Raw genomic sequence first — 50,628 nt, 5'->3', positions numbered from 1 at the left:
AGGTTGAATCCGCGATGGTCATGGGGCGCGAGGCACTGTCCCGGCTGGGCGAGCCGCCCGAAGTGGTGGACGGGATCATTGCCACCGTCCGTGCCCGGGATGCCGAGCGCATGGCGCTGGAGCAGGCCGGCGGCATGGCCGAGAGCAAGGCCCTGATCCATGGCAATGCGCAGCAGGCCAGTGGTGGTCACGGGGGCGGTCACGGGGGCGGGCATTGAGCATGACCCTCGCGCCTGCCACCGGCGTGGTTGCCTGGTGGGCGCATGCGGGTGAGCGGGGCGAGTGGTTCGCCCATCGCCCCGCTTTCGACCGGGCTTTCCGCGAGCGCTATCTCGATCTGCATGAACAGGCCGCCGCAGGGGCTTGCGAGGGCTGGATTGAAACGCCCCAAGGCGCGCTGGCGCTGATGGTCCTGCTGGATCAGTTCCCCCGCAATGCCTTTCGCGGCACGGCTCGGATGTATGCGACCGATGCCCGGCCCGCGCCTTCGCGCGTGAGGCCGAAGCACGCGCGTATATGGCGGAACTCGACCCCGGCCTGCGGCTGTTTCTCGCTTTGCCATTCTCGCATTCAGAGGCGCCTGAAGATCAGGATCTTGCCGTCGCGCTGAACCGCCGCCTCGGCCAGCCCTGGCTGAGCCATGCCGAAGGTCATCGCAGCATCATCCGCCGCTTTGGCCGTTTCCCGCATCGCAATCCGGTCCTCGGCCGCGACACCACAGCCGAGGAGGCCCGTTTTCTCCGGAATGGGGGCTTTCGGGGCTAGGTCTGAGTGGCTGGTCGCGCCTGGCGGCAAATGTCGGCTGTACTGCGGCCTGCACCGCATCGACCAGCGCCGCCAGCGCACGGGTCGGCGAAAAGGATTCCGAGCCGGTCAGCCTCTCCAGTCCCGGATCCGCCAGCGGCAGCGCGCGTTGCACTGCGCGGATCAGATGCAGGATGAAGGACCGCCCGCTATCGGCCATCGGATCCAGCGAAAGCCAGGCGAAGCCGGCCTCTTGCAGCCCGGCCCCCCATTGCGCGACCAGGGTGGATTTCCCGAAGCCCGCCGGGGCGCGGATCAGCGTCAGCGGATGCGACAGCGCCTGATCCATCAGCGCCAGCGCCGCCTCGCGGCGCAGCAGCCTTGCCCGCAGCAGCGGGGGGTGAATCTTGGTGTCGATGACGGTCGCCATGGCGATACTGCGGCGCGGTTGCCGGCATTTGTCAACCTGGTGCTGTTGGTCCGGCTCTTGTTGCCCCGCAACGGGCGGGTGGCAGCGGCGGGAGCAAAGACGGGAGCAAAGGCGGGGGAATCGCTCTGGCCCCGTCGGCGGGCCGGATTGCGGCTGCCGGTCAGTCGATCCGTAACGGCTACTGACATGAAAGACACATTCCTGATGGGAAAACAGGCAAAAGCCGTTCCCGCTGCCTGAAAAGCCGCATCTGACACTTGGATTTCTACGCGCCGGCGCTATTTCAAAGCGGCAACCCTTGCGCATTCCCCCGTCCGTCCGGCCTGGTGCCGGTGAGGACAGCGCCTCCGGCAGCATCCCGCCAGAAGAACCCGGCCTTGCCCTTGTCATTCGTGACAGGGAAGGGGCCCCGCGCGCGCAAAGGCTTTGCCATGGGCAAGACAGAGTTTATCGGCAAGAAATCGACAGCGGCCGGCGGCTGGGGCGCGCTGAAAAGCTGCGGCAAGCGGCTGCTTGCAACCGGCAACCCCCTTTCGGGCGCGCGCACCATGCTCAGGGCGAACCAGCCCGACGGGTTCGACTGCCCGGGCTGCGCCTGGGGGGATCCGGAACATGGCTCCTCGTTCGAGTTTTGCGAGAATGGCGTCAAGGCGGTGGCCTGGGAGGCGACGCAGAAACGGGTCACTCCGGATTTCTTTGCCACCCATTCGGTGGCCGAATTGCGGTCCTGGTCGGATTTCGAGCTGGAACATCAGGGTCGGCTGACTCATCCGATGGTCTATGATGCGGCGACGGATCGCTACCGCGCGACCTCGTGGGACGAGGCCTTCACGGCCATCGGAGCGGCTTTGAACGCGCTGGATGACCCCGACCGGGCAGAGTTCTACACCTCGGGCCGTGCATCCAATGAGGCGGCGTTCCTTTACCAGCTTTTCGTGCGGCTTTATGGCACCAACAACTTCCCCGACTGCTCGAATATGTGCCACGAGGCCTCGGGCGTCGCGCTGACCGAGGCGATCGGCATCGGCAAGGGCACGGTGTTGCTGGAGGATTTCGAAGAGGCGGATGCGATTTTCGTGATCGGGCAGAATCCAGGCACCAATCACCCGCGCATGCTGGCCGATCTGAGGAAGGCCACCGCGCGGGGTGCCAGGGTCGTGGTGTTCAACCCACTGAAAGAAAAGGGGCTTCAGCGCTTCGCCGATCCGCAGAACAAGATGGAGATGATCTTCGGCGGTTCGGAACCCACCTCGACCGATTACTACCAGCCGCGCCTTGGCGGCGATATGGCGGCGGTCAGGGGCATGGCGAAACTGATCTTCGCCGCCGACGAGGAGGAGCGCGCCGCGGGGCGGCCTTCGGTGATTGACCATGCGTTCATCACCGGGCATTGCCACGGGTTCGACGCCTGGAAGGCGGCGGTGGATTCCACCCCCTGGGAACAGATCCTTGAGCAATCCGGGCTGACGATGGACGAAATCACCCGCGCCGCCGGGGTCTATCTGGGCGCCGATAAGGTGATCTGCACCTGGGCGATGGGGGTCACGCAACACCGCCATTCGGTGGCAACCATCCGCGAAATCGCAAACCTCATGTTCCTGCGCGGCAATATCGGGCGGCCCGGCACCGGGCTTTGCCCGGTGCGCGGTCACTCCAACGTCCAGGGTGACCGCACGGTCGGAATCAATGAAAAAGCGCCGAAAGCGCTGATCGACGCGCTGGAGCGCGAGATCGGCGTGAAAATGCCCCGCGCGCGCGGCCATAATGTGGTCGAGGCCATCGGCGCCATGATCTCGGGCCGGGCCAGGGCCTTTATCGGGCTTGGCGGCAATTTCGCCCGCGCCACGCCCGACAGCGATCTGGTGGCAAAGATCCTGCAAAGCCTTGATCTGACTGTGCATGTCGCCACCAAGCTGAACCATTCGCATCTGCTGCCGGGGCGGGTGTCCTATATTCTCCCCTGCCTTGGCCGCACGGAAATCGACAGGAATTCCAAAGGCATCCGCCAGATCGTCACCGTCGAGGATTCGATGAGCATGGTGCATGGCTCGGGCGGGATCAACATGCCGGCATCGAAAGAGCTGAAATCCGAGGTGGCGATTGTCGCGGGTATCGCTGCGGCAACGGTGGGGTCTGCGCATGTCGACTGGGCGGCGCTGGCCGATAACAATGACAGGATCCGCGACCTGATCGCCCGCGTGCTGCCCGCCTTTGGCGATTACAACGCTGCCGTGCGGCAGAAACGCGGCTTCTGGCTCCGGAACCCGGCGTCCGAGCGCGAATTCAACACCGCGACACAGCGCGCCAATTTCGGGGCGGACAACCTGCCCGACCAGACCGAGTGGCAACAGGCCGGGGCGAAGCGGCTGGTCCTGCAGACCTTCCGCTCGCATGACCAGTATAACACCACGATCTACGGCATGGATGACCGCTATCGCGGCGTCTATGGCGAACGGCGGGTGATCTTCATCAACCAGCACGACCTCGACCGGCTGGGTCACGGGGCGGGGGATCTGGTTGACCTGTCGAGCGAGGCACCGGATGGCACCATTCGTGAGGCGAATGCCTTCCGCCTCGTGCCCTATGACATCCCACAGGGTTGTATCGCAGGCTATTACCCCGAACTGAACCTGCTTGTGCCGCATGACGCTTTCGGCGAGGGCAGTTTCACGCCGGTCTCGAAATCCATCCTCGTCTCGCTGCACCCGCAATGAGCCCCAATCCTGGACCCGGGCCTGGCACCGGGCCTGGCCCCTCGGAAGAGGCGTTCATGCAGCTTTGCGAAGCGGTGGCGGCGCGGGGGGTGCCGATGATGGCAGCGATGCTGCTGGTCTCTGCCGATATGGGGATCTGCGCCGACAGCCGCAGCTTCGCGCGGATTTTCGGGGTCGAGCATGCGCTGGTCATGCGCGAGCTGGTGGCGATGGAGATCGAGATGCGGCTGGTGACCATCCCCCGCCGCGACACACGCAGCCAGCGGCTGCATTTCGCGCTGACCCCGGCGGCGGTGGATCTGCTGGCCCATGCGGGCGTTCAGGCATCCGGTCAGACGGCAGATCAGACCTGAAGAACCGGCCCGCCATAGTCCAGCACCGCGCTGTCGGCAGACAGGAGACGCATTCCCTCGGCCGCCGCCTGGGCCACCAGAATCCGGTCAAACGGGTCGCGATGCAAAGGTGGCAGGGTCGAGAGCGCCAGGATATGCCGCCCCTCGACCGCCAGTTCCTCATAGCCCGCGGCCAAAAGCCCCGCGCGCAGCGTACCGGCATCGGTGCGGAAATCCGGCCGCTCAAGGCTGCGTTTGATGGAAACCTCCCACAGGCTGGCCACACTGAACCAAAGGCGGTTCGCCGGATCCTCGATCAGCGCCAGCGCCCGGGTGGACAAGAGATCAGGCCGTGCCGCCACCCAAAGAAGGTAATGCGTATCCAGCAGGAGATTCACGAGGCGGCCTCGTCATCCCCTTCGAACAGGCGGCGGATAAGATCGGCATCGCGGCGGGCGAAATCATCCGGCACGTCGATCTGCCCGGCCAGAAAGCCGGTGCGGCGCGGCACCCCGGCCTCGACCATCACCACCTTGACCAGCGGTTTTCCGGCACGGGCGATGATAAAGGGCTGACCCTGCACCGCCTCTTCCACAAGGCGGGAGAGATGGGTCTTGGCCTCATGCATATTGACGGTTTTCATCCGGGCATCCCCATATGACTTAGTCTGATCAACTTAGTCCGATATACCCCTGAAGACAAGCCCCGCCCGCTGCGGCGGGTAAAGAGGGCCATTGCCGCAACGCCCGGCCGGCCCTATCCTTTTCCCCGGCCCGTTGCATCGGATGCAGGGCTGTCAGCCGATGAAAGGCGCGAAAGTGACCCCGCAGATCCGCCCTCCCGAAGTGCAGAATTTCATTGATGTGACGCTGGCGCTGATGGCCGGGCTGGTCAGCACGCCCGAGGCCGGCGCCGCGCTGGAGGGCATCCGCGAGGGCGCGAAACAGGTCGGGCCGCAGACCCCGCGCCGGGCCGGGCGTCAGCCGGCCTGCCAGCATCTCGGCGATGCGCTGATCCGGGCGGCGGCGACCGATCCGCGCCTTGCGCCGCTTTGCGCGGCCTTCAGCGTCGCCGAGCCGCTGCTGGAATGGACCGGCGAGGAGGAGAGCGGCCTCGCCCCCGGCAGCTATGCCGAGATCACCCTGCTCGGACCCGGTGGCCATGAAGAGCGACGCGATATCTGGCTGGGCCTGTCGTTGCTGGCGCCGCATGTGCGCTATCCCGACCACAACCACGCACCCGAAGAGGTCTACCTGGCGCTTTCTGACGGGGATTTCTGGCGCGAGACCAGCGGCTGGTTCACCCCCGGCACCGGCGGCACCTTTTACAACCAGCCCTCGGTGCGCCATGCGATGCGCTCGGGCGAGACGCCGCTGCTGGCGATCTGGGCGCTTCGCCGTGTCTGAGGGATTGTCTGAACCGGTTGCGGCGATGTCTGAAGCCCGCCCGCGCGACGTACCGACCCTGCCGGGAACGCTGCTGGTGCCGCCCCGTTTCGAGGCGCCGACCTGGGGGCTGGTGGTTCTGTGCTATGGCAGCTGGCTGGCAGCCGGGTTCTGGCTCTGGCCGGTCCTGCCCTGGCTGGCGCTGATCGTGATGGGGCTGGCGGTGGCGCTGCATTCTTCGCTGGCGCATGAGGTGCTGCATGGCCATCCGACCCGCAATCCCGTCCTGAACGAGGCGCTGGTCTGGCTGCCGATCAGCATCTTCTACGCCTGGCGCAGCTATAAGCTGACCCATTTGCAGCACCATAATGACGCGCGCCTGACCGACCCCTATGACGATCCCGAAAGCTATTATGTCGCGCTCTTCACCTGGATGCAGATGCCGCGCCTGCTGCAATCGGTGCTGAGGGTCAACAACACGCTGATCGGGCGGGTGGTGATCGGTCCCTGGGTGGCGGTGATCGGCTTCACCTGCGCCGAGGGACGGCGGATCCTTGCGGGCGATGCAAAGACGCGCAACGCCTGGGTGCATCATCTGGCCGGGCTGGCGGTGGTGCTGCCCTTCATCCATTTCGCGATGGGGATTCCGGTCTGGCTCTATCTCCTGGTTCCGGCCTGGCTCGGGACCAGTCTGATCGCAATCCGCAGCTATTGCGAACATCAATGGGCCGAGGACCCGAATGGCAGGACGATCATTGTCGAACGCTCGATCCTGGCGCCGCTGTTCTTGTTCAACAACCTGCATTTCGTGCATCACAAACTGCCGCGTGTGCCCTGGTATCGGCTGCCCGCCGCCTATCGCATGGCGCGCGAAGAATGGCAGCGGCTGAATGGCGGCTATGTTTTCCCCAGCTATTTCAGCATTCTGCGCACCTGGGGCTGGCGGATGAAAGAACAGAATCCGCATCCCGCCTGGCGCCGGCACGAGAATGATACGCATGATGGCAGATCCTGAACCTGGCCGCCCTGCCGCCTATTGGTTCTGGTCGGGCATCCCCTCATCACAGCAGATGCACGCGCAGCTGACCGGCTTTCGCGAGGCGGGCTTCAGCCGGATCTATATCCAGGCCCGGCCCTCGATGCCCCTGGACCTCTATCTGTCCGATGACTATCTGGCGGCTTACCGCGCGGCGGTGGAGATCATGGCGGGGCTTGGTCTGAAAGCCGGGCTTTACGACGATTACGCCTGGACCAGCGGCCAGGCCGGGGGGCGGGTGGTAGCGGGCGCGGATCACCTGCGCGAACGCCATCTCTTCTGGGCGGTAAGCGACAGGCCAGAGGCCCGAATTTCTGGGATCACCGCCACGCTTGGCGCCAGCCTCGGCCCGGCGGTGCGCGACTGGATCCATGAGGGAGGGCGCCCGGTCTGCACCGACTGGCAGCTGGTGGCGGCGGTGATCCTTTGGCCCGATGGCCAGGTCGAAGACAGGACCCCGGCCGCACGCCTCATCACTGCCGGTGAGAGCGGCGCGCTTGCGCGGCTTGACACCCTGCCGCCCGGCGCGCGCTGGATCTTCTTTGCGGCGACCCGCATCGCCAGCTCGCGTGTGATCAATTACCTCCTGCCCGAGGCCGGGGCGCGTTTCGTCAGCGTCGGGCTTGAGCCCTATGCCCAGGCGCTGGCGGGGCTGATGCCGGACGTGGTGGATCAGCTGTTTTTCGATCAGCCGGCGCCGGTGCTTTATCGCTGGAATGAGGCGGAGGGGAACCTCCTGAACAGTTTCCTCTGGTCTGAGGATCTGGCCGCAGGTCTTGCTGCGCGGGGACCTCCCGGGCCACAGCTTGCGGCGCTGCTGTTTGAGACCGGGCCGGACACTGCTGCGACGCGGAGCTTTGTCTGGCGGCTTTACACGAGGCTGATCGGTGAGGCGTTTTTCGCACCCTTGCGCGAGTTTTGCGACCGCCATGGCCTTGCGCTGACCGGGCATGAGATCCTGCCGCATGTTGCAGGCTTCGCGCTGAATGGCGGGTTTTCCTCGATTGATCCGCGTGTGGCGCTGGCAGCGGATTTCTTCGGGCTCGACCGCTGGCGCGATATCACGGCGGTGGATGCGAATAATCTGGCGCCCCAGCTGGCGCCAATGCTGGGCGACAGCATTGCCCGCGCATCGGGGCGGCGCGGCTGCCTGACCGAGCTTTACCTGACCGCTGAGCGCACCGAAACCCGCGCGGCCGGCCAGTGGGAAATCACCCCCGCCGCGCTGCGCGCAGCGATGATCCGGCTGCATCTGCTGGGCGCGGGCCAGGTGATCCTGCATGCGCTTTATGCCGATCCGGGCGATACTTCCCCCGAGCCGCTGGCCAATATGCGCTTTGACTTTGCGCCGGGCTATAATCTGCAACCCTGGTGGGGCGTGATGCGGGCGCTGACCGATGAGATCACGGCGCTGGCCGCGTTTCTGGCCGCCGCCAGGCCACAGGCCCAGGTCGCGCTGTTATACCCCTATGAGACCGCCCTGACGGAAGGCCCACGCCATGATCACGCGTGTCTTTTCGGCGCCTGGGCCGAAACGCTCTGGCAGCTTGGCCAGCCGCCGCTGATCCTTGACGAGGCTGGGCTTGCACGCATCACTCCGGGGGCGAACGGGCCAGAGCTTTATGGCAGCCCGCTTGCCGCCCTGGTGTTGCCCGGGGTCACCGCTCTGGCGGATCCTGACAGCGCGGCCCGCATCGCAGCGCTGGATCTGCCGCTTTGGCGGAATGCGCCGGAGCCCGGGGTCCTGCGGGCGTTTCTCTCGCAAACGGGGCCGGTGGTCGCGCCGGTGCCGGGGCTGGTCACGCATCTGGCCGGGCGCGATGCCGGCGGCGCCTGGCGGCTGGTCCTGTTCAACGAGAGTGCCGCACCGCTGCAGTCACAGATCACCCTTGGCGCCGGTTTCACCCTTGGTGATGCGCCGGGGGTGCTGTCGGCGCTGAGCCTGTATCTGGAACCGCAGCAACTGCGCTGCCTGCGCCTGAGCGAGGCAGGAGGGGCATCAACCGAACCCCGGGCCGAACCCCGGGTCGAACCAGCGCCGCGCTGGCACGCCGAGGCGCTGGAGAGCGGCTGGACGCTGCAAACAGACGGACCCGCGCGGCCGGCCGATGTCACCCGGGGCTGGCAGGACCAGGGGGATGCGGATTTCTCGGGCATCGGGATCTATGAGACCACCTTCCGGCTGGACCAGCCCGCAGCGCCGCTGCTGGAACTGCCCGGCCTCGCCTGCGCTGCGCGGGTTTTCGTGGATGAAGAGGCGCGCGGGCCGCTCTGGCATCCGCCCTTCCGTCTGGCGCTTGGCCCGCTGGCGGCGGGGCCGCATCGCCTGAGGCTTGAGATTGCCAATACCGCCGCCAACCGCTTCTATGCTGGCACCCCCTATGCCGGCACGCTCTGGCCGGATGCCTCGGGGCTGACCGCGCCGCCTTTGCTGCTGACACCCGCTTCGTGAGCCCACCCTGTAAGCCCCTCCCTGTGAGACCACCATGCCGATGACCACCACCCTGCCGCTGTCGCGCCTCTGGTTCACCTGGGGCGAGCGGCCTGCCGAGATGATCTTTCAGCCGCTCGGGCTGAGGATAACACCGGTTCTGTATTCGACCAGGCTGCGCAAAACCTCGGTGATCGAACCGCGCTCGGATCTGGTCAGGCTGGGGCCGCATCGGCTGGATGGCGGTTATACGGGGCTGGAAACCGAATTCGCCGGAACGCCGCTTGGCTTTCATGCGGGCACGGTTGATCCCTTCTCGGTTCAGGGTGGCTGGAAGGCCGGGCAGCCCGCCGAATGGGCCGCGCGGTTCTGGGTGGTGCTGGCGGTCTCGGCCGAGGGCGCCGAGGCCCGGTTCGATGCGGCCAGTGGTGCGGTCATCATCCGCCAGGGACATCGCCGGGCGGTGATCGTCAGCCGCGATCCGGCGATTGTGGTTACCGGGCATGAAGACCTTGCCGCGCTGCGCAACGATCTCGAAGAGAACGGCTATTTCAACCTTGAAAGCCGCGCCACGACCGCGCCGCTGCTGGCCTTGCGCTTCAATCTCGACATGATGCGCGAGGGTGCCTGGGCGGCGGCGCTGGCCGATAGTGAGGCGCTGGCCATTCAGCGCGCCCGCGCGGCGCTGGACGCGCCGATGCCGGAACCCGGCCATTTGCACAGCGGAGACGCCGCAGGCGCGCTGGATGCCATTCGCGACATTACGGGCTGGAACACGGTCTGGGATGAGGAGAATGCCCGGCCCTATACCAAGGTGACGCGGATCTGGAATCTCGGGCGCTTTGCCGTCTGGTATAATGATCAATGCTATGCGGCGCTGCTGGCGGGGGTGATCGACCCCGATCTGGCGCGCCAGAACATGGCGGTGGCACATGGCGGCGCGACGCCTCAGGGCAATATCGCCTGTATCGTCACCTCGCATGACGCCTGGGTCGATCGCAGCCAGCCGCCGCTCGGATCGCTGGTGGCGTGGCTATTGTATCAACGCTCGGGCGAGCGCTCGGTCCTGACCGCGCAATATGAGGCGCTCTTGCGCAACCATCGCTGGTGGCGGCGCGAGCGCGACCCGGATCATACCGGCCTGATCTCCTGCGGCTCGTCTGATGTCGGCGAGGCGCTTTACCAGGGCACCCATTTCGGCGCCCGGAACGAGACCGGGATGGATAACAGCGCCACCCATGACGAGGCGGTCTGGCAGGGGGATCGCCGCTCGCTCTCGACCTGGGATCTGGGGCTGAATTGCGTGGTGGCGCTGGATGCCGAGATGCTGTCGCTGATCGCCGCCGGGCTGGGCGATACCGCCACCGCGACCGGGATGCGCGAACTGGCTGAAGCCCATCGACGGCTGATCCGCGAAAAGCTCTGGGACCCCGCCCGCCAGATCTTCGCGAACCGGCAGCGCGGCGGGGATTTCGTACGCGCGCTGTCACCGACCAGCTTTTACCCGATGCTCTGCGGCGCGGCGGATGTGGCGCAACAGGCGGCGCTGATACGGCATATGGAAGACCCGAAGACATTCGCCGCACCCTGGCCGTTGCCCAATGCGACGCGTTACGATCCGGCTTACCAGGACAATGTTTATTGGCGCGGGCGGATCTGGCCGAATGTGAATTACCTTGTATGGCTGGGCCTCCACCGCGTGGGTGAGGCCAGGCGCGCGGCGCAGCTGGCCGCCGACAGCTATGCCCTCTTTCGCAAAAACTGGGACGAAGCGCGCATTGCTGGCGAGAATTACAACCCCGAGACCGGCGAGGTGCTCGACCAGGGCGATGCGGATGGTTTTTACATCTGGGCCGGGCTGCTGCCGCTGATGGCGGTGGAAGAGATCTGCGGCTTCTCCCCCTGGACGGGGTGGAGCCTGCAAAACGGTCCGGATTGCCGGCTGGGCCCGCTGGAAAGTCCGCTGGGCCCGGTGGTGGTCGAGCGCCGCGAGGGAACTTTGACGTTGCGCGATCGCGCGGATGCGGCGCGGCTGATCAGCGATATCCCCGGCCGGATCAGCCATATCCGCTTTGGCGAGGGCAGTTTCAGCTGCGAGATTCCGGCCTGCGCGGCGGCGAGCCTCAGCCTGCCGCAGATCAGCGCCCGCGACGTGCTGGCGATCGAGCTGGACGGCCAGCCGCTGCCGCATGGCGGCGCGGATGGCCCCCTGATCCTCCGCCTTGCCGCAGAGCAGCCCGCCCGGCTTGCCATCTGGTTCCGCAACGTCAGGCATGGCGCTTGACAGCGGCGGGCTTGCGCTGTCCCTTGCTGGGCAAGATCACAGAAGAGGTCACGGATCCGGCAGGCACCAGTTCCCGCCCGGGGTCCACAGAGGGAGACGGGGAATGAAACTCAGCAGACGCAATACGCTGCAACTCATGGGCGGCACCGCGCTGGCGGCCTCGATGCTTGGCCCGCGCCGGGCCTTCGCGGCCACGAAGATCACGGTGCTGAACTGGCAGGGCTATGGCACCGACGAGAAATGGGCGCTGGAGGCCTTTACGGCGGCGACCGGGATCGAGGTGGTGCATGACTACTTCAATTCCGAGGCCGAAATGATCACCAAACTGGCGACCAATCCGGGCGCCTATGATGTGGTGCTGATCAACTCGGCCCGCATTGAACAGGCGGCGGGGCAGGGGCTGATCCAGCCGGTCGATTTCGCGAAGATCCCGAATTCCGCCGGCCTCGCGCCCAAGCTCAAAGACCATGACAATATGCAATACGAGGGCGAGACCTTTGGCTGCGCCTGGGTCTGGGGCATGAACGGGCTGGGTGTGCGCGACGGCAAGACCGACCCCGACAGCTATGCCGCCCTGGCCGATCCCGCCTGGGTGGGCAAGGTCGCGCTGTTTGACGATGCGGTCACCGCCGTAGGTCTGGGGGCACTGGCGACCGGCCAGGATATGAATGACCCGAAGGATCTGGAGGCGGTAAAGACCTTCCTGCAGTCGATCCGCCCTAACCTGCACAATCTCTGGACCTCGGAAGACCAGTGGAACAAGGCCTTTGCCGCGAATGAGTTCGACCTGTCCATTGCCTGGTCGGGCGGCGTCGTGCGCTCGTTCAGGAATGGTGGGCTGCCGGTTCATTTCGTGGTGCCGAAAGAGGGCGCGATTGGCTGGCTCGACGGCCTCGCCGTGCCCTCGACCGCGCCGGATGTCGATGCGGCTTACGCCTTCATCAATTACATGATCGATCCGGATTTCTATTTCCGCTGGGCGACCGAAGTGGGCGCGCCGGCATCCGCCAATGTCGATGCCATGGCGAAACTGCCGGAAGACGATCTGATGAAGCAGGTCCATAAACCCGACTATATCGACACGATGTCGATCATGGCCGCTTTGCCCGATGCCCGCCGCGATGCGTTCAACGCGCTCTGGCAGGAAATGAAGGCCTATTACGCCGCAAAATGAGCGCAGGCCCCGCCACCACAGCCCCCGCCCTGAAAATGGGCGGGAGGCGCCTGCCGCCCTGGGTTGCAACCACGGCGCTTTTGCTGCCGGCCTATGGCTGGCTTTTGATCGCGATCTTCCTGCCTCTGGGCGCGATGTTCCTGTTTTCCTTTATGACCGCCACCCCGATCGGCAATAAAGAAATAGGCTATACGCTTGATCAGTATAAGATATTCTTCACCCAACCCTATATGTGGCAGGTCGCCTCCTGGACCTTCCAGATCGCTTTTGCCACCACACTGATCTGCGCGTTGGCCGGGTTTCTGGCGGCGCTGGCGCTGGCGCGCTCGGGGCTTGGGCGGTCGCAATGGATCTTTCTGATCCTGATCCTCTTGCCATTCTGGACCAATGGTCTGGTGCGGATCTTCTCCTGGACCATGGTGATCCGCGAAGGAGGCTTCCTCGACGCGGTGGTGCAGTTTGTGCTGCCCGAGGCCGGATCGGTCGGCTTTCTGTACTCCCGACCGGCCATCGTGCTGGGCCTGGTGCATGGCTACCTGCCCTACATGGTCCTGACCTGTTACATCGCGATCTCAACCATTGACGACGCGATTGTCGAGGCCGCCGAAAGCCTCGGTGCCCGCTGGTGGACGGTGCTTGGCCGCATCCTCATCCCGATGGCGGCGCCGGGTCTGATCGCCGGATCGGTGCTGATCTTCGTGCCGGTCGTCGGCGCGTTTATGGAGCCGCGCATCCTTGGCGGCCCGCAAGGCGTGACGCTTGGCACGGTGATCGAGGATTCATTCACGCAAGGCTTCAACTGGCCGCAGGGCGCCGCTTTGTCCTTCATGCTGCTCGCCGTGGTGCTGGCGATATTTGCCACCTTCTCCGGCGTCTTACGCCGCAATGCGCAGTGGTGACGCGGATGAAAGCCTTCGGTCGCCTTTACCTCTGCCTCCTGATCTTCTTCCTCTACCTGCCCATTGGCGTGATGATCGCCATGGGGTTCAACGCCTCGCCCTATTACCAGCTGCCGTTTGAATTCTCGACCCGCTGGTGGAATGAGCTGTGGCAAAACCAGGACTTGCTGGAGGCGGGCCGCAACTCGGTCATCGTCGCCGTCATCGTGACGCTGATCGCCACCCCCATCGGCACCGCGGGTGCCGTCGCGCTGCACCGGCGCGAGTTTCCGGGCCGCAACTTCCTGCGGGTGATGCTGCTGCCGCCCATCGCCATCCCCTGGCTGATCACCGGCACCGCCATGCTGGTGATGTTCTACTGGAGCGGCGTGGGTCGCGGCTTCCACGCCATGCTGATCGGCCATGTCGCGCTGGCGATCCCCTATGTCGTGCTGGTGGTCTCAACGGGCCTGCAAACCATCCGCCAGGACCTCGAAGAGGCCGCGATGAGCCTCGGCTCTACGCCGGTCCATGCGTTTTTCCGGGTGACGCTGCCCTTGCTGACACCCTCGATCATCGGCGCGGCGCTTTTTGCCTTTGCGGTCTCGCTGGATCAGTTCGTGATCTCGTATTTCCTCGCGACCCCCGGCTACACGACCCTGCCGGTGAAAATCTACTCCGCGATCCGCAAGGGTTTCACCCCCGATATCAACATCATCTCGACGGTTCTCTTGCTGGCCTCGATGGCGCTGGTGCTGGTCTATGCCGTCTTCTCGAAATTCGGAGCGGGCAATGTCCGACGTTAATCTCACAGGCATCGCCAAATCCTATGGCGGCAGTCCGGTGCTGACCGATATTTCGGTGAGTTTCCCCAGTGGCAGCTTCACCAGCCTCCTCGGGCCTTCGGGGTCGGGCAAGACAACGCTTCTGCGCATCATCGCCGGTTTCATCACGCCCGAGGCCGGGGCCGTGACCATCGGCGCCGAGGATGTCACCCGTGTGCCGGTCTGGGCCAGGAATATCGGCATGGTGTTCCAGTCTTACGCGCTCTTCCCGCATATGACTGTCCGCGACAATGTTGCCTTCGGCCTTGGACGGCGCGGCGTGAAGGGGGCAGAGGCAAAGCGACGCGTCGATGAGGCGCTGGAGATGGTGCGACTGCCCGGCTTCGCCGACCGGCTGCCGAAGCAGCTGTCGGGCGGCCAGCAGCAGCGCGTCGCCATGGCGCGGGCAATTGTGACCGAGCCGAAGGTGCTTTTGCTTGATGAGCCGCTTTCGGCGCTGGACAGGCGACTCCGGCAGGAGATGCAGGTCGAGCTCCTCAGCCTGCAACGCGAGATCGGCGTGACCACGATCTTTGTCACCCATGACCAGGAAGAGGCCCTGACGCTGTCCGATCAGGTGGCGATCCTTGATCGGGGCCGCATCGTGCAAATGGGCGCCCCGGCGGCGATTTACGAGCGCCCCGCGACGCGATTTGCCGCCGAATTCCTTGGCGATGCGAATTTCTTCACCGGCCGCGTTGAAAGCGGCGCGGTCGCGGTCGCGGGCAGTCGTATCACCGCACCGGACCTGCCCGAAGGGCGCGAGGTGACGCTGGCGGTCAGGCCAGAGAAAATCTCGCTCGGCGCGGGCGAGAACGGGGGCAACAGGGTGCAGGCCCGGGTGCTGAATGCGATCTATGCCGGGGCAAACCTGACCTATCTCATGGAGGGGCCGGGCGGCATGGGCCTCAAGGTCTTTGCGCAAAATGCCGATGGGGTGATCCTGCCGAAAGGCGCCGAGGTCACGCTGCACTGGTCGCCTGACCATACGATCCTGGTGGAGGACTGAATGGCGGACACACTCCATATGGTGATCGACATGCAGCGGCTGTTTGACGAACAGACCGTCTGGCACACGCCGATGCTGCGCGAGGTGCTGCCTAATGTGGTGCGGCTCTGCGAGGGGTTTCAGGGTCGGAATGGCTTTGCGCGTTTCGTCGTGCCGGAAACGGCCGAGGCCGCCACCGGCACCTGGGCGCGCTATTACCGGCGCTGGCACATGCTGACCGGCGAAAGGATCGACCGCTCGCTGCTGGATCTGGTGGCGGAGTTACAGCCCTTTGCGGCGAGATCACTGGTGATCGACAAACTGGTTTACTCCCCCTTCAAGGTGGCGGGCGTGACCGAGCGGCTTTTGTCGGACGGCATTCGCCATATCGTGTTTTCCGGGGTGGAAACCGATGTCTGCGTGCTGGCGGCGGTGATGGATGCGGTGGATCTGGGTTTTGACGTGACCATCGCCACCGATGCCGTGGGCAGCTCTGCGCGCGAGGCGCATGAGGCCACGCTGCGCCTGATCTACCCGCGCTGCGAGGATCAGATCCGGCTGGCCAGCACCGACGAGATCCTGGCGGAGCGCTGATCCGCCCGCACATGACCCGCCCCGAAAAGCAGGGCGGGCCTTGTTCAGCGCGGCGCCTGGGACAGGCGCTGCACGACCTGGATGAAGCGGTCGACCTCATCGCGCGTGTTGTAGAAGGCGAGGGAGGGCCGCACCGTGGTCTCCAGCCCGAAACGCCGCAGGATCGGTTGCGCGCAATGATGGCCGGTGCGGACCGCGATCCCTTCCTCGTTCAGCGCAACACCCACCTCATGCGTGGTGTAACCCGCCAGCGTGAAGGAGAGCACCGAGGCTTTGTCGCGCGCCGTGCCGACCAGCCGCACCCCCTTGATCGGCCGCAGGAGATGGGTCGCGTAATCGAGCAGCTCATGCTCATAGCGGCCGATCGTCCCGATACCCCAGCCCTCGACATATTCCAGCGCGGCGCCAAGCCCGACCGCATCGGCGATATTGCCGGTTCCCGCCTCGAACTTATTCGGTGCGGGCTGAAAGCGGGTGCGCTCAAAGGTGACATCCTCGATCATATTGCCGCCACCTTGCCAGGGGGGCATGTCGTCGAGGATCTCGGCCTTTGCCCAGACCGCGCCGATACCCGTGGGACCAAAGATCTTATGCCCGGAAAACACAAAGAAATCCGCGCCGATATCCTGCACATCGACCCGCATATGGCTGATCGACTGCGCGCCATCGACCAGCGCTCTTGACCCATTCCGATGCGCCAGATCGACGATCTCTTTCACCGGGACCACCGTGCCGAGCGCGTTCGAGACCTGCGTGACCGCGACCAGCTTTACCTTCGGCCCCAGCAGGCGCTGGTATTCCGACAGGATCACCTGGCCGTCATCATCAACCGGGATCACCCTGATTTTCGCGCCGACCGACCCTGCCAGTTGCTGCCAGGGCACGATATTGGCGTGATGCTCAAGGTTTGAGACGATGATCTCATCGCCCTCGCCGATGTTCCGCGCGCCCCAGGATTTGGCGATCAGGTTGATCGATTCCGTGGTGCCACGGGTGAAGATCATCTCATTCACCGAGGGCGCATTGATAAACCGCCGCACGGTTTCCCGAGCCTTTTCATAGGCATCGGTGGCACGGGCGGCAAGTTCGTGCGCGGCGCGGTGGATATTCGAATTCTCGTGCTCGTAGAAATACGAGAGGCGTTCGATCACCTGGCGCGGCTTTTGCGTAGTGGCGGCATTGTCGAACCAGACCAGCTGGCGGCCATTCACCCGTTCTTGCAGGATCGGGAAGTCGCGGCGGACGGCGTTGACGTCAAAGGCACCGCGCGCCGGTTGTGGTGTCGCCGCCCTGGCCGGAGCCTTTGTCGCCTGGTCTCCGGCCAGCAGCGCCTTCAGATCATCAGCGCCGGGAAGGCCAAAGCTGCGGGCGGTAACGCGATCCTCGCGCGGCAGATCGGGGGCGGGGCTCTGCGGCGCATAGGGCGCGGTATCCGTGAGGAAGTAGAAGGGCGATGCGCCCCCGGCTCCTGGCGCTGTGCGCGGGCTGACCTGCGATACGCCCAGCGAATGCCCCCCGAACCGCCCGTTCAGCGCGGGGGGTACGATGGCGGCATGATCGGGCAGACCATTCGCCGCCACCGCTTTCGGCGCCAGCGAGGGAGTGGAAGCCAGCACTGCCGCCCCGTCCTGCGGGTTGGCGGGCGCCACATTGGCCCCGGGCGCAAAAGCCCCGGGCAAGGCAGGGCCATGCGCCAGCGGCCCGGGCGAGAACCCGGCCGGTTGCGGATTGGCGGGAACCGGGTTCGAGGGCAAGTGACCCGCCCCGTTCCCTGCGGCCCCGGGAAGGGCCGCGAAGAATTGCGCGGCAAGGCTGGTCAGCGCTGCCACATCGGGCAGACCCTGGGGCACAGCATCCGGCACCGGCAGGGGGTTACTTGTAGGTGTCGGGATAGTCATGGAACTTGCCGATCTCCACATCATCCAGCACGGCCAGGGCATCCGGCGATTGCACGACCAGCGAGCAGTAAAGGCTGATCAGGTAAGAGGCGATGGCCGAGCGGTTGATCCCCATGAAGCGGACCGAAAGCCCCGGCGCCTGCTCGCCCGCCAGCCCGGGCTGGTAGAGGCCGACAACGCCCTGGCGTTTATCGCCGACGCGGATCAGCAGGATCTTTGTCTTGCCATCGACCACCGGCACCTTGTCCGAGGGGATGATCGGAATGCCGCGCCAGGTCAGGAATTGCGAGCCGAACAGCGAGACCGTGGGCGGCGGCACACCGCGACGGGTGCATTCGCGGCCAAAGGCGGCGATGGCATCGGGATGGGTCAGGAAAAAGGCGGGCTCTTTCCAGACCTTCGCGATCAGCAGATCCAGATCATCCGGCGTTGGCGCGCCGGTCAGCGGGTAATTCACCTGATCCGGGTGGACATTGGCCAAAAGCCCGTAATCCGGGTTGTTGATCAGCTGGCCTTCCTGGGTCTCCTTGATCGTCTCGATGGCCAGGCGCAGCTGTTCTTTGACCTGATCAAAGGGGCTGGAATAGAGATCCGAGATCCGCGTATGGACATCGACGATGGTGGAAACGCCGTTCAGGAAATATTCGCGCGGGGCTTCGTCATAATCCACGAATGTCTGCGGCAGCTCGGATTCGTCTTCCCGCGCGGTGCAGGCGACATGCACATCCTGCGGGTTCTTCACCGTGTTCAGCCGGTAGATCCCGGCCTCGACCGGCAGCCATTGCAACAGGTGAACCAGCCAGCGCGGGCTGATCGTCGGCAGGATCGGAACGGTCTTGGTGGCATTGGCAAGCTGGCGGGCGGCATTGTCGCCAAGCGCAGTTTGCGGGGTCAGGTCGGCCATGGGGCACTCCGGCTGAGGAGGGTGGAGAAAGCGGGGGGTGTGAGAATGGATCTTCTGTTTGCGGCACTCTGATTAGAACAGATTTCCATATCAATCAAATATTGTAGTATTTTGTTCTATATTCAGGCACTGGATCAGGCGATTTTGGCATGATCATTCTCCACCTGGTCGCGCGATTGTGCCCGCGCCTGGGAAATCATGCTCCAGGGCGCCACATCGCCGGTGACCCAGACATTCCCGCCCAGCACCGAGCCCTGGCCGATGGTCACCCGGCCCAGCACGGTGGCGCCGGAATAGATCACCACATCATCCTCGATGATCGGGTGGCGGGGCAGGCCCTTGACCACATTGCCCTGCGGATCGGTGGGGAAGCTTTTGGCGCCCAGTGTCACACCCTGGAACAGCTGCACCCGGTCGCCGATGATGGCAGTGGCACCGATCACCGTGCCGGTGCCATGGTCAATGAAGAAACTCTCGCCGATCCGGGCGCCGGGATGAATGTCGATGCCGGTCTCGCCATGCGCCATTTCAGAGATCAGCCGGGCGATCAGCGGCAGGCCCAGGGTAAAAAGCCGATGCGCCAGGCGGTGATTGATCAGGGCGCGCAGCCCCGGATAGCACAAAAGCACCTCATCAACGCCCCGCGCCGCCGGATCGGCGCGAAAGGCCGCGACCACATCGGTATCAAGGAGGCGCCGGATCGCGGCAAGGCTCTGGATAAAACCTGCGACAATCACCGGCGCCGCTTCGGGGGCGGGAGCGGCACCTGGCCCCAGATAGCGCCGCGCCCAGTCAAGCTCGCGGCTGGTCTCGCGGGTCAGATCCTGCGCGGCGCGCGCAAGGGTGGTGGCGATGAAATCATTCTCATGCTCCTGGCGCAGATCGGCCGGGCCAAGCCGCATCGGGAACAGCACCGCGCGCAGATCGGTGACGATGGCGGCGACCCGTTCGGGCGAGGGCAGCTCACGCGGACCGGCCTCTTCCAGCCGCAGTTGCGAGAGGCGCCAGTCATGCCGGGCTTCGGCAAGGCCGGAAACGGTCGCGGCTATTTCATCCGCGAAACCGTTATGGTCGCGGGCAGGGATGAGCATTGCTGTCTCCGTAAAACCTGGGGATGGCGGGCGGGGAAGGGGTCAGTCCTGTTGCCAGGGCAGCCCGTGAAAACGCCAGCCATCCGCGCAGCCGCGATGGCCTTCGGCATCAAGCGCGCCCTCAAAACCCTCAGCCACGCTGAAGGCCTGAGCCCAGCCGGCTTTGGTCAGCGCCTCTGCCGCGAGGGCCGAGCGTTTGCCGCTGCGACAGATCAGCAAAAGCCGGGTGGCCTTATCCGGCACCAGCGCCGCCACCTGGCGGGCGAAGTGCGGGTTGCGGTTCATCGAGGTGCCGGTCGCCCAGGCGACATGCAGCGAAGCAGGCACCCGCCCGACATAGGCGCGCTCTTCGACCGTACGGACATCCAGCATCACCGCCTCGCCGCGCGAGACCAGATCCCAGGCGGTGCCCGGCGCGACCACCCCGGCAAAGCCGTCCTTTGCCACGGGAAGAGCGGAAAAGCTGGTATCGGCACGCAGATTCATCGTCACTCTCCAGGGTCTCAACTGGCTGCCGGCAACCGGGCCGGATCCGCAATGAGCTCAGGATAGCGTCGCAAAACCCCTGCCGGGAACAGGTTTTCCGCCGGATTTCGCGGCGGGGGGCAAACTTGGAACAGGGCGTTTGCGGCGGGGAGGCGAGGGATAAAAATTCTCTTCGCCAGGGGGCTTTCGGGGAAGTGCTTATCTGCCGCCGAGGCCCCCTGTTGTCCCGAAAGCGCCCCTGCGCCCGCGAATCTCTGCGGCCCTCAGCCCGGAGCGACCCTCAGCATCGGGCGGGCCTGGGCGACCATGGCGCCCGGCGCCACGTCTTCCAAAAGCCATACCCCACCGCCAATCACCGCCCCCTGGCCCACCGTGATCCGCCCGAGAATGGTCGCTCCGGCATAGATCACCACATCATCCCCGACCTGCGGATGGCGCGGCTGGCCCTTGACCAGGGTGCCGCTGCCATCATCCTGAAAACTCCGGGCGCCCAGCGTCACCTGCTGATAAAGCCGCACATTGCGCCCGATCACCGCAGTCTCGCCGATCACCACTCCGGTGCCGTGATCAATGAAGAAGGCCGGCCCGATCCTTGCGCCGGGATGGATGTCGATGCCGGTCACCGAATGCGACTGTTCCGCCATGATGCGGGCGATCATGCCGATGCCGGCGCGGTAAAGCTCGTGCGCGATGCGGTGATGCAGGATGGCGGCGACACCGGGAAAGCAAAAGGCCACCTCGTCCAGGCTCATCGCCGAGGGGTCCCCCTGCCACGCGGCCAGAATATCGGTGTCATGCAAGTCGCGGATAATCACCAGCCGTTCCAGAAAGGCGCGCGAAATCGCGTTGCCTTCGGCCCCGGCGCGGGTGGCTTCGGCCTCGGGGGCCAGCATCAGCTCGGTCGTGACCAGATCGGCCAGCCGCAGCCGGATCGAGCCCAGCATCTGCGCGATAAAGGCATCGGTGGTCCCGGGAGTCAGATCCTGCGGCCCGAAATGGCGCGGATAAAGCGCGGCCACGATGTCATGCAGCAGATCGGTGATGGCACGTTTCGCGGGCAGGAGCGGCACCGGCCGCCCATGATAGCGCCGCTGCTGCGAGACGATGCGCAACAAGCGCAGCCTTTCGGTCAGGCCGGCGATCAGCGCCGCGTCCTCGTTTTCAATACTGTCACCCGGGGTTCCGTCCATCGGACTCTCCGTCACTGGCAAGAGGCGCGCTGCGACGGATGGCTATCGAATGTGGTCCCCGCTGCCAATGGAAGGATCTTTTCTTCTTTGCCCGCGCGGGAAAAGGGATTTCTCCCGCCCCTCGGGGCCAAGCGCGCGCGACCAGTCGGTCTCCGGAGACCCGGATGGTTTGCGCCCGGTATGGCGCCCGACATGGTGCAGGAAATGCAGCGCGGCGCCCGGATGCAGCAGGCTGGCGATCTGTGGCAGCCCGGCCTGGGCCTCTTGCAACGCGGCGAGGCCTGGCAGACCCGACAGCAGAAACAGCGCGAAATGGCGGTCGAGCAGCGCGATCCGCCATAAAAGCGGCGCCATGATCAGGCTGGCATCGCTTTCGGGGCAGTCCGGCGCGGCCAGCGCCTCCAGCGGGCGCAGATGCTGACGAAGCGCGTAGATCGTCAGGTCAAGCCGGGCCGGGAAGGCGGACGGATCCAGCACCGAAAGATGGTCCAGCGCGGCAATGGCGGCGGTGAAGGCGGCAAGGTTCTCTGCCCCGTTTCCCGGCACAGCGTGGGTCAGAGCGGCGCCATCCTGCAACGCGACCGGCAGCTGTCCGGGCGGCACCAGCACCGAAAGCGGGCCGGCGCTGCCGCGTTCGACCGGCAAGCCGCGCCGGCGCAGCAAAAGCTGCACCGCATCGGCGGTGGCGTGGTCAGAGGGCGCGTTCAGATGCCAGGGCCCGGTCATGGATGGTGTCATGGGTCGTGTTACAGGCCGTGTCATGGCGCCACCCCGCCCTGGCCCGACAGAGGGCTCGGCCGGCTTTGCCCCGCCGCCAAAGCGAGCCGCGCATTCCAGGCCGCAAAACCGGCCACCAGGATCAGATCGGTGATCTCCTGATCATCCAGCTTTTCCTCTTCCAGAGCCCAGAACACCTGGCGGCTGGTCCGGGCCGGCACCGCCGCCAGCGCCGAGGCGGCAGCGATTTCACCGCCATGCCGCCCGGTCAGCGGAGAGGGCAGCCCCTCTTCCAGCAGCACCTCGACCTCACGTTTGCGCCGCAGCCCGGTTGCCGCGCGTCGGGCATGGGCGGCGGCGGTGAAGAAACAGCCGATCCGGCGCGAGACCGCCGTGGCCACCAGATCGCGCTCGCCCTGGGCAAGCCCGGCGCCGCGACGACGCGCAAGCGAAGCCACCGCCACCGCAAGGGCCGGGACGGTTTCGCCGGCCAGCAGCGCGGGCAAAAAAGGGACGGGATCGGCATCTGCCACCGGCGCGGCGATGGCGGCAAGGGGAAGGCTCCAGGGCCGCCACTCATGGCGGCGGCTGGTAAAGCGGTCCGGTCGCGGGTCGCTTTCCGGATCCGGGCCCGTCGGCAGCGGGTCAGCCATGGGCAAAACCCGCCCGGCGATCCGGGATCTCCTGGCGGAACTGGCGCGGATGGCGCGCGAAACCATAGGCCCTGAGGCCCGCCACCACCGGGCTCAGCGCCCCGATCCAGGCGATCAGCCGGTTCAGCGCCAGCACCTCGTCGCGTGACCAGCCGGCCCGGGCCAGCGCCTCGCCAGCCCCGGCGGTGATGTCCCGCGGATGCAGCGTCACCAGATGCGCATGTTCCAGGCCCGCCGACAGTCGCGCGCCAAGGCGCAGCCGGAGCGGCGGATCGGCGCGCCAGGCCGGCCCGTCGAGATCCTCGGCGGAAAGCGGCCCGGGCGGCCAGATGCCATAGGGTCCGGGCAGCGCCGCATTCTCCGCCTCCTCGGTGATCAGAGCCGCAAGGGTATTGTCCTCCGAGGCCAGCAGCTCATGGAAATGCCCGGCCACGACCTCCTCCCCATGCAGATGGGCGGTGAAGGCGGCCACGGCGAAGGCCTCGACCCGCGCCACGCCCTCATGGCGCAAGAGATCGCGGTAGCCGGTCTCCAGCGCCTCAAGCAGTTCGGGCCGGTTGCGCAGCGCGCGCAGGATCGGGCTGCCCGGCGGCACGGCAGCAAGCCTTTCGGTCAGGGTCAGCGGGTGCAGCCAGGGCTCATAGCGGGACATGATGTCTTCCTTTCAGGCCGGCGCCCCGGTCCGGGTCATGGTCGGGGCAGCGGTCGGTCTGGCAGGATCATCGCATAAACACGATAAAATAAGGCGTATTTTGTTCCGGCCCTCCGGAGAAGAAGCGCGCCGATCGGCCGGCTGTGAGAGACAAATTCGCCCCCTTGCGCCCGGGCGGCTGAAAGCGGCAGGGGCGCGGGCAGAGTCGCCCGCGCCCCTGTCTGGTAGCGGCCTGGCTCAGTTCCAGTCGTGGCGCGGCGGTTTCACCCCGTTCAGCGCCCAATTGCCAACCAGGTGATATTTCCAGCGCACCGGATCATGCAGCGTATGGACGCGGGCATTGCGCCAATGCCGGTCAAAGGCGTGTTTGCGCAGGCTCGACCGGGTGCCGCCCAGTTCAAACAGCCGGTTGGTGGCCTCGATCGCGACCTCGGTGGTCAAAACCTTGGCCTTGGCCACCGCGACCGAGGCGCGGGCGACGTTTTCCTCATCCGGCGCTGGTCTGGCAGCATCGAGCACCCGGCCCGCGCGTTCCAGCAGCGCCTCGGCGGCGGATTGCCGGATCTCCAGCTCGCCCACCCGCAGGATGGTCAGCGGGTCATCCGATGCACGATCCGCGCCGGAATCGATCCAGGGCCGGGCATGATCGCGCACGAATGCGATGGTGTCATCCAGCGCCGCGCGCGCGATGCCAGCATCAATCGCCGCCGTGGTGATCTGCGCGAAAGGCCCGGCCAGGGTTGGGGATTCATAGGATTTATAGCTGGGGATCAGGTTGAAATCCTGCACCCGCAGCCCTTCCAGCAACACGGTGCCGCTGGATGTGGTGCGCTGGCCGATGGACTCCCAGTCATCGACCACGATCAGCCCCGGCGTCTCGCGCGGCACAAAGGCCAGCAGCGCGCGGTCCTGCTCATCCAGCGCCAGCACACCAAGGTAATGCGCGTAAAGCGAGCCGGTGCAGTACCCCTTTCGCCCCTCGATCAGATAGCCCTCACCGTCGCGGGTAAGACGGGTTTTCAGATCGGCGACGGTCTTGCCGCCGGTTTCCGAGAGCGCATTGGCGAAACGATGCCCCTGGAGGACAAGACCGAAATAATGGCGCTTTTGCTCTTCTGTACCCTGCAGCCGCAGGTCTTCCAGCAGGCAGTAATGATTTTGCGGGATCTGCCCCAGCGACGGGTCCGCAGCCGAAATGATGGCAATCACTTCGGCGAGGGTCGCATAGGAAACCTCCGCCCCGCCATAGTCTTTCGGCACCTGGATGCCCCAGAGGCCAGAATTCGAGAAATGGTCGACCACCTCGGGTGGGACCTGACGGGCCGCATCCCGCCCGGCCGCGCCGGGGCGCAGGAAGGCCGCGACCTCATGCGCGATGCGGATCGCCTCGGCATCGTCCCGGATCACATGGGCGGTGGGCGGGCTGAGCGGATATTGCGCGGAAACGCTCATCACTTCGCCGCCTTCACATTGCCGCCATGGCCGCCGCCGCCGAAGACGGCGGGCGCGCCGAAAGAGGGCCGCAGCGGCGCCACTGCCGGTCTGATGCCAAGCTCGGGGAACAGCAGTTCCGCTACTGTATAGGCCTCTTCCAGATGCGGGTAGCCCGAGGCGATCACCGTATCAATGCCGATCTCCTGATATTCGCGCAGCCGGGCCGCCACCGTCGCCGGCGAGCCCACCAGCGCAGTGCCGGCGCCCGAACGCACCAGACCCACACCCGCCCAGAGGTTCGGCGAGACCTCAAGCCTGTCGCGGCGGCCCTCATGCAACCGGCGCATCCGCTCCTGTCCCACGGAATCCGACTGGGTTTTCTGCACAGCCTGGGCTGCCGCGATGGTGTCATCCGAGAGATGCGAGATCAGACGGTCGGCCGCCTCCCAGGCCTCTGCATCGGTTTCGCGAATGATGAAATGCAGACGGATGCCAAAGGACACGTCGCGGCCCTTTGCCCGGGCGGCCTTGCGAACCGCCGCAACCTTTTCCGCCACCTGGGCCGGGGGTTCGCCCCAGGTCAGGTATTTCTCGACATAGTCGCCGGCGAAATCATGCGCCGCATCGGAGGAGCCGCCGAAATACAAAGGCGGGCGCGGCTGCTGGAAGGGCGGCAGGCCCAGTTTCGCGTAATGGGCTTTGATATATTTGCCATCGAGATGGGCCTCGCCCGACTCCAGCAATCCGTTGAAGACGTCGAAGAACTCGCGCGCATGGTCGTAGCGCTCGTCATGGGGCAGGAAGATGCCGTCGCCCGCCAGCTCCTGCGCCGAGCCGCCGACCACGATATTCAGCAAAAGCCGCCCCCGCGACAGCCGGTCCAGCGTCGAGGCCAGCCGCGCGTAATAGGCCGGCGACGCCGTGCCCGGGCGCACTGCCACAAGGAATTTCAGCCGTTCGGTATGGGCGGCAAGATCGGCGGCGAGGATGAAGCTTTCCTCGCAGGCCACCGAAGTCGGGATCAGCACCCCCGAATAGCCCAGACCATCGGCGGCGCGGGCGATCTGGCGGAAATAATCCGGATCCCCCGGCCGCGCCCTGAGATCGCTGCCCAGATAGGCGCCATCCCCGGAAGAGGGAATGAACCAGAGAAAATCCAGCGGTTTTTTTGCGGCAGTCATCGGGGGCTCCGGCGAGGGAAGGGAAAGGTCGTATCCCCTGCCCGGATCAGCGGGCAGGAGACGGGCCGGGGCTTGCGAGGGAGTGAGGAGGCGGCCCCGGTTTTGTTGCCCCGGTTTGATGGGGGGATCAGAAGGCCGGGAAGATCTGGCCCTTGTAGCGGTCGAGAATGAACTGGCGGGTTTCTTCGGAATTCAGCGCTTTGGCGAGGATTTTGATGCGCGGATCCTCGGTATCGCCGGGCCGGGTCACGAGATATTCGCTCCAGACATTATGGCCATCCTGGCCATTGTCGATGAACAGCGCCTTGTTGATGTCGAGCCCGGCCTCAAAGACGTAATTGCCGTTCAGTGCGCCCAGATCGACCTCATTCAGCGCACGCGGCAGGAGCGCCGATTCCAGCTCGACGATATCGAGGTTTTTCGGATTGGCGGTGATGTCCTTCAGCCCCGGCAGCGGGTCTTCCGGCGAGGTCAGCGTTTTGAACGCACCCAGTTCGATCAGGCCCAGCTGTTGCAAAAGTAAAAGCCCGCGCCCGCCATTGACCGGGTCATTCGGGATCGCGACTTTGGCGCCATCTTTCAGCTCATCCAGCGAGGCGATTTTGGTCGAATAGGCGACATAGGGCTCGATATGGACGGGGACGATGACGGTCAGATTGTCGCCGCGCTCGCGGTTCCATTCGTTCAGGAAGGGGCGATACTGGTAGTAATTGCCGTCGAGCTCGCCCGAGACCAGCTGCGCATTGGGCTGGATGTAATCGGTGAAGACGCGGATATCGAGATCGATGCCCTCCTTCGCCACGATGGGTTTCACGAATTCCAGGATCTCGGCATGGGGAATGGCGGTGGCGCCGATCACCAGCTTTTCCTGGGCCTGCGCGGCCGTGCCAAGGCCAAGAGCGGCCGCAGCGGCAAGGGCGATGGTTCTCAGTTTCGACATGGGATTATCCTTTGGGATGAATGGGTTCAGCGGCGCGTGAAACGGGTCACGAGGCTGTTCCCCGAGGCCTGGATCAGTTGCACCAGCAAGATGAGGATCACGACGCAGACCAGCATGATCTCGGTCTGGAAGCGGTGATAGCCGTAACGGATCGCCAGATCGCCAAGCCCGCCGCCGCCGATGGCACCCGACATGGCGGTGTAATCGACAAGCACGATGGCCGTGACGGTGACGGCGGCGATCAGCCCGGGCAGCGCCTCGGGCAGCACGGCGCGAAAGATGGTCTGTATGGGGGAGGCGCCCATCGCCAGGCTCGCCTCGATCACGCCGCGATCAACCTCGCGCAAAGCGGTTTCAACGAGGCGTGCGAAGAAGGGCGCGGTGCCGACGACCAGCGGGAAGATGACACCCCTGATCCCCAGCGACGTGCCGGTGATCAGCACCGTCACCGGCATCAGCACGATCAGCAGGATGATGAACGGCACCGAGCGGATGATGTTCAGAACGAAGGACAGCGCACCATAGCCGAGCGGCCGGGCAAAAGGCTGCCCCTTGCCGGTGACGAAAAGCAAAATCCCAAGCGGCAGCCCGATCAGCACCGTCAGCAAAAGCGAGATCCCCACCATGGTCAGCGTCTGGCTCAGCGCGGTGCCGATATCGGCCCAGTTGATACGGTCAGACCACATGGAACTGCCTTTCCACACGCGCAGGGGCGAAGGTGGGGGCGGCGCCCTCGATCACTTCGACGGTGACGCCTGCTGCACGCAAAGCAGTCATGGCGGCACTGCCATTGCCCCCCGTCAGCGCGATGGAAAACTGGGCAAAGGGGGTGGTGCGGATATGCCCGACCCGGCCGCCGAGAATGGCGAAATCCACCCCGAAATCGCGGGCAATGCGGCCCAGAAGCGGCTGATGCGCGCCGGCACCGGTGAAGGTCAGGCGCAGATGCAGGCCCGGCGCCGCATCGGTTGCCACCAGCGCCGCATCGCCCTCGGCTTCGCGCACCAGCGCACGGGTGACCGGATGCGCAGGATGCAGGAAGACGCTGGTGACCGGGCCTTCCTCGACCACGCGGCCTTTTTCCAGCACCGCAACCCGGTCGCAGGCGCGGCGGATCACCTCCATCTCATGGGTGATCATCACGATGGTGACGCCGAGATCGCGGTTGATCTCTTGCAAGAGATCCAGCACCTGGCCGGTGGTCTGCGGATCAAGCGCGGAAGTCGCCTCGTCGCAAAGCAGCACTTTCGGGTCATTCGCCAGCGCGCGCGCAATGCCGACCCGCTGTTTCTGGCCGCCCGAAAGCTGGCGGGGATATTTCCCGGCGTGATCCGAAAGCCCGACCCGCGCCAGCAGCGCCGCGACCTTTTCCGCGATCTGCGCTTTGGTCAACTGCCCCGCCAGTTCCAGCGGATAGGCAACGTTACGGGCCACCGTCCGCCCGCTGAGCAGGTTGAAATGCTGGAACACCATCCCGATCGAGCGGCGCAGTGCGTGCAGATCTCTGCCGGTCAGATCGGTCACCCGCCGGCCGGCGATACTGACATCGCCCGATGTCGGCCGTTCCAGCAGGTTGATCAGCCGCACCAGGGTGGATTTCCCCGCCCCCGAAGCCCCGATAATGCCAAAAATCTCTCCCTCGCCCACCGAGAGGTCAATCCCGTGCAAAGCCGGCGCCGCCCCCTGACGCGATGTAAAGCTCTTGGTGACGGCATCAAGACGGATCATTCGGCAGCGCTTTTCGCTGCGGCCTCGGCGCGTTTGAGCGCCTCGATATCGCGGTAGCGGTCGGCGGGGTGGTTCGCCGGCAGATAGGGGCCTGCGCCGAAAAGCTTTTCGCGCAAGGTCCCGGGCTGGTAGGCGGTCGGATAGGCGCCGCGCTTTTGCAGCTCTGGCACAACCAGGGTCACAACATCTTCGAACGAGCCCGGCGTCACCGCGTAAGCGATGTTGAAGCCATCCACATCGGTCTCCGCGACCCAGTCCTGCAGCGTGTCGGCGATCTGTGCAGGCGATCCGACAAAAACCGGCCCCTGGCCGCCGATGCCGCCAAATTTCGCCAGTTCGTCCACGGTCCAGACCTTGTCCTTGCCGCCAAAGGCATCAAGCATCGAATGGATCGCATTTGTCTCGACCTTGCGGATCACTTCGCCGGGCTGATAGGCGCCGAAATCAACGCCGCTCCAGCCCGACATGAAGACAAGCGAGCCCTCATACGAGATATATCTGCTGTAATCCTCGAATTTGGCGCGCGCCTTTTCCTCGGTCTCATCGGTGATGATGGTGATCAGCGTGTAGATATAGAGCTTTGACGGATCACGACCCTCGGCCGCCGCACGGGCGCGGATATCGGCGACATATTCCTTCAGCAGCGCCTTTGACGGGGCGCCAACAAAAACGCATTCGGCATGGGCGGCCGCGAAGGCCTTGCCCGCCCCCGAGGCCCCGGCCTGGTAGATCAGCGGGGTGCGCTGCGGCGAGGGTTCGGTCAGCCCATAGCCCGGCACTTCGAAATATTTGCCCTTATGGCCGATCTCATGGACTTTTGCCGGATCGGCAAACACGCGGCCTTCGGCGTCTTTGACCACCGCGCCTTCCTCCCAGGAGCCTTCCAGCAGCTTATAGATCACCTCAAGATATTCCGAGGCGACCTCATAGCGGTTGTCGTGTTTCTTCAGCCCGCCCTGGCCGATATTCTTCGCGCCGCTCTCCAGGTACGAGGTCACGATATTCCAGCCGACCCGACCTTTCGTGTGATGATCGGCGGTCGCGATGCGGCGGGCGAAAGTATAGGGGTGCTCGAATGAGGTCGAGGCGGTGATACCGATCCCCAGATGCTCGGTCGCCAGCGCGATGGGGGCCGCCAGCTGGATCGGGTCATTGACCGGAATCTGGGCGCCATTCCGGATGGCGCCCTCATTATTCCCTTTGTAAACATCGTAATAGCCGATCACGTCGGCGATGAAGATACCGTCGAAAATGCCGCGCTCCAGCGTGCGGGCCAGATCCTGCCAATAGTCGAGATCCTTGTATTTCGCCGACCGGTCGGTCGGATGCGCCCAGAGACCGGGCGACTGATGGCCGACACAGTTCATGTCAAAGGCGTTGAAGCGGATCTGGCGGGTCATCGCGGGCGTCTCTCATCTGGTCGGTGGCCCGGGCGGGATTTGCCGGGGCGCCGGTTAAACACGACATGTTGTGCCGTGATTATCCCGCGCCGGGGGCCAGAGGCGATTCCAAAGCCCGTATCGGAAAGAGAAGGATCCGGTCGCGAACCCGGCCCCCGCAGCGCGGATTTTCTGTGCAGCGCAGAAACTGCGGGAGCCAAAGAGGCGCCGCATCCGAATTTTCCGTGCATTTTCTGTGACTTTCGCACATTCCCGGGCGGGGAAGACTCAGGCACCGCACCCGCCGGCGCCGGCTGCGGCCGCAGCACCGGGGGGAAGGTCATTCCCCGCCGGGAGATTGGTATTCTCCCACAAGGGGGCCAGGAAGCAGCGGACTTCTGCGGGCAAATGGGTTTTGGAATGGCCGCCGGGGCAGGGCGCGCCCTATAAATCAGCGCAGGACACAGGCGGGTGTGCCGCCCCTCAAGATGAAAACACTGCCCCTCAGGAATTCCAGATGAGCCATCCGAACCCAGAGCCCGGTCAGGGCAATCCGCAAGCCAGCCCCGAGATCTTCTGGTTCCTGCCGACCTCGGGCGATACGCGCTATCTGGGCACCTCGGATTTCAGCCGCCCGCCCGAGAACAGCTATATCCGCCAGATCGCAATCACCGCCGACCGGCTGGGCTATGACGGGCTGCTGATCCCGACCGGGGCCAGCTGCCAGGACCCCTGGGTGACCGCCGCGAGCCTGATCGCCGAGACAAGGCAGATCAAATTGCTGGTGGCTTTGCGCACCTCGATCATGGGGCCGACGGCCTCGGCGCGCCAGGCGGCAACGCTGGACCAGGCGCTTGGCGGCCGGCTCTTGCTGAATGTGGTGCCCGGCGGCGATGCGACCGAACTGGCGGCGGATGGGGTCTTCCTGAAACATGATGAGCGTTACGAGGCGGCGGATGAATTCCTGACCGTCTGGCGCCGCATCCTCGCCACCGATGCGCCGGTCTCGTTCAAGGGCAAGCATCTTTCCGTCGAGAATGCCCGGAATTTCCACCCTCCCGTGCAGCGCCCCTATCCGCCTTTGTATTTCGGAGGGTCTTCGCCGGCGGCGCATGACCTCGCCGGCAAACATGTCGATGCCTATCTGACCTGGGGCGAGCCACCGGAAGCGGTGGCGGAAAAGATAGCCGATGTGCGGACGCGGGCGGCGAAACACGGGCGTCAGATCCGCTTTGGCGTGCGCCTGCATGTCATCGTGCGCGAGACAGACGAAGAAGCCTGGGCCGATGCCGACCGGCTGATCTCGCATCTCTCGGATGAGGATATCACCGCGTCGCAGGCCAATATGGCGAAGATGGACAGCCATGGTCAGGCGCGGATGCAGGCGCTGCATGGCGGGCGGCGCGACCGGCTGGTGGTGGGGCCGAACCTCTGGGCCGGGGTCGGGCTGGTCCGGGGCGGCGCCGGCACAGCGCTGGTCGGGAACCCGCAGCAGATTGTCGCGCGGTTGCGCGAATACCAGGCGCTTGGCGTCGATACATTCGTGCTTTCCGGCTATCCGCATCTGGAGGAATCCATCCGCTTTGCCGAACTGGTCTTCCCGCTTCTCGGCAAGGGCGCCGTGACCGAGCGCAGCGCCCAGACCGGCGGCGCCTTTGACATCCGCGCCCGGGCCTCGGCCAGCTGAAAAGGGGTCTGACATGACCGAACAGCGCCCGATCACCACCGCGCCCCGGAGCGGAAAATCCCCCCATGCGCGGCATGTGGCCATTGTCGGGGCGGGGCTTTCCGGATCAGCCCTCGCCTGGCATCTGGCCCGGCTGAGCCCTGAGGAAGGTCTGCGCATCAGTCTGATCGACCCAGGGCCAGAGCCGGGCAGGGGTCTGGCCTATTCCACACCCGACCCCGATCACCGGCTGAATGTGCCGCATACACGGATGACGCTGGACACCTCGCAGCCCGATCACTATGCGCGCTGGCTCGCCTCGGGGGCGGCGCCGGGGTTTGACCCCGATGCGCTGCGACCCGACGGGGCGATCTTTACCCCGCGCGCGGTGTTTGGCGCCTATGTGCTGGCGCATTTGCAACCCTTTCTCGACACCGGGCGGATCGTGCATCTGCAAAGCCGGGCGGTGGCGGCGACCCGGACTGTGCAGGGCTGGCAGATCCGGCTGGAAGACGGGCGGGACCTGGTGGCCGGAGATCTGGTGCTGGCCGCCACCCATCCCGGCCCCGGCCTGCCGCGCGGGCTGGAAAGTCTTGCCGGCACGCAGGCGCTGATCGCCGACCCCTATCAGGCCGGCGCGCTGAACGGAATCGACGGCGAGGAAGCGCTTTTGATCATCGGATCCGGGCTGACCGGCGCCGATATCGTTGCAAGCCTGATGCGGCGCGCTCATTCCGGGCGGATCCGGCTCTTGTCGCGCTCGGGCCGGCGGTCGCAGCCGCATGGGCCGGCGCAGGAAGAGGGGGCGGCGGATTTCACCCACGCCCCCGCGACCAGCGCGCGCGGGCTGTTGCGCCGCATCCGTGAAGAGCTGGCGGCAGCCGCCGGGGCCGGTCTGACCTGGCACCCGGTTTTCGACCGGCTGCGCAGCCAGGGTCCGCAGATATGGGCCGCCCTGCCGCTGATCGAGCGCCGCAGGCTGGTGCGCCATCTGCGCGGGCTTTGGGATATTCACCGTTTCCGCATCGCGCCGCAGACCCATGCGAGCCTGTTGGCGGCGGAACGCTCGGGCCAGCTGACGGCGCTGGCCGGGCGGGTCAGCGGGCTGGAACGGGACGGCGCAAGGCTGCGCGTGAGCGTACGGCTGCGTCGGGGCGGCGAGACCCGGTTCGCGGCGGATCGGGTGATCCTTGCCACCGGCCCGGCACATGGGGCCGTCACCGCCCTGAACCCGCTTTACGCCGATCTGGCGCGCCAGGGGCTGATAACGGCCGACCCGCTGGGCCTGGGCCTTGCTTCCAGCGCGACAGGCGAGGCGATTGATGCGTCCGGCCTCGCGCAGAGCGACCTGCTGATCGCCGGGCCGCTGGCCCGCGCTGCCGTGGGCGAGCTGATGGGCGTGCCGGAAGTGACCGCCTGGGCCGAGAAACTGGCGTCGAAACTGGCGAGGGTAACCGCCTGAACCGCGCCCGATAAAAGGAAAACGCCCCGGATTTCCGGGGCGTTTTGCGTTTCAGACCTGCCTTAGTTCCAGGGATGGCGCGGCGGCTTGACCCCGTTCAGGTAGTAATTGCCGACATGGTAGAATTTCCAGCGCACCGGATCATGCAGCGTATGGGTGCGGGCATTCCTCCAATGCCGGTCCAGCGCATGGGCGGCCAGTGTCGAGCGGGTGCCGCCCAGCTCGAACAGTTTATTCGTCGCGTCAATCGCGACCTGGGTGGTCAGCACCTTGGCCTCGGCGGTCCTGATGGTGGCGTCGGACACTGTCTCTTCGGTTGGATCCGCAAGGCCCCGGTCAATGGCGCGGCCGGCGATGTCCAGCAGCGCCTCGGCGGCGTGGAGGCGGATTTTCAGATCGCCGACGGCCTGGATCGTATAGGGATCTTCACCCGCCTTTTCCTTGCCGCTGTCGATCCAGGGCCGGCTTTGCGTGGTCACGAAACGGATCGTCTCGTCGATGGCCGCGCGCGCGATACCGGCATCAATCGCCGCCTGGATGATCTGCGAGATCGGCCCCTGCACCGTCGGCACCGAAGCCACATCCTGCAGCTTCACCGCCCGCGCCTTCGGTACCCGCACATTCTCGATCTTCACCGAGCCAGAGGCCGTGGTGCGCTGGCCAAAACTTGACCAGTTGTTGGTGATGGTCAGGCCCCGGGTCTCACGGTCGGCAAAGACCAGGTAGACGCCGTCATCCCCGACCGAAACGATCGGCACGATATGCGACAAGAGCGCGCCGGTCGTGTAGAACTTCTCGCCATTGACCACCGCCTCATCGCCGTCAAAGGTAACGCGGGTCTTGAAATCGCCCACATTCCGGCCGCCGAATTCCGAAAATGCATTGCCGAAACGCAGCCCTTGCAGTGCCCAGCCAAAGATCTCGCGTTTCTCGGCCCCGGTCGCGTCAATGTCGATCAGCCCGAGGATCGCGATATGGTTCTGCGCGATCTGCGCCACCGCCGGATCGCCCGAGGCGACAATGTCGATCACCTTTGCCAGCGTCGCGTAAGAGAGGCCCGGCCCGCCATATTCCTTCGGGATGATCAGCGTCCAGATGCCGCTTTGCGAGTAAAGATCCAGCTCGCGCAGCGGCAACAGCCCCTCGCGGTCGCGCAAAGCGGCCCCTTTCGCAAGCTCCGCCGCAAGCTCTGTCGCCACCCGGATCGCATCGGCCTCATCCTTGAGAAGATAGGGTGCCTCGGCCGGGCGGGGGCGGGCCGGCACCGGGTCGTCGGAATTGACACGCGGGTGAAGGCTGTAATCAATCGGGCTCTCGGCAAGCGATCCCATGGCGGTTCCTTTTGACAGCTTATCCCGGCCTATCCCTCGCAAAAGATCAGGTCAAGATATTGATTTATAATCATATTGCCGATGGAATTTCGCAGAGAACAAGTCATCGGGCAAGCCGCGCCCATTCTCTTCACAGGGGCTTTGCGGGCGGTTTATTCTCTGCTCCGACAGAGGGCGAACAGGATATTCCCCGCTCTGCCGCCGGCTGATTCATCCCGCCCGCCAGGGGTCAGACCGCCTGATCATGCGAGGGCCTGTCCCAGAGATTGACCCCGCCTTCGACGGCATAGAGGTCAATCTCGGCCAGCTCCCCGGCGCTGAAGTCCAGATTGTTCAATGCTTCGACATTCTCCGAGACCTGCGCGGCGGTGGAGGCGCCGATCAGGGTCGAGGTCACGCGCGGATCACGCAGCACCCAGGCCAGCGCAAGCTGCGCGAGGCTTTGCCCGCGCCGTTTCGCGATCTCATTCAGCGCCCGGGCGCGGGAGAGGTTCTCCTCGCTCAGATGGTCGGGGCGCAGCGAGCCGCCACCGGCACGGTTCACCCGCGCATCCTCGGGAATGCCGTTCAGATATTTGCCCGTCAGCAGCCCCTGGGCCAGCGCCGTAAAGGCGATGATGCCGGCGCCGGTCTCTTCAGCCGCCGCCAGCAGATCGCCCTCGATCCAGCGATTGAAGAGATTATACGAGGGCTGGTTGATCAAAAGCGGCACCTGACGCTCGCGCAGCAGCGCCGCAATCTCGCGGGTCTTTGCGCCGGAATAGGACGAGACGCCAACATAAAGCGCCTTGCCCTGTTTCACTGCAGTAGCCAGCGCATCGGCAGTCTCTTCCAGCGGCGTTTTCGCGTCGAAACGGTGCGAATAGAAGATGTCGACATACCCGACGCCCAGCCGTTTCAGGCTTTGATCAAGGCTGGCCAGCATATATTTGCGCGAGCCGCCGCCCTGGCCGTAAGGGCCGGGCCACATGTCCCAGCCGGCCTTGGTCGAGATGATCAGCTCATCGCGATGCGCTGCAAGATCCTCGCGCAGGATACGGCCGAAATTCACCTCGGCCGAGCCATAGGGAGGCCCGTAATTATTCGCCAGATCGAAATGGGTGATGCCATGATCAAAGGCGCGAAAGACGATCTCGCGCTGCGTCTCGAGCGGCGTGGTATCGCCGAAATTATGCCAGAGCCCCAGCGAAAGCGCCGGCAGTTGCAACCCGCTTTTGCCGGTATAGCGGTATTTCCCGCGGTCATTGTCATAGCGGTCGGCGGCTGGGCAATAGGTCATCTCGGGCTCCGGATGTCAGAAATCAGCCGCTGCACTCTAGTCAGCCCGGGCGGCACGCGGAACCGAAATCTGTCGGACCGCCCGCCATTCGTGGCGGGCGGATTTTTACATAATCCTGCTTATAAGATTATGCCTGTGCGCTCAGCTTTCATGATTGAGAATCCACTCAGATATTGTCCATTATGGCCCCCTTCTTGACCATTCTACACGCATATAATGTCCATCCGATTTTCGGATCCCAACTTATTTGTTTGTAAACAATAACCTAAGGTGTCTTCGCAACGCTCGCGCTCTACCGCAAGTGTCCACCCGCAGATCATCTCCCTGGCGTTGACGGCCACACAAACCTCCGCAAATGATCATGCATATTCCGGTCAGGTCGTTGTTCGCGGCGCCTTGCCGGCAACGAAATAGCCCTGTCTCAGCGAGGACAATGTTCCTCCGGGCAAGGCCTGCAGAGGTGACCGATATGAATACACACGAAATGGCCATTCGTCGGCACTGGCGCTGAGGCACCGGATCTCCTCCTCCGCAACCCAAGTATACTAGGCCGTGGCGGTTTGCGGATGTAAGTCGGCAAGTATCTCAAAAAGCAGTGGTTGGTCACGCTATCGACAGGTTTCACTGCGGCAAGAGCGCCCTGCCCGGCTATGGCAGGCATAGGCATAGGCATCAGCTTGGCTCTGGTTCGGTAAGAGCGGCGCCGCGACACGAAATGTCGCCTGGAGTGATCGCCGCTGGCTCCTGAACGCCTTCAAATCATCCTGCTTCCGCGGACGGATTACCCGACCGACGGCCGCCCCATGTCTGGAATGTCCCTATGTCCACCAAGTTGTTCCCCATCTTACATGTCCAGTTTCAGGATCCGAAGAAAACAAAAGTTGCCATCGAAGAGCGCTTTCAACTGCACAAACGGTCGCTGATGGCCCGCAAACAGGGGTTTCTGCCAAAGCTGAAACCTGATGGCAGCCCAGACAAAGCGGCGTGGGAAACGCTGCTGACCGACTTCCCTGTTCCCTGGGAATACGGCAGGCGGATCGACAAGTGGTCCAGGACGATCAGTCAGCGCTATGAAGTGATGAACGGCCTCAGCCAACTCCGCGCGCGGCCGCAAAGGTAATAAGGATCTGATTTCGGAAGGGCCACCACTCCGGAACTGGTGCGATTGCCAGAGCGTCATTCCCGGCCATATCGCCCGAGCCAATGGGGCGGCAATCGATCCTTACGATCTCGTGCCTCATGTTCAGCTCTTTAGCCACCTCGGCAGCGGCGAGCAGTTCGGCCTCTGCAGCCTTTTGCCCATAATCTATGGTGATTGCGACCTCGGGTCGTTGCCAGAATGCGACCGCGATCGAGTCCATCCCGCCGGACAGCAACAGGGCTCTCATGGCTCGGCCCAGACAGTTTGGTAAATAGCGGTGACAAGATCTTCATATATTCTACAGCCGGTTCCAACCGGCATCTTGAGGTCCTCTGCCCTTGTGTTTTGTGCCAGTGCGATAACCGGGATGCCCTTCGCAACGGTATAGCCAATCTCGAAGATGGTTCCGGCATCGCCGCCATTCAGAACCGCCAAGACCACGGAGCATTCATCAAGGCCTGCCAGATCGGCTTTCGCGACGAAATCACCGGCTCCGACACCGACGTCATGAAATGGCGAGAAAACATCAACCTCCATGTGCAGAAGCTAATCCCTTATCTCCTCCACAACCCACCGCTCCGCCAGGTTAAAGAAGGGCGCGGCAAGATAAACTTTGCCCTCTCGTGAGGTATGGTAAGTTTATCCTGCACAAAGGGGGCGTAAACCCGTAAGGCTGCGGACTAACGATTACCGCAGTTCAGTCCCGCAGCCTTTTGAGATCATCCGTTGCGTGCTGCAGCAGGGTCAGGCTTGCCGCACGGGCAAGCGCCCCGTTGCGCACCACCAGCGCATCCAGCAATGCGCGGTGCGATTCCACAGTGCGGGAATAATCATCCACGGATTTGTTCGAGGCCAGCAACATCAGATTCAGCCCGGCCCGGATCGAATGGATAAACTGAAGGAAGACCGGGTTGTGGCTTGCCCTCAGTAAGGCCTCGTGGAAAGCCAGATCTGCACGGGTGAACGCTTCAGCGTCACCGCCAGCTTCGGCCATCGCATTGAGCGCCTTCTCGATTTCTGCCAGATCGGCGAGGCTGGCGCGCAGGCAGGCCAGTTCGGCTGCGGCGGGTTCAATCGCGCGACGTGCCTCCAGCACTGCATCACCGAACTGGGCAACATCCAGGTAGTCCGCGATCCATTCCAACACCTCGGCGTCCAACAGCGCCCAGTCTTCTCTCGGCAGCACCACTGTCCCCACGCGCGGGCGGGAACGCACCAGATACTTTGCCTCGAGACCTTTGATCGCCTCGCGAACCACTGTGCGCGACACGCCTAACTGCAACGACAACTCCGCCTCTGAGGGGAGGTTCTGGCCCGGCAAAACCTTACCTGATGCGATCATCTTCGCCAGGTCAGCCTGAATGTCGCTTCGCACTCGGGGGCGTTTGGGGCTGGCCTGCATTCGCTTTCCGTTCATTCTTGCGGCACATGGCGCCCGCGTGCGCTTTAAGTCACGGCAAGGAAACACGATTATCTGATGTATATCCAGAGAATTTAATTATCATACCACAGAATTGACTGCACTGATATTTATGTTAGCCTGCACGAGTCACATAGACAATGATCCGTGGGAGGACTCATGCGTATCCTGAATTCCTTTGCCCTGGCCGCTGGCCTGGGCCTGAGCACTGTTGCTGGCTTTGCGACATCTGCGATGGCCGAAGATGTTAAGATCGGGTTCATCGTCAAGCAGCCCGAAGAGCCGTGGTTCCAGGACGAATGGAAATTCGCGGATCAGGCCGGGGCCGAGAAAGGCTTTGAGGTTGTCAAGATCGGTGCCACGGATGGCGAACAGCTAATGGCAGCCATCGACAATCTGGCCGCACAGGGTGCAAAGGGCTTTATCGTCTGCGCCCCGGATGTGAACCTCGGGCCGGCCATCGTCGCACGCGCCGAAGCCGCCGGTCTGAAACTGATGACAGTCGACGACCGTCTGGTCGATGCGTCGGGCGCGGAAATCGAAAGCGTTGTGCATATGGGCATTTCGGCCCGCAAAATCGGTGAAACTGTGGGCGAGGCGCTGTCGGCGGAGATCAAGGCCCGCGGCTGGAACCCGGCCGAGGTTGGCGCACTGAAAATCTCGTATGATCAGCTGCCGACCGCTGTGGACCGCACCGGCGGCGCGGTGGATGCGCTGCTGGCTGCCGGCTTCCCCGAGGCCAATATCTTTGACGCACCGCAGACTCGCACCGACACCGAAGCGGCGCTGAACGCGGCCACCGTGGTGCTGAACCAGAACCCCCAAGTGAAGTACTGGATTGCCTTCGGCCTGAACGATGAGGCGGTTCTGGGCGCAGTGCGCGCGGCGGAAAGCGTTGGCATCAAGGCGACTGACGTGATCGGTGTAGGCATCGGTGGCGCGGCTTCCGCGATCAACGAGTTTGAAAAGCCCGATGCGACCGGCTTCTTTGGCACCGTGGTCATCTCACCCAAGCGCCACGGCTATGAAACCGCGATGAACATGTATGAGTGGGTCACCAACGGCGTCGAGCCGGCAAAACTGACCCTGACGTCGGGCGCGCTGGCCAGGCGTGACGACTACAAGCAAGTGCTTGCCGATCTGGGCGTCAACTGACGCCCTGCGGGGGTCGGCCTCTGGGGGAGGCCGCCCCCATCCTTTCCCCGCATCAGCCTTGGGCGGAACCATGAGCTATTTCTTTGAATATCGCGGCATCACCAAGACCTATCCGGGCGTCAAGGCGCTGGAGGATGTCAGCTTCGGCGTGCGTCGGGGTGCCGTCCACGGTCTGATGGGTGAGAATGGCGCGGGCAAATCCACGCTGATCCGTATCCTTTCGGGCGACCAGCAGGCAAATGCCGGTGCGATCCTGATTGACGGGGCGGAACAGAAATTCGCCTCGGTCCGCGATGCGTCAGACAATGGCGTCATGGTGGTGCATCAGGAATTGCAGCTGGTGCCCGACCTGACGGTGGCGGAGAATCTGTGCCTTGGCCGGTTTCCGTCGCGCGCCGGCTTTGTGTCGCGCCGCCGGATGATCGCCGATGTGCAGGCGGTGCTGGATGATTACGGCATTAATGTCGATGCCGGGGCCCGGGTTTCGGCCTTGCCGCTTGGCGCCCGCCAGATGGTCGAGGTGGCCAAGGCCGCCATGGTCAAGGCGCGGGTGATCGCACTGGATGAACCCACCTCCTCGCTGTCCTCGCGCGAGAGCGAGGTGCTGTTTCGCATGATCGCCCGGCTGAAGGCGCAAGGAACGGTGATCCTTTACGTCTCGCACCGGATGGATGAGATTTTCCAGCTGTGCGATTCCATGACCGTGCTGCGCGATGGCAGGCTGGCCGCGCATCACGACAGCCTTGAGGGCGTGACGCGGGCGCAGATCGTGTCCGAGATGGTCGGGCGTGAGATTTCGGATATCTGGAACTGGCGCGCGCGCCCCTTGGGCGAGGAGCGGCTGGTGGTTGACGGGCTGGCAGGGGCTAAACTGTCGATCCCGGGCAGCTTCACCGCAAGAAAGGGCGAGATCCTCGGCTTCTTTGGCCTGATCGGCGCGGGCCGGTCCGAGCTGATGCGGCTGATCTACGGCGCAGATCCTGCCCGGACAGGCCGCGTGATGCTGGAAGGAGACAGCTATACCGCCACTGATCCGCGCCAATCCATCCGGCGCGGGATCGCCTATTGTTCCGAAGACCGCAAGCATGACGGTATTCTCAACGGCCGCTCGGTCGAGGAAAATATCACCATTTCCGCCCGCCGGTTGTGGTCGAAGGGCGGCTTTCTGCGCCCCGGGCGCGAGGCCGAGGTGGCCGAGGAACAGATCAGGCAGCTGCGCGTCCGCACGCCCTCGCGCTTTCAGGACATCGCCAACCTGTCGGGCGGCAACCAGCAAAAGGTGATCCTTGGCCGTTGGCTGGCCGAAGCGGGCCTGCGCGTCCTGATCGTGGATGAGCCGACCCGGGGCATCGATGTCGGCGCCAAATCCGAGATTTACGACCTGCTTTACAAGCTGGCCGAGCAGGGGATGACGATCCTTGTCGTCTCTTCCGAGCTGCCCGAGGTGATGGGCATCTGTGACCGCGTTCTGGTGATGTGCCAGCACCGGATCAGCGCCGAATTCACCCGCGATACCTTTAGCGAGCAGGCCCTTCTGGCCGCCGCCCTGCCCGACGGGCAAAACCATTCCACCGCCGCCTGAAGGCACGGAGACCCTTAAAATGACATCGACGCTGAAGAAACTTCTGCTGGGCGAGCAAGGGCTTTTGGTGATCTTCGCCATTGCGCTGGTGCTGGTCTCGGTCTTCGTGCCGAACTTCCTGTCGACCCGCAATGTGATCGGACTGTTGCAGGCCGTGGTGACGGTCGGGCTGGTGGCCTGTTCGATGATGCTGTGCCTTGCAACGCGGGATTTCGACCTTTCGGTCGGCTCGACCGTGGCCTTTACCGGCATGATGGCGGTGATGGTCACGAATGCCACCGGGTCCATTCCTTTGGGCATTCTGGGGGCGATCGCGGCGGGTGCTGCCGTGGGCATGGTGAATGGCATCATCATCGCCAAGATCGGCATCAACGCGCTGATCACCACGCTGGCCACGATGCAACTGGTGCGCGGCTTCGGCCTGATCATCTCGGACGGGCGCGCGGTGGGAGTGAAAGAGCCGGCCTTCTACAATATAGCGCTGTCGAATGTCTTCGGTATCCCGACCCCGATCATCGTGCTGGCGGTGGCCTTCCTGGTCTTCGGGATCGTGCTGAACCGCACCGTCTTTGGCCGTAACACGCTGGCCATCGGCGGCAACCCGGATGCCGCGCGGCTGGCGGGCGTCAAGGTGGTCCGGACGCGGGTCACCATCTTTGCGATCCAGGGTGTGATGGCCGCGATCGCGGGGGTGCTGTTGGCATCGCGGATCACCTCGGGGCAGCCGAATGCGGCGACCGGGCTGGAACTCTCGGCGATCTCGGCCTGCGTGCTGGGAGGGGTGTCTCTGGCCGGGGGGCGGGCCACGATGACCGGCGTTATGGTCGGCGTAATGATCCTTGGCATCGCTGAAAACGTGATGAACCTGCTGAACATTCAGGCCTTCTACCAATACGTCGTGCGGGGCGTGATCCTGCTCTTTGCGGTGCTCCTCGACAATCTGCGCACCTCCAGCGGCATCCGTCGCTGAAGGTCCGGGCGCCATGGCGGGGATCATCACGCTGGAGGCAGGCGATCTGTCGCTGCGGCTGTCGGGCCGGGGCGGAGCTATCCTTGACTTCCGTCTCGGCGGGCGGGCGCTGCTGCGACCTGGCCCGGACGGTGCCGCGCCGGGGGATAGTGCCTGCTTCCCGCTGCTGCCGCTGGGAAACCGTATCCGGGGCAACCGCTTCGCCTATGCGGGCCGGAACTATGAGGTAATCCCAAATGCGCCCCCCGAACCGCTGCATCTTCACGGCTCGGGCTGGCTGGCGGAATGGACACTGGCCGAGGCGGATCAGGGCTTTGCCCGGCTGACCCACACCTATGACGGACCCGACCTGCCGCACCGCTACATCGCGGAACAAACGTTCACCCTGATGCCGGATGCGCTGCGGATCACCCTCTCGATCAGGAACACCGGCACGGCGGTCCTGCCCTTCGGTCTCGGCTGGCATCCGTTCTTCCCGCCCGGGGCAAAGCTGACCGCGCCCGCAGAAGGCTTCTGGGCCGAGGGCCCGGACCATCTGCCAATGGGTCAGACCGCCATGCCCGCCGATCTGGATTTCACCGCCCCGTCGCCGCTGCCACTGCGATGGATCAACAATGCCTTCGACGGCTGGTCCGGCCACGCGCGGCTTGATTGGCCCGACCGCTCGCTGACGCTGACCGCCGACCCCCTGTTCAGCTGTTATCAGCTTTACCAGCCACAGGATGCCACCTGTTTCGCGTTCGAGCCGATGAGTCATCTCCCCGATGCACTGTCGCAGCCCGAGCCTGGCGGTCTGCACCCTCTTGCCCCCGGCGAACGCCTTGCCGGTGGCATCACCCTCTCCCCCGCTGCTGTCGGAGCCCTGTCGTGAAGATCACCGCCCTTAAAACATTTATCGTACCGCCGCGCTGGTGTTTCCTGAAGATCGAGACCGACGAGGGCATCTCGGGCTGGGGTGAGCCTGTTGTCGAGGGCCGCGCCCATACCGTCGAGGCGGCGGTGCAGGAGCTGGCCGATTACCTGATCGGGCAGGATCCCCTGCGGATCGAGGATCACTGGCAGGTCATGCACCGTGCCGGTTTCTACCGCGGCGGCCCGATCCTGATGAGCGCGATCGCCGGCGTCGATCAGGCCCTGTGGGACATCAAGGGCCGCGCTTACGGCCAGCCTGTGCATCAACTGCTGGGCGGTCCCTGCCGCGACAGGATCAAGGTCTATAGCTGGGTCGGCGGTGACCGCCCCTCGGACGTGGCCGAGGCGGCAAAGGCCGCAGTTGCGCGTGGCTTCCGGGCGCTGAAGATGAACGGCACCGAGGAATTGCAGATCGTCGACAGCCACGCCAAGATTGATGCGGTGGTCGAAACGCTGGCCACGGTGCGCGATGCGGTCGGGCCCTATATCGGGCTTGGCGTCGATTTCCACGGCCGGGTGCATCGCCCGATGGCAAAGGTGCTGATCCGTGAGCTGGAACAGTTCCGTCTGATGTTCATCGAAGAGCCGCTTTTGTCGGAACATATTGATGCCATCGGCGAGGTCGCCAAGGGCTCCTCGACCCCCATCGCGCTTGGCGAGCGGCTCTATTCCCGCTGGGATTTCCGGCAGGTGCTGGAGAGCCGGGTGGTCGACATCATCCAGCCCGATCTGTCCCATGCGGGCGGCATTACCGAATGCCGCAAGATTGCCGCCATGGCCGAGGCTTATGATGTGGCCCTTGCTCCGCATTGCCCGCTGGGGCCGATTGCACTGGCGGCCTGTCTGCAGGTTGATGCTGTCAGCCACAATGCCTTTATTCAGGAACAGTCGCTTGGCATCCATTACAACGGGCCGGGGCGCGATCTTCTGGATTATCTGGTCGATCCGAATGTCTTTGCCTATGCCGATGGCATGGTCGCCATCCCGCAGGGCGTGGGGCTGGGCGTCGAGGTGAATGAGGAGGCCGTGATCGAGGCCGCCAGAACCGGCCATCGCTGGCGCAATCCGGTCTGGCGGCACGAGGATGGCTCGGTCGCGGAGTGGTAAAGATGGGCAGGCTGAGCGGGCGTTTTATCGCTGTGACGGGGGCGGCGCAGGGCATCGGCCGGGCGATTGCCGAGGATTTCCGGGCCGAGGGCGCGGATCTGTTCCTGATTGATCTGGACGGCGGTCTGCTGGCAACGGCTGTGGCTGAACTACAGGCCAGTCCAGGCGGGCAGATCTATTCGGCGCAGGCCGATATCGCAGATCCGGCCCGGGTGGCAGCGGTCTTTGCCGATCTGGTGGCCCAGTCGGGCCAGAGCCCTGACGGGCTGGTGAACAATGCCGGGGTGAATGTCTTCCACAAACCGCTGGAGACATCCGACAGCGAATGGCGCCGCGCCTTTGCGATCAACCTTGAGGGCGCATGGTCTTGCGCCCGCGCCGTGCTGCCCGGGATGATCGCCCGCAATCATGGGGTGATCCTGAACATCGCCTCAACGCATGCCTTTACCATCATCCCCGAAACCTTCCCCTACCCGGTGGTGAAACACGCGCTGCTTGGCCTTACGAAATCGCTCGCGTTGGAATATGCCGGGCAAGGAATACGGGTGAACGCGCTGGCCCCTGGCTATGTCGCCACGCAAAAGGTGCTGGACTGGTGGGCGGGCCATGCCGATCCTGCGGCAGCACGGGCCGAGACGATGGCGCTGCATCCCCAGGGCCGCATCGCCACCCCGGCCGAGATTGCCCGGGCGGCGGTCTTCATGATCTCGGACGAATGCCCCTTTATGACTGCGACCTGCCTGACGGTGGATGGCGGCCTCAGCGTCCGGCAACACGCATGAGCGGGTTTGTCGCGGTTGACTGGGGCACATCCAGCTTTCGCCTCTGGGTCATGGCGGCGGATGGCGCGGTTCTGGGTGAATCCCGTGGCCCCGAAGGTATGGCCCATTGCGTCACCGCCGGTTTCGCGCCGGTTCTGGCCGCGCATTTGGCGGCTGCGTCGGCGCCATCCGATTGGCCGGTGCTGATCTGCGGTATGGCCGGTGCGCGGCGTGCCTGGGCCGAGGCGCCCTATGCCGATCTGCCCGCCCCGGTTTCGGTGCTGGCGGCGCAGGCGCTGCGCCTGCCCCCCGAACAGGCGGGCATGCGCGATATCCGCATCCTGCCCGGCCTTGCCGCCCGCGACCCCGCCCGCCCCGATGTGATGCGCGGCGAGGAGACGCAGCTCTTGGGTCTGGCGCTGATGGGGCATCAGGGCCTGGTCTGCATGCCCGGCACCCATTGCAAATGGGCGCGGCTGGAGGCGGGCGCGGTCACCGATTTCCGCAGTTTCCTGACCGGAGAGCTGTATGAGCTTCTGTCGAAACACAGCATCCTGCGGCTTGGCCTGCCCGAGAGCGGCAACCCTTCGCCCGATGATCCTGCCTTCGTGCAGGCGGTCGATCAGGCACTCGCCGATCCCGGCCTGCTGACCGAGGCGCTGTTCCCGGTCCGCGCCAGCGGCCTGCTGGGCTATGCCACGCCCGAGGCGGCGCGCGCCCGCCTCTCCGGTCTGGTGATCGGCACCGAGATTGGCCGCATGGCGCCGCAAGTCGGTGCCGATGGCATGACGCTGCTGGGGCAACAGGGTCTGGGCGCGCTTTATCTGGCCGCGTTGCAGCAGGCCGGGCTGACCCCGCGTCTGGCAGATGCCGAAACTGCCACCCGCGCAGGCCTTCTGGCCGCAGCGCAAGCAATCTGGAGCTTGTCATGACCCAATCAACCCGCTGGCCCGAACTGAAGCGCGGTCTTGTCGCCATCCTGCGCGGCATCACCCCGACCGAGGCCGAGGCCGTCTCGGACGTGCTGATCGAGGCAGGGTTCGAGGCGCTTGAGGTGCCGCTGAACTCGCCTGATCCGCTGACAACCATAGGCGCGATGGTGCGGCGGCACGGGCAGGATGTCCTGATCGGCGGCGGCACCATGCTGTCGGTCGCCCATGTCGATCAGGTGGCCGATCAGGGCGGGCGACTGATGGTCAGCCCCAATATGCGCCCCGCCGTGATCGCGCATGCGGTGGCGCGCGGCATGGTAACCATGCCCGGCGTCCTGACCCCGACCGAAGCTTTCGATGCATTGGACGCAGGCGCCGCCGGGCTGAAGTTCTTCCCGGCATCGTTGATGGGGCCAGGCGGGATCTCGGCACTGATGGCCGTGTTGCCGAAAGGCACGATTGTTGGGGCCGTGGGCGGGGTAACACCCGGGAACATGGGCGATTACATCAAGGCGGGGGTGGCGACCTTCGGCATGGGCACCGCCGTTTACCGGCCCGGCGACAGCGTCGGGGATGTGCGTGCAAAGGCCCGCGCGCTGGTTGCCGCTTATGACCAGGCGATGCAGATCTGATGCGCGTCCTTGGGTCTCACCGAGCTGAATTGGGCGAAGGTCCGGGCTATGATCCGGCCAGCGACACCGCCTGGTGGTTCGATATTCCCGCGCGCAAGATGTTCCTGCATCAGATGAGGCGCGACGCAACGCTTTGCATCGATCTGCCCTTCGCCGCCAGCGCTATGGCAGTCACGCCCGATGGGCGACAGCTTCTGGTCGCCCAAGACGGGCTGTATTTCCGTGACCCTGCAACCGGCGCCCTCAGCTTACATCTGCCGCTGGAGGCGGATGATCCGGGGACCAGATCCAATGATGCGCGCGTTCATCCCTCTGGTGCGCTCTGGATTGGCACGATGGGCTGGGGATCAGAACCTCAGGCAGGCGGCTGGTATCATTACCTGAACGGCGAAATCCGGCTGCTCTGGGCCGGTGTAACCATCCCGAATGCGGTGTGCTTTTCGCCCGATGGCCACAACGCCTGGTTCACCGATACGCCGAGTGGCAAAATTATGCAGGTCAGCACCGATCCGCAAACGGGCTTGCCGGTCGGTTCGCCCAGGCTTTTCGTCTCAGATTTGGAAGGGCCACCGGATGGTGCTGTGACCGATGCCATTGGCAATGTCTGGGTCGCGCTTTGGGGCGCGGGCCGGGTCGCAGGCTTCAACCCGGATGGTCAGCGCATAGGTCAGTTCGAGCTGCCGGTTGCGAATGTAACATGTCCGGCTTTCGTGGGCGAAAACGCAACTCAGATGCTTGTCACCACGGCTCGATATGGAATGAGTGAGGCGGAAATATCGGTCGATCCGCTGGCGGGCGCCACGTTTATATTCGATCTGCCATTCAGGGGCAGGATAGATGAGAAGGCTTCAGTCCCCAATCGACCCTGAATTTGAACAAGTCCTCGTTCCCGTCTTTTAGGGGCAGTCTGAGCGGCCACCCACAATGGCGCTGTGCCGGGTTCACGTTCTGCGTGGCGCCGACGTATACCAGACGGCAATCGATACACCCAGAACGAGGCTCTGTTGCACAAATCGGCTGCTGACCGGACTGCCCCCTTCCGCCGACAGACCTATCCTGCGACCTCTGTGATAGGTGTGCCAAGTGCGGTGAAGCCGTTCAGGACGGCTACGCGGACTTGGAACTCTGCACCTGACGGTCGAAGTCCCTGGCTGACAGGCGCTGGCCCAGCAGTTTGACGCAGTGCATTTTGGTCTCTACTCGGCTTCTACGGTGGTATGGTCCTGCGGGCCGCCACCTACGTGGAGGAGCGGCGCTTCGAGAGCACGTTCCGCCATATCCTGGTCGACGAGTTCCAGGATATCTCACAGGGTCGCGCCCGACTGATCCGGGCCCTCAAGGCGCAGCATGCTGATGCGCGCATCTTCGCAGTTGGTGACGACTGGCAGTCAATCTACCGCTTCGCCGGGACCGACATCCATATCATGCGCAACTTCGGCAAGATGTTCGGGGGTGCCTTTGCCAATGAGACCGCGGTCCATCGCACGGTGGATCTGGGCCGAACCTTCCGCTCCGTCGACCGGATCGCCCTGACAGCGCGGCACTTCGTGCTGCAGAATCCGGCCCAGATCACCAAGAAGGTGGTTCCGGCCGGCATTGCGTCGGACCCGGCGATCCGGATGGTCTGGACCAGGCGAGATGAGGGTGATGCACCGCTGCGGAATGTCTTGAGGGGCCTCGCCGCCCTGCCCTCGCCGATGGATCGCAAGACCAGCGTCCTGCTGCTGGGCCGCTATCGCCATGTCGATCCGGGCCTGCGGGATCTCCAGCGCGCCTTCCCGCACCTCACATTGGCTACAAGACCATCCATGCCTCGAAGGGTCTGGAGGCGGATCATGTGGTGCTGCTTGGCGCGGATGCGGGCCGGGTCGGCTTCCCGTCAGAGATTACGGATGACCCGCTCCTGAGCCTGGTCTCGCCGGAGGCGGAGCCGTTCGAGAATGCGGAGGAGCGTCGGGTTATGTATGTGGCGATGACGCGGGCCCGATCGACCCTGACCATCATGGCGTCCAGATCGCGGCCATCCACCTTCGTGAGCGAGCTCCTTGCCGACCCGGAATACGGGCTGCAGGATTCATTGGCCGGCACCACCGCCCTGCCCCCATGCAGCAAATGCGGTGGCCAGCTCGTCCCAGTCCAATCTCAGGCCGGGCGTGTCTGGTATCACTGCCAGCATGACCGGCACTGCGGCAACATGCTGCCGGCCTGCCCGGATTGCGAGACCGGGCTGCCTCAGCGAACGGCAGATGAAAACCATGGATGCGGCTCTTGCGAGGCGACCTTCCAATCCTGCCCAGTTTGTGGTGATGGCTGGCTGGTCCCCCGAAAGGGGCGCTATGGGTCGTTTCCGGGATGCGTCCGCTACCCGGATTGCTCCGGAAAGGCCAAACCGGAGCGACCGAATGGTGGCCGCAGGAGGAAGAAATCTGATCAAGCGCAAGGGCCATCCGGTCGGCGGAACTTCTCGGCACCGCCCTGGCATTCGAGCCGCATGATGCTTTCGAAGACCTGACCGGCACGGAACGCGAGACCGCCACGCAATGCGGATGGCGGTTTGTGTCGCAGGGGGATCGACGGCTGTGCCAGGCTCTCAGAATCCTGGAAGCGCGGGCGGCCGTCCCGCGAGGCCCGGACAAATGGCCGGAGCGTCGCGTGTTCGGCAACCTTCTCCGCGAAGCTCAGGCCTCTACCTTGAAGGTGCCACTTTGGGATGTCCTCCACGATCACATTGCGGAAATGGTCGGCTGATCCCCCTGCCCGTTCGCAGCTGAGGTCTACCTCCGTTCCTCGTTCAATCAGAAAGGCCGCCCTTTGGGCGGCCTTTTTCTATGTCTGCGGCATTTTCTGCCGGTTCAGGCATATTTTTCGATGGTCATTTCGGAAAATCGCCATGGATCCTGGAGTTTTGAATCCCATATGAATTAATGGGTTAAGGATGCGGGTGTGACAGCCGATGGACGTTATTTCGGTGGTTTCACATTTCAACCGCACCTATCTGCCAGACATAAATCGGCCCGGTGCCATTGACCGCGTGATCGCCAAGGATCCGTTCCTTATAAATCAGCGGGTTATGGTTTGCCGCCGTGCGGGCATTGCGCCAGTAGCGGTCCAGCCCGAGCGCGCTGTCCGCGGCCGAAGCGCTCAGCGCGTTGAAGAGATCGCTGGTCGCGCGCAAAGCCAGATCCGCCGCCGCAACCTGAGCCTCGGCCGAGGCCAGCTCTGCCGCGATATTGGCGGCATCGTCTGCCGCCTTATCCCCTGATTGCGAGGTCTCATAGGCGCGGTCAGCGGCGCGGGCAGCCTCAATGGTGGCGGCGCGGGCGGCGAAGGCAAAAGCGCGGGCGCGGCCGACCACCTGCAGCACCTGCGGGTCCTGGCGTACCACCGTGCCCGAGCCATGCGAGAAAGCGCGTTTGCGCGCGGCGACCTTCTCGGCCACATCGCGCACCGCCGCAAGCGCCGCACCCGACAGCACCGCATCCAGCACCAGCTGGTAATAGGCGGTCTGATAGCGGAAGCGGGTCTCGAACGGCACCAGCCCCTCGGCATCCAGTTTCGCGCCCCTGAAAGTCGTGGTGCCCGTGCCGGTCAGCTTCTGGCCAAAGCCCGTCCAGTCATCCAGCCGGTCGATCTGCGGCTGGTCGGCGCGCAGAATGGCGACGACCGGCGCACCCGTGTCGGAACGCACCGCGTAAGTGTCGATCCAGTCGGCGAAAATCGTGCCGGTCGAGTAGTATTTCTCGCCATCGACGCGGTAGCCCTCGCCTTCCGGCGTCACTCTGGTTCCGGTATCGCCCAGCTTGACCTTGCCCACTTCGGACCAGGCATTGCCGGCGATCTCACCCTTGCCAAAGCGCCGCAGCCAGACCTCGCCTTGCGCGCGTGGCGCGACCAGCCGGTCTTCGACCAGCGCGAAATGGCCACGCAGCGCCTGGACGATATTGGTATCGGCGGCAGCGAGGTCGATCAGCAGATCAAAGAACTGCTCAAGACTGGCACCCGAGCCGCCGAATTCCACCGGCACCCGCAAAGCGGTGAAGCCGGCCTCTTTCAGCCAGGCGATTTCCTCGAACGGCAGGATCCGCTCGCGCTCACGCCGGTTGGCGCCCTCGCGGATGCGGTCGAACAAAGGGGCGAAACGGGCCTTCAGCCCGGCCAGATCGGGCAGGGCGGAGGGGTGAAAGCTGTGATCCTGTTTGGTCATCCTGGGG

Annotated in this window: 48 protein-coding genes and 3 pseudogenes; 27 read left to right on the top strand and 24 right to left on the bottom strand. The window is 64.5% G+C overall.

From position 1 onward, the window contains the following. Both DRF71_RS24245 and DRF71_RS28875 read left to right on the top strand, forming a co-directional pair. Positions 1-218, top strand: a pseudogene (locus tag DRF71_RS24245) (hypothetical protein); the annotation flags it as partial. 2 nt (positions 219-220) lie between these two features. Then, a pseudogene (locus DRF71_RS28875) lies at positions 221-765 on the top strand (DUF924 family protein). Here the strand turns inward: DRF71_RS28875 and DRF71_RS24235 are convergent. Beyond that, the gene (locus tag DRF71_RS24235) at positions 662-1,174 is read right to left on the bottom strand and encodes a hypothetical protein (protein ID WP_112313036.1); all 513 of its coding nucleotides are present in this window, start codon (positions 1,172-1,174) and stop codon (positions 662-664) included. The pseudogene DRF71_RS28875 and the gene DRF71_RS24235 sit on opposite strands and share 104 nt — an antisense overlap. Positions 1,175-1,605: 431 nt before the next feature. Here DRF71_RS24235 and DRF71_RS24230 point away from each other — a divergent pair, with 431 nt between their 5' ends. Together DRF71_RS24230 and DRF71_RS24225 are read left to right on the top strand one after the other, a co-directional pair. Then, a complete protein-coding gene (locus DRF71_RS24230) occupies positions 1,606-3,888 on the top strand; it encodes an FdhF/YdeP family oxidoreductase (RefSeq protein ID WP_112313035.1) in 2,283 nt (760 codons plus the stop codon). A 56-nt stretch (positions 3,889-3,944) separates the two neighbouring features. Beyond that, the gene (locus DRF71_RS24225) at positions 3,945-4,241 is read left to right on the top strand and encodes a hypothetical protein (RefSeq protein ID WP_198672350.1); all 297 of its coding nucleotides are present in this window, start codon (positions 3,945-3,947) and stop codon (positions 4,239-4,241) included. On the opposite strand, the gene DRF71_RS24220 is transcribed toward DRF71_RS24225, so the two are convergent. After that, entirely contained in the window at positions 4,232-4,618 is a 387-nt protein-coding gene (locus DRF71_RS24220) for a type II toxin-antitoxin system VapC family toxin (RefSeq protein ID WP_112313034.1), read from the bottom strand. The genes DRF71_RS24225 and DRF71_RS24220 overlap by 10 nt on opposite strands. Then, on the bottom strand, positions 4,615-4,863 hold the full coding sequence (locus DRF71_RS24215; RefSeq protein ID WP_112313033.1) for a type II toxin-antitoxin system Phd/YefM family antitoxin: 249 nt from the start codon (positions 4,861-4,863) through the stop codon (positions 4,615-4,617). The genes DRF71_RS24220 and DRF71_RS24215 overlap by 4 nt, the downstream gene beginning before the upstream one ends. Before the next feature lie 160 nt (positions 4,864-5,023). On the opposite strand from DRF71_RS24215, the gene DRF71_RS24210 reads away from it, so the two are divergent. The 9 genes from DRF71_RS24210 (at position 5,024) to DRF71_RS24170 (ending at position 15,814) form a co-directional block, all read left to right on the top strand. Further along, on the top strand, positions 5,024-5,626 hold the full coding sequence (locus DRF71_RS24210) for a dimethylsulfonioproprionate lyase family protein (protein WP_232831669.1): 603 nt from the start codon (positions 5,024-5,026) through the stop codon (positions 5,624-5,626). Positions 5,627-5,651: 25 nt separating this feature from the next. Further along, positions 5,652-6,620, top strand: a complete 969-nt coding sequence (locus tag DRF71_RS24205) for a fatty acid desaturase (RefSeq protein ID WP_112313032.1) — start codon at positions 5,652-5,654, stop codon at positions 6,618-6,620. Beyond that, the gene (locus DRF71_RS24200) at positions 6,607-9,093 is read left to right on the top strand and encodes a carbohydrate-binding protein (protein WP_112313031.1); all 2,487 of its coding nucleotides are present in this window, start codon (positions 6,607-6,609) and stop codon (positions 9,091-9,093) included. Before DRF71_RS24205 ends, DRF71_RS24200 begins: the two co-directional genes overlap by 14 nt. A 34-nt stretch (positions 9,094-9,127) precedes the next feature. Beyond that, positions 9,128-11,356 (top strand): MGH1-like glycoside hydrolase domain-containing protein, encoded by a 2,229-nt coding sequence (locus DRF71_RS24195; protein WP_198672349.1) that lies wholly within the window; start codon positions 9,128-9,130, stop codon positions 11,354-11,356. A 103-nt stretch (positions 11,357-11,459) separates the two neighbouring features. After that, positions 11,460-12,530 carry an ABC transporter substrate-binding protein gene (locus DRF71_RS24190; RefSeq protein ID WP_112313030.1) on the top strand — a complete coding sequence of 357 codons (1,071 nt, stop codon included), beginning with the start codon at positions 11,460-11,462 and terminating at the stop codon, positions 12,528-12,530. Further along, positions 12,527-13,429, top strand: a complete 903-nt coding sequence (locus DRF71_RS24185) for an ABC transporter permease (RefSeq protein WP_232831668.1) — start codon at positions 12,527-12,529, stop codon at positions 13,427-13,429. The genes DRF71_RS24190 and DRF71_RS24185 overlap by 4 nt, the downstream gene beginning before the upstream one ends. Before the next feature lie 5 nt (positions 13,430-13,434). Beyond that, positions 13,435-14,214, top strand: coding sequence for an ABC transporter permease (locus tag DRF71_RS24180; RefSeq protein ID WP_112313164.1), 780 nt, complete (start codon positions 13,435-13,437; stop codon positions 14,212-14,214). Next, positions 14,201-15,241 carry an ABC transporter ATP-binding protein gene (locus DRF71_RS24175; protein WP_112313029.1) on the top strand — a complete coding sequence of 347 codons (1,041 nt, stop codon included), beginning with the start codon at positions 14,201-14,203 and terminating at the stop codon, positions 15,239-15,241. Before DRF71_RS24180 ends, DRF71_RS24175 begins: the two co-directional genes overlap by 14 nt. Beyond that, complete coding sequence (locus DRF71_RS24170) at positions 15,242-15,814, top strand: cysteine hydrolase family protein (protein ID WP_112313028.1); 573 nt, start codon at positions 15,242-15,244, stop codon at positions 15,812-15,814. A 44-nt stretch (positions 15,815-15,858) separates the two neighbouring features. Here DRF71_RS24170 and DRF71_RS24165 read toward each other — a convergent pair whose 3' ends face one another. The 14 genes from DRF71_RS24165 to DRF71_RS24100 all read right to left on the bottom strand — a co-directional run bounded on the left by DRF71_RS24165 (position 15,859) and on the right by DRF71_RS24100 (position 30,088). Next, positions 15,859-17,712, bottom strand: coding sequence for a family 2A encapsulin nanocompartment cargo protein cysteine desulfurase (locus DRF71_RS24165; protein WP_112313027.1), 1,854 nt, complete (start codon positions 17,710-17,712; stop codon positions 15,859-15,861). Next, the gene (locus DRF71_RS24160; protein ID WP_112313026.1) at positions 17,687-18,616 is read right to left on the bottom strand and encodes a family 2A encapsulin nanocompartment shell protein; all 930 of its coding nucleotides are present in this window, start codon (positions 18,614-18,616) and stop codon (positions 17,687-17,689) included. The genes DRF71_RS24165 and DRF71_RS24160 overlap by 26 nt, the downstream gene beginning before the upstream one ends. Before the next feature lie 134 nt (positions 18,617-18,750). Then, positions 18,751-19,707, bottom strand: a complete 957-nt coding sequence (gene epsC / locus DRF71_RS24155; protein ID WP_112313025.1) for a serine O-acetyltransferase EpsC — start codon at positions 19,705-19,707, stop codon at positions 18,751-18,753. Between the two features lie 42 nt (positions 19,708-19,749). After that, a complete protein-coding gene (locus DRF71_RS24150) occupies positions 19,750-20,193 on the bottom strand; it encodes a rhodanese-like domain-containing protein (RefSeq protein ID WP_112313024.1) in 444 nt (147 codons plus the stop codon). Positions 20,194-20,456: 263 nt separating this feature from the next. Beyond that, positions 20,457-21,383 (bottom strand): serine O-acetyltransferase, encoded by a 927-nt coding sequence (locus DRF71_RS24145; RefSeq protein WP_112313023.1) that lies wholly within the window; start codon positions 21,381-21,383, stop codon positions 20,457-20,459. Positions 21,384-21,425: 42 nt separating this feature from the next. Beyond that, the gene (locus tag DRF71_RS24140) at positions 21,426-22,109 is read right to left on the bottom strand and encodes a hypothetical protein (RefSeq protein WP_112313022.1); all 684 of its coding nucleotides are present in this window, start codon (positions 22,107-22,109) and stop codon (positions 21,426-21,428) included. A gap of 32 nt (positions 22,110-22,141) precedes the next feature. Then, on the bottom strand, positions 22,142-22,753 hold the full coding sequence (locus DRF71_RS24135; protein ID WP_112313021.1) for a carboxymuconolactone decarboxylase family protein: 612 nt from the start codon (positions 22,751-22,753) through the stop codon (positions 22,142-22,144). Further along, positions 22,746-23,405, bottom strand: a complete 660-nt coding sequence (locus DRF71_RS24130; RefSeq protein ID WP_112313020.1) for a CMD domain protein — start codon at positions 23,403-23,405, stop codon at positions 22,746-22,748. The genes DRF71_RS24135 and DRF71_RS24130 overlap by 8 nt, the downstream gene beginning before the upstream one ends. 237 nt (positions 23,406-23,642) lie before the next feature. Continuing rightward, complete coding sequence (locus DRF71_RS24125) at positions 23,643-24,857, bottom strand: SfnB family sulfur acquisition oxidoreductase (protein ID WP_112313019.1); 1,215 nt, start codon at positions 24,855-24,857, stop codon at positions 23,643-23,645. Beyond that, the gene (ssuD, locus tag DRF71_RS24120; protein ID WP_112313018.1) at positions 24,857-26,020 is read right to left on the bottom strand and encodes an FMNH2-dependent alkanesulfonate monooxygenase; all 1,164 of its coding nucleotides are present in this window, start codon (positions 26,018-26,020) and stop codon (positions 24,857-24,859) included. Before ssuD (DRF71_RS24120) ends, DRF71_RS24125 begins: the two co-directional genes overlap by 1 nt. 127 nt (positions 26,021-26,147) lie before the next feature. Continuing rightward, on the bottom strand, positions 26,148-26,960 hold the full coding sequence (locus DRF71_RS24115) for a MetQ/NlpA family ABC transporter substrate-binding protein (RefSeq protein ID WP_112313017.1): 813 nt from the start codon (positions 26,958-26,960) through the stop codon (positions 26,148-26,150). A 26-nt stretch (positions 26,961-26,986) separates the two neighbouring features. After that, positions 26,987-27,646 carry a methionine ABC transporter permease gene (locus DRF71_RS24110; RefSeq protein ID WP_112313016.1) on the bottom strand — a complete coding sequence of 220 codons (660 nt, stop codon included), beginning with the start codon at positions 27,644-27,646 and terminating at the stop codon, positions 26,987-26,989. Next, on the bottom strand, positions 27,636-28,688 hold the full coding sequence (locus DRF71_RS24105) for a methionine ABC transporter ATP-binding protein (RefSeq protein ID WP_112313015.1): 1,053 nt from the start codon (positions 28,686-28,688) through the stop codon (positions 27,636-27,638). Before DRF71_RS24105 ends, DRF71_RS24110 begins: the two co-directional genes overlap by 11 nt. Then, positions 28,685-30,088, bottom strand: coding sequence for an LLM class flavin-dependent oxidoreductase (locus tag DRF71_RS24100; protein WP_112313014.1), 1,404 nt, complete (start codon positions 30,086-30,088; stop codon positions 28,685-28,687). The genes DRF71_RS24105 and DRF71_RS24100 overlap by 4 nt, the downstream gene beginning before the upstream one ends. A 496-nt stretch (positions 30,089-30,584) precedes the next feature. Between DRF71_RS24100 and ssuD (DRF71_RS24095) the strand changes: the two genes are divergently transcribed. Together ssuD (DRF71_RS24095) and DRF71_RS24090 are read left to right on the top strand one after the other, a co-directional pair. Then, positions 30,585-31,754, top strand: a complete 1,170-nt coding sequence (ssuD, locus tag DRF71_RS24095) for an FMNH2-dependent alkanesulfonate monooxygenase (RefSeq protein ID WP_112313013.1) — start codon at positions 30,585-30,587, stop codon at positions 31,752-31,754. Positions 31,755-31,767: 13 nt separating this feature from the next. Beyond that, a complete protein-coding gene (locus DRF71_RS24090; protein ID WP_112313012.1) occupies positions 31,768-33,195 on the top strand; it encodes an FAD/NAD(P)-binding protein in 1,428 nt (475 codons plus the stop codon). Positions 33,196-33,257: 62 nt separating this feature from the next. On the opposite strand, the gene DRF71_RS24085 is transcribed toward DRF71_RS24090, so the two are convergent. Together DRF71_RS24085 and mgrA are read right to left on the bottom strand one after the other, a co-directional pair. Continuing rightward, positions 33,258-34,526, bottom strand: a complete 1,269-nt coding sequence (locus tag DRF71_RS24085) for an SfnB family sulfur acquisition oxidoreductase (RefSeq protein WP_112313011.1) — start codon at positions 34,524-34,526, stop codon at positions 33,258-33,260. Between the two features lie 229 nt (positions 34,527-34,755). After that, the gene (gene mgrA / locus DRF71_RS24080) at positions 34,756-35,805 is read right to left on the bottom strand and encodes an L-glyceraldehyde 3-phosphate reductase (RefSeq protein WP_112313010.1); all 1,050 of its coding nucleotides are present in this window, start codon (positions 35,803-35,805) and stop codon (positions 34,756-34,758) included. 820 nt (positions 35,806-36,625) lie between these two features. Between mgrA and DRF71_RS24075 the strand changes: the two genes are divergently transcribed. Continuing rightward, positions 36,626-36,925 (top strand): hypothetical protein, encoded by a 300-nt coding sequence (locus DRF71_RS24075; RefSeq protein WP_112313009.1) that lies wholly within the window; start codon positions 36,626-36,628, stop codon positions 36,923-36,925. On the opposite strand, the gene DRF71_RS24070 is transcribed toward DRF71_RS24075, so the two are convergent. The 3 genes from DRF71_RS24070 to DRF71_RS24060 all read right to left on the bottom strand — a co-directional run bounded on the left by DRF71_RS24070 (position 36,894) and on the right by DRF71_RS24060 (position 38,348). After that, a complete protein-coding gene (locus tag DRF71_RS24070) occupies positions 36,894-37,193 on the bottom strand; it encodes a 7-cyano-7-deazaguanine synthase (protein ID WP_112313008.1) in 300 nt (99 codons plus the stop codon). The two genes, DRF71_RS24075 and DRF71_RS24070, sit on opposite strands and share 32 nt — an antisense overlap. Next, positions 37,190-37,483, bottom strand: a complete 294-nt coding sequence (locus DRF71_RS24065; protein WP_112313007.1) for a nucleoside 2-deoxyribosyltransferase — start codon at positions 37,481-37,483, stop codon at positions 37,190-37,192. Before DRF71_RS24065 ends, DRF71_RS24070 begins: the two co-directional genes overlap by 4 nt. A gap of 160 nt (positions 37,484-37,643) precedes the next feature. Continuing rightward, the gene (locus DRF71_RS24060) at positions 37,644-38,348 is read right to left on the bottom strand and encodes a FadR/GntR family transcriptional regulator (protein WP_198672348.1); all 705 of its coding nucleotides are present in this window, start codon (positions 38,346-38,348) and stop codon (positions 37,644-37,646) included. A 177-nt stretch (positions 38,349-38,525) separates the two neighbouring features. Between DRF71_RS24060 and DRF71_RS24055 the strand changes: the two genes are divergently transcribed. The 9 genes from DRF71_RS24055 to DRF71_RS24015 all read left to right on the top strand — a co-directional run bounded on the left by DRF71_RS24055 (position 38,526) and on the right by DRF71_RS24015 (position 47,286). Next, the gene (locus DRF71_RS24055; RefSeq protein WP_112313005.1) at positions 38,526-39,521 is read left to right on the top strand and encodes an arabinose ABC transporter substrate-binding protein; all 996 of its coding nucleotides are present in this window, start codon (positions 38,526-38,528) and stop codon (positions 39,519-39,521) included. Between the two features lie 70 nt (positions 39,522-39,591). After that, positions 39,592-41,103 carry an L-arabinose ABC transporter ATP-binding protein AraG gene (araG, locus tag DRF71_RS24050; RefSeq protein WP_112313004.1) on the top strand — a complete coding sequence of 504 codons (1,512 nt, stop codon included), beginning with the start codon at positions 39,592-39,594 and terminating at the stop codon, positions 41,101-41,103. Between the two features lie 19 nt (positions 41,104-41,122). Beyond that, a complete protein-coding gene (araH, locus tag DRF71_RS24045) occupies positions 41,123-42,073 on the top strand; it encodes an L-arabinose ABC transporter permease AraH (protein WP_112313003.1) in 951 nt (316 codons plus the stop codon). A gap of 13 nt (positions 42,074-42,086) precedes the next feature. Further along, the gene (locus DRF71_RS24040; protein WP_112313002.1) at positions 42,087-42,944 is read left to right on the top strand and encodes an aldose 1-epimerase; all 858 of its coding nucleotides are present in this window, start codon (positions 42,087-42,089) and stop codon (positions 42,942-42,944) included. Then, a complete protein-coding gene (gene dgoD, locus DRF71_RS24035; protein ID WP_112313001.1) occupies positions 42,941-44,092 on the top strand; it encodes a galactonate dehydratase in 1,152 nt (383 codons plus the stop codon). Before DRF71_RS24040 ends, dgoD begins: the two co-directional genes overlap by 4 nt. Positions 44,093-44,094: 2 nt before the next feature. Beyond that, the gene (locus DRF71_RS24030) at positions 44,095-44,874 is read left to right on the top strand and encodes an SDR family oxidoreductase (RefSeq protein ID WP_112313000.1); all 780 of its coding nucleotides are present in this window, start codon (positions 44,095-44,097) and stop codon (positions 44,872-44,874) included. Then, positions 44,871-45,785: a 2-dehydro-3-deoxygalactonokinase gene (locus DRF71_RS24025; RefSeq protein WP_112312999.1), complete on the top strand. Its 915-nt coding sequence runs from the start codon at positions 44,871-44,873 to the stop codon at positions 45,783-45,785. The genes DRF71_RS24030 and DRF71_RS24025 overlap by 4 nt, the downstream gene beginning before the upstream one ends. Further along, positions 45,782-46,417 (top strand): 2-dehydro-3-deoxy-6-phosphogalactonate aldolase, encoded by a 636-nt coding sequence (locus tag DRF71_RS24020; RefSeq protein ID WP_112312998.1) that lies wholly within the window; start codon positions 45,782-45,784, stop codon positions 46,415-46,417. The genes DRF71_RS24025 and DRF71_RS24020 overlap by 4 nt, the downstream gene beginning before the upstream one ends. Positions 46,418-46,446: 29 nt before the next feature. Continuing rightward, positions 46,447-47,286, top strand: coding sequence for an SMP-30/gluconolactonase/LRE family protein (locus tag DRF71_RS24015; protein ID WP_232831667.1), 840 nt, complete (start codon positions 46,447-46,449; stop codon positions 47,284-47,286). A gap of 182 nt (positions 47,287-47,468) precedes the next feature. On the opposite strand, the pseudogene DRF71_RS24010 reads toward DRF71_RS24015, so the two are convergent. After that, positions 47,469-47,653: pseudogene (locus DRF71_RS24010) on the bottom strand (IS5/IS1182 family transposase); the annotation flags it as partial. On the opposite strand from DRF71_RS24010, the gene DRF71_RS29280 reads away from it, so the two are divergent. Together DRF71_RS29280 and DRF71_RS29275 are read left to right on the top strand one after the other, a co-directional pair. Beyond that, positions 47,635-48,324, top strand: a complete 690-nt coding sequence (locus DRF71_RS29280; protein ID WP_332872083.1) for a UvrD-helicase domain-containing protein — start codon at positions 47,635-47,637, stop codon at positions 48,322-48,324. The pseudogene DRF71_RS24010 and the gene DRF71_RS29280 sit on opposite strands and share 19 nt — an antisense overlap. Next, entirely contained in the window at positions 48,255-48,929 is a 675-nt protein-coding gene (locus tag DRF71_RS29275) for a topoisomerase DNA-binding C4 zinc finger domain-containing protein (RefSeq protein ID WP_332872082.1), read from the top strand. Before DRF71_RS29280 ends, DRF71_RS29275 begins: the two co-directional genes overlap by 70 nt. 462 nt (positions 48,930-49,391) lie before the next feature. Here DRF71_RS29275 and DRF71_RS24000 read toward each other — a convergent pair. Continuing rightward, a partial coding sequence (locus DRF71_RS24000) for an acyl-CoA dehydrogenase family protein (RefSeq protein WP_198672347.1) occupies positions 49,392-50,628 on the bottom strand: 1,237 nt, incomplete at its 5' end.

Source organism: Pseudogemmobacter bohemicus (genome assembly GCF_003290025.1).
Lineage (GTDB): Bacteria > Pseudomonadota > Alphaproteobacteria > Rhodobacterales > Rhodobacteraceae > Pseudogemmobacter > Pseudogemmobacter bohemicus.
Note: the sequence above shows the minus strand (reverse complement) of the source record. Positions and strands in the feature narration are given on the sequence as shown.

Excerpts from the sequence above, each read along its gene's own strand:
- araG (WP_112313004.1), top strand. The coding sequence starts at position 39,592 with ATGAGCTATTTCTTTGAATATCGCGGCATCACCAAGACCTATCCGGGC.
- ssuD (WP_112313018.1), bottom strand. The coding sequence starts at position 26,020 with ATGACTGCCGCAAAAAAACCGCTGGATTTTCTCTGGTTCATTCCCTCT.
- DRF71_RS29280 (WP_332872083.1), top strand. The coding sequence starts at position 47,635 with ATGGTCCTGCGGGCCGCCACCTACGTGGAGGAGCGGCGCTTCGAGAGC.
- DRF71_RS24170 (WP_112313028.1), top strand. The coding sequence starts at position 15,242 with ATGGCGGACACACTCCATATGGTGATCGACATGCAGCGGCTGTTTGAC.
- DRF71_RS24165 (WP_112313027.1), bottom strand. The coding sequence starts at position 17,712 with ATGACTATCCCGACACCTACAAGTAACCCCCTGCCGGTGCCGGATGCT.
- DRF71_RS24140 (WP_112313022.1), bottom strand. The coding sequence starts at position 22,109 with ATGACCGGGCCCTGGCATCTGAACGCGCCCTCTGACCACGCCACCGCC.
- DRF71_RS24180 (WP_112313164.1), top strand. The coding sequence starts at position 13,435 with ATGAAAGCCTTCGGTCGCCTTTACCTCTGCCTCCTGATCTTCTTCCTC.
- DRF71_RS24205 (WP_112313032.1), top strand. The coding sequence starts at position 5,652 with ATGTCTGAAGCCCGCCCGCGCGACGTACCGACCCTGCCGGGAACGCTG.
- DRF71_RS24135 (WP_112313021.1), bottom strand. The coding sequence starts at position 22,753 with ATGGCTGACCCGCTGCCGACGGGCCCGGATCCGGAAAGCGACCCGCGA.
- mgrA (WP_112313010.1), bottom strand. The coding sequence starts at position 35,805 with ATGACCTATTGCCCAGCCGCCGACCGCTATGACAATGACCGCGGGAAA.
- ssuD (WP_112313013.1), top strand. The coding sequence starts at position 30,585 with ATGAGCCATCCGAACCCAGAGCCCGGTCAGGGCAATCCGCAAGCCAGC.
- DRF71_RS24060 (WP_198672348.1), bottom strand. The coding sequence starts at position 38,348 with ATGCAGGCCAGCCCCAAACGCCCCCGAGTGCGAAGCGACATTCAGGCT.
- DRF71_RS24075 (WP_112313009.1), top strand. The coding sequence starts at position 36,626 with ATGTCCACCAAGTTGTTCCCCATCTTACATGTCCAGTTTCAGGATCCG.
- DRF71_RS24065 (WP_112313007.1), bottom strand. The coding sequence starts at position 37,483 with ATGGAGGTTGATGTTTTCTCGCCATTTCATGACGTCGGTGTCGGAGCC.
- DRF71_RS24025 (WP_112312999.1), top strand. The coding sequence starts at position 44,871 with ATGAGCGGGTTTGTCGCGGTTGACTGGGGCACATCCAGCTTTCGCCTC.
- DRF71_RS24085 (WP_112313011.1), bottom strand. The coding sequence starts at position 34,526 with ATGGGATCGCTTGCCGAGAGCCCGATTGATTACAGCCTTCACCCGCGT.
- DRF71_RS24110 (WP_112313016.1), bottom strand. The coding sequence starts at position 27,646 with ATGTGGTCTGACCGTATCAACTGGGCCGATATCGGCACCGCGCTGAGC.
- DRF71_RS24160 (WP_112313026.1), bottom strand. The coding sequence starts at position 18,616 with ATGGCCGACCTGACCCCGCAAACTGCGCTTGGCGACAATGCCGCCCGC.
- DRF71_RS24210 (WP_232831669.1), top strand. The coding sequence starts at position 5,024 with ATGAAAGGCGCGAAAGTGACCCCGCAGATCCGCCCTCCCGAAGTGCAG.
- DRF71_RS24115 (WP_112313017.1), bottom strand. The coding sequence starts at position 26,960 with ATGTCGAAACTGAGAACCATCGCCCTTGCCGCTGCGGCCGCTCTTGGC.
- DRF71_RS24105 (WP_112313015.1), bottom strand. The coding sequence starts at position 28,688 with ATGATCCGTCTTGATGCCGTCACCAAGAGCTTTACATCGCGTCAGGGG.
- DRF71_RS24055 (WP_112313005.1), top strand. The coding sequence starts at position 38,526 with ATGCGTATCCTGAATTCCTTTGCCCTGGCCGCTGGCCTGGGCCTGAGC.
- DRF71_RS24185 (WP_232831668.1), top strand. The coding sequence starts at position 12,527 with ATGAGCGCAGGCCCCGCCACCACAGCCCCCGCCCTGAAAATGGGCGGG.
- DRF71_RS24125 (WP_112313019.1), bottom strand. The coding sequence starts at position 24,857 with ATGAGCGTTTCCGCGCAATATCCGCTCAGCCCGCCCACCGCCCATGTG.
- DRF71_RS24040 (WP_112313002.1), top strand. The coding sequence starts at position 42,087 with ATGGCGGGGATCATCACGCTGGAGGCAGGCGATCTGTCGCTGCGGCTG.
- DRF71_RS24235 (WP_112313036.1), bottom strand. The coding sequence starts at position 1,174 with ATGGCGACCGTCATCGACACCAAGATTCACCCCCCGCTGCTGCGGGCA.
- DRF71_RS24100 (WP_112313014.1), bottom strand. The coding sequence starts at position 30,088 with ATGACCCGCCAGATCCGCTTCAACGCCTTTGACATGAACTGTGTCGGC.
- DRF71_RS24030 (WP_112313000.1), top strand. The coding sequence starts at position 44,095 with ATGGGCAGGCTGAGCGGGCGTTTTATCGCTGTGACGGGGGCGGCGCAG.
- DRF71_RS24215 (WP_112313033.1), bottom strand. The coding sequence starts at position 4,863 with ATGAAAACCGTCAATATGCATGAGGCCAAGACCCATCTCTCCCGCCTT.
- DRF71_RS24020 (WP_112312998.1), top strand. The coding sequence starts at position 45,782 with ATGACCCAATCAACCCGCTGGCCCGAACTGAAGCGCGGTCTTGTCGCC.
- epsC (WP_112313025.1), bottom strand. The coding sequence starts at position 19,707 with ATGCTCATCCCTGCCCGCGACCATAACGGTTTCGCGGATGAAATAGCC.
- DRF71_RS24070 (WP_112313008.1), bottom strand. The coding sequence starts at position 37,193 with ATGAGAGCCCTGTTGCTGTCCGGCGGGATGGACTCGATCGCGGTCGCA.
- araH (WP_112313003.1), top strand. The coding sequence starts at position 41,123 with ATGACATCGACGCTGAAGAAACTTCTGCTGGGCGAGCAAGGGCTTTTG.
- DRF71_RS24090 (WP_112313012.1), top strand. The coding sequence starts at position 31,768 with ATGACCGAACAGCGCCCGATCACCACCGCGCCCCGGAGCGGAAAATCC.
- DRF71_RS24230 (WP_112313035.1), top strand. The coding sequence starts at position 1,606 with ATGGGCAAGACAGAGTTTATCGGCAAGAAATCGACAGCGGCCGGCGGC.
- DRF71_RS24190 (WP_112313030.1), top strand. The coding sequence starts at position 11,460 with ATGAAACTCAGCAGACGCAATACGCTGCAACTCATGGGCGGCACCGCG.
- DRF71_RS24200 (WP_112313031.1), top strand. The coding sequence starts at position 6,607 with ATGGCAGATCCTGAACCTGGCCGCCCTGCCGCCTATTGGTTCTGGTCG.
- DRF71_RS24175 (WP_112313029.1), top strand. The coding sequence starts at position 14,201 with ATGTCCGACGTTAATCTCACAGGCATCGCCAAATCCTATGGCGGCAGT.
- DRF71_RS24130 (WP_112313020.1), bottom strand. The coding sequence starts at position 23,405 with ATGTCCCGCTATGAGCCCTGGCTGCACCCGCTGACCCTGACCGAAAGG.
- DRF71_RS24145 (WP_112313023.1), bottom strand. The coding sequence starts at position 21,383 with ATGGACGGAACCCCGGGTGACAGTATTGAAAACGAGGACGCGGCGCTG.
- DRF71_RS24195 (WP_198672349.1), top strand. The coding sequence starts at position 9,128 with ATGCCGATGACCACCACCCTGCCGCTGTCGCGCCTCTGGTTCACCTGG.
- DRF71_RS24150 (WP_112313024.1), bottom strand. The coding sequence starts at position 20,193 with ATGAATCTGCGTGCCGATACCAGCTTTTCCGCTCTTCCCGTGGCAAAG.
- DRF71_RS24225 (WP_198672350.1), top strand. The coding sequence starts at position 3,945 with ATGCAGCTTTGCGAAGCGGTGGCGGCGCGGGGGGTGCCGATGATGGCA.